The sequence below is a fragment of the Streptomyces sp. NPDC028907 genome (genome assembly GCF_055564995.1).
On sequence record NZ_JBVHVE010000006.1, the window covers coordinates 1 to 55,362 of the forward strand.

Annotated in this window: 55 protein-coding genes and 4 pseudogenes; 17 read left to right on the forward strand and 42 right to left on the reverse strand. The window is 69.2% G+C overall.

The window, feature by feature from the left end; genetic code table 11:
• Positions 1–275: 275 nt before the first annotated feature.
• From ACZ4UU_RS18995 to ACZ4UU_RS19025, 7 genes are all read right to left on the reverse strand, one after another.
• Positions 276–1,724 carry a replication initiator gene (locus tag ACZ4UU_RS18995; RefSeq protein ID WP_468041154.1) on the reverse strand — a complete coding sequence of 483 codons (1,449 nt, stop codon included), beginning with the start codon at positions 1,722–1,724 and terminating at the stop codon, positions 276–278.
• Positions 1,725–1,849: 125 nt separating this feature from the next.
• Positions 1,850–2,188, reverse strand: a complete 339-nt coding sequence (locus tag ACZ4UU_RS19000) for an SH3 domain-containing protein (RefSeq protein ID WP_468041156.1) — start codon at positions 2,186–2,188, stop codon at positions 1,850–1,852.
• 106 nt (positions 2,189–2,294) lie between these two features.
• A complete protein-coding gene (locus tag ACZ4UU_RS19005) occupies positions 2,295–2,636 on the reverse strand; it encodes an SH3 domain-containing protein (RefSeq protein WP_468041157.1) in 342 nt (113 codons plus the stop codon).
• Positions 2,637–2,699: 63 nt separating this feature from the next.
• Entirely contained in the window at positions 2,700–2,891 is a 192-nt protein-coding gene (locus ACZ4UU_RS19010; RefSeq protein WP_301997205.1) for a hypothetical protein, read from the reverse strand.
• Positions 2,888–4,228 carry an FtsK/SpoIIIE domain-containing protein gene (locus ACZ4UU_RS19015; protein ID WP_468041159.1) on the reverse strand — a complete coding sequence of 447 codons (1,341 nt, stop codon included), beginning with the start codon at positions 4,226–4,228 and terminating at the stop codon, positions 2,888–2,890. Before ACZ4UU_RS19015 ends, ACZ4UU_RS19010 begins: the two co-directional genes overlap by 4 nt.
• Positions 4,225–4,689, reverse strand: coding sequence for a hypothetical protein (locus tag ACZ4UU_RS19020; RefSeq protein ID WP_468041160.1), 465 nt, complete (start codon positions 4,687–4,689; stop codon positions 4,225–4,227). The genes ACZ4UU_RS19015 and ACZ4UU_RS19020 overlap by 4 nt, the downstream gene beginning before the upstream one ends.
• The gene (locus tag ACZ4UU_RS19025) at positions 4,689–5,069 is read right to left on the reverse strand and encodes a hypothetical protein (protein WP_468041162.1); all 381 of its coding nucleotides are present in this window, start codon (positions 5,067–5,069) and stop codon (positions 4,689–4,691) included. The genes ACZ4UU_RS19020 and ACZ4UU_RS19025 overlap by 1 nt, the downstream gene beginning before the upstream one ends.
• 227 nt (positions 5,070–5,296) lie before the next feature.
• Here ACZ4UU_RS19025 and ACZ4UU_RS19030 point away from each other — a divergent pair, with 227 nt between their 5' ends.
• The 3 genes from ACZ4UU_RS19030 to ACZ4UU_RS19040 all read left to right on the forward strand — a co-directional run bounded on the left by ACZ4UU_RS19030 (position 5,297) and on the right by ACZ4UU_RS19040 (position 8,292).
• Positions 5,297–6,100 (forward strand): GntR family transcriptional regulator, encoded by an 804-nt coding sequence (locus ACZ4UU_RS19030; protein ID WP_468041163.1) that lies wholly within the window; start codon positions 5,297–5,299, stop codon positions 6,098–6,100.
• 842 nt (positions 6,101–6,942) lie between these two features.
• Positions 6,943–7,809 (forward strand): hypothetical protein, encoded by an 867-nt coding sequence (locus ACZ4UU_RS19035; protein WP_468041164.1) that lies wholly within the window; start codon positions 6,943–6,945, stop codon positions 7,807–7,809.
• Between the two features lie 72 nt (positions 7,810–7,881).
• A complete protein-coding gene (locus ACZ4UU_RS19040) occupies positions 7,882–8,292 on the forward strand; it encodes a hypothetical protein (RefSeq protein WP_468041165.1) in 411 nt (136 codons plus the stop codon).
• 482 nt (positions 8,293–8,774) lie between these two features.
• On the opposite strand, the gene ACZ4UU_RS19045 is transcribed toward ACZ4UU_RS19040, so the two are convergent.
• The gene (locus tag ACZ4UU_RS19045) at positions 8,775–9,113 is read right to left on the reverse strand and encodes a hypothetical protein (RefSeq protein WP_468041166.1); all 339 of its coding nucleotides are present in this window, start codon (positions 9,111–9,113) and stop codon (positions 8,775–8,777) included.
• Between the two features lie 843 nt (positions 9,114–9,956).
• Here ACZ4UU_RS19045 and ACZ4UU_RS19050 point away from each other — a divergent pair.
• Complete coding sequence (locus tag ACZ4UU_RS19050) at positions 9,957–10,586, forward strand: TetR family transcriptional regulator (protein ID WP_468041168.1); 630 nt, start codon at positions 9,957–9,959, stop codon at positions 10,584–10,586.
• A 112-nt stretch (positions 10,587–10,698) separates the two neighbouring features.
• On the opposite strand, the gene ACZ4UU_RS19055 is transcribed toward ACZ4UU_RS19050, so the two are convergent.
• Entirely contained in the window at positions 10,699–11,115 is a 417-nt protein-coding gene (locus tag ACZ4UU_RS19055) for an SH3 domain-containing protein (RefSeq protein WP_468041169.1), read from the reverse strand.
• 237 nt (positions 11,116–11,352) lie between these two features.
• On the opposite strand from ACZ4UU_RS19055, the gene ACZ4UU_RS19060 reads away from it, so the two are divergent.
• From ACZ4UU_RS19060 to ACZ4UU_RS19085, 6 genes are all read left to right on the forward strand, one after another.
• Positions 11,353–12,582 (forward strand): helix-turn-helix domain-containing protein, encoded by a 1,230-nt coding sequence (locus ACZ4UU_RS19060; RefSeq protein WP_468041171.1) that lies wholly within the window; start codon positions 11,353–11,355, stop codon positions 12,580–12,582.
• Between the two features lie 281 nt (positions 12,583–12,863).
• Complete coding sequence (locus tag ACZ4UU_RS19065; protein ID WP_468041173.1) at positions 12,864–13,079, forward strand: hypothetical protein; 216 nt, start codon at positions 12,864–12,866, stop codon at positions 13,077–13,079.
• 674 nt (positions 13,080–13,753) lie between these two features.
• Positions 13,754–14,215, forward strand: coding sequence for a glycine-rich domain-containing protein (locus ACZ4UU_RS19070; RefSeq protein ID WP_468041174.1), 462 nt, complete (start codon positions 13,754–13,756; stop codon positions 14,213–14,215).
• A gap of 88 nt (positions 14,216–14,303) precedes the next feature.
• Positions 14,304–15,131, forward strand: coding sequence for a phosphotransferase (locus ACZ4UU_RS19075; protein WP_468041175.1), 828 nt, complete (start codon positions 14,304–14,306; stop codon positions 15,129–15,131).
• Between the two features lie 198 nt (positions 15,132–15,329).
• Positions 15,330–15,899 (forward strand): peroxiredoxin, encoded by a 570-nt coding sequence (locus ACZ4UU_RS19080; protein ID WP_468041177.1) that lies wholly within the window; start codon positions 15,330–15,332, stop codon positions 15,897–15,899.
• 5 nt (positions 15,900–15,904) lie between these two features.
• Entirely contained in the window at positions 15,905–16,444 is a 540-nt protein-coding gene (locus tag ACZ4UU_RS19085; protein ID WP_468041179.1) for an alkyl hydroperoxide reductase, read from the forward strand.
• Between the two features lie 25 nt (positions 16,445–16,469).
• Here the strand turns inward: ACZ4UU_RS19085 and ACZ4UU_RS19090 are convergent, their stop codons facing one another.
• From ACZ4UU_RS19090 to ACZ4UU_RS19105, 4 genes are all read right to left on the reverse strand, one after another.
• Positions 16,470–17,882: an AI-2E family transporter gene (locus ACZ4UU_RS19090; RefSeq protein ID WP_468041180.1), complete on the reverse strand. Its 1,413-nt coding sequence runs from the start codon at positions 17,880–17,882 to the stop codon at positions 16,470–16,472.
• Between the two features lie 248 nt (positions 17,883–18,130).
• Complete coding sequence (locus tag ACZ4UU_RS19095; RefSeq protein ID WP_468041182.1) at positions 18,131–18,835, reverse strand: aggregation-promoting factor C-terminal-like domain-containing protein; 705 nt, start codon at positions 18,833–18,835, stop codon at positions 18,131–18,133.
• Positions 18,836–19,235: 400 nt separating this feature from the next.
• On the reverse strand, positions 19,236–20,561 hold the full coding sequence (locus tag ACZ4UU_RS19100; RefSeq protein WP_468041183.1) for a PhoH family protein: 1,326 nt from the start codon (positions 20,559–20,561) through the stop codon (positions 19,236–19,238).
• 313 nt (positions 20,562–20,874) lie between these two features.
• On the reverse strand, positions 20,875–21,648 hold the full coding sequence (locus ACZ4UU_RS19105; protein WP_468041185.1) for an isoprenyl transferase: 774 nt from the start codon (positions 21,646–21,648) through the stop codon (positions 20,875–20,877).
• 875 nt (positions 21,649–22,523) lie between these two features.
• Between ACZ4UU_RS19105 and ACZ4UU_RS19110 the strand changes: the two genes are divergently transcribed.
• Positions 22,524–23,735, forward strand: coding sequence for a winged helix DNA-binding domain-containing protein (locus tag ACZ4UU_RS19110; protein ID WP_468041187.1), 1,212 nt, complete (start codon positions 22,524–22,526; stop codon positions 23,733–23,735).
• Between the two features lie 11 nt (positions 23,736–23,746).
• Here ACZ4UU_RS19110 and ACZ4UU_RS19115 read toward each other — a convergent pair whose 3' ends face one another.
• Together ACZ4UU_RS19115 and ACZ4UU_RS19120 are read right to left on the reverse strand one after the other, a co-directional pair.
• Positions 23,747–24,589, reverse strand: coding sequence for a class I SAM-dependent methyltransferase (locus ACZ4UU_RS19115; protein WP_468041189.1), 843 nt, complete (start codon positions 24,587–24,589; stop codon positions 23,747–23,749).
• 60 nt (positions 24,590–24,649) lie between these two features.
• Complete coding sequence (locus ACZ4UU_RS19120; protein ID WP_468041191.1) at positions 24,650–25,534, reverse strand: LLM class flavin-dependent oxidoreductase; 885 nt, start codon at positions 25,532–25,534, stop codon at positions 24,650–24,652.
• Between the two features lie 70 nt (positions 25,535–25,604).
• Between ACZ4UU_RS19120 and ACZ4UU_RS19125 the strand changes: the two genes are divergently transcribed.
• Positions 25,605–25,967 (forward strand): DUF192 domain-containing protein, encoded by a 363-nt coding sequence (locus ACZ4UU_RS19125; protein WP_468041193.1) that lies wholly within the window; start codon positions 25,605–25,607, stop codon positions 25,965–25,967.
• Here the strand turns inward: ACZ4UU_RS19125 and ACZ4UU_RS19130 are convergent.
• Positions 25,964–26,204 (reverse strand): annotated as a pseudogene (locus tag ACZ4UU_RS19130) (hypothetical protein); the annotation flags it as partial. The gene ACZ4UU_RS19125 and the pseudogene ACZ4UU_RS19130 overlap by 4 nt on opposite strands.
• A gap of 181 nt (positions 26,205–26,385) precedes the next feature.
• Here ACZ4UU_RS19130 and ACZ4UU_RS19135 point away from each other — a divergent pair.
• Positions 26,386–26,757, forward strand: coding sequence for a hypothetical protein (locus ACZ4UU_RS19135; RefSeq protein ID WP_468041195.1), 372 nt, complete (start codon positions 26,386–26,388; stop codon positions 26,755–26,757).
• Positions 26,758–26,792: 35 nt separating this feature from the next.
• Here the strand turns inward: ACZ4UU_RS19135 and ACZ4UU_RS19140 are convergent, their stop codons facing one another.
• The 15 genes and pseudogenes from ACZ4UU_RS19140 to ACZ4UU_RS19210 all read right to left on the reverse strand — a co-directional run bounded on the left by ACZ4UU_RS19140 (position 26,793) and on the right by ACZ4UU_RS19210 (position 38,422).
• The gene (locus ACZ4UU_RS19140) at positions 26,793–27,269 is read right to left on the reverse strand and encodes a hypothetical protein (RefSeq protein ID WP_468041196.1); all 477 of its coding nucleotides are present in this window, start codon (positions 27,267–27,269) and stop codon (positions 26,793–26,795) included.
• A 737-nt stretch (positions 27,270–28,006) separates the two neighbouring features.
• Positions 28,007–28,750: a hypothetical protein gene (locus tag ACZ4UU_RS19145; RefSeq protein ID WP_468041198.1), complete on the reverse strand. Its 744-nt coding sequence runs from the start codon at positions 28,748–28,750 to the stop codon at positions 28,007–28,009.
• A 39-nt stretch (positions 28,751–28,789) separates the two neighbouring features.
• Complete coding sequence (locus tag ACZ4UU_RS19150) at positions 28,790–29,419, reverse strand: OmpA family protein (RefSeq protein ID WP_468041200.1); 630 nt, start codon at positions 29,417–29,419, stop codon at positions 28,790–28,792.
• A 7-nt stretch (positions 29,420–29,426) separates the two neighbouring features.
• The gene (locus tag ACZ4UU_RS19155) at positions 29,427–30,008 is read right to left on the reverse strand and encodes a hypothetical protein (RefSeq protein WP_468041202.1); all 582 of its coding nucleotides are present in this window, start codon (positions 30,006–30,008) and stop codon (positions 29,427–29,429) included.
• Between the two features lie 30 nt (positions 30,009–30,038).
• Positions 30,039–30,731 (reverse strand): pilus assembly protein TadG-related protein, encoded by a 693-nt coding sequence (locus ACZ4UU_RS19160; protein ID WP_468041204.1) that lies wholly within the window; start codon positions 30,729–30,731, stop codon positions 30,039–30,041.
• Positions 30,731–30,928: a hypothetical protein gene (locus ACZ4UU_RS19165; protein WP_217210438.1), complete on the reverse strand. Its 198-nt coding sequence runs from the start codon at positions 30,926–30,928 to the stop codon at positions 30,731–30,733. The genes ACZ4UU_RS19160 and ACZ4UU_RS19165 overlap by 1 nt, the downstream gene beginning before the upstream one ends.
• 156 nt (positions 30,929–31,084) lie before the next feature.
• Positions 31,085–31,300, reverse strand: a pseudogene (locus ACZ4UU_RS19170) (DNA-binding response regulator); the annotation flags it as partial.
• A gap of 67 nt (positions 31,301–31,367) precedes the next feature.
• Complete coding sequence (locus tag ACZ4UU_RS19175; RefSeq protein WP_468041206.1) at positions 31,368–32,270, reverse strand: DUF5936 domain-containing protein; 903 nt, start codon at positions 32,268–32,270, stop codon at positions 31,368–31,370.
• Between the two features lie 52 nt (positions 32,271–32,322).
• On the reverse strand, positions 32,323–33,270 hold the full coding sequence (locus tag ACZ4UU_RS19180; protein ID WP_468041208.1) for a type II secretion system F family protein: 948 nt from the start codon (positions 33,268–33,270) through the stop codon (positions 32,323–32,325).
• 76 nt (positions 33,271–33,346) lie between these two features.
• The gene (locus tag ACZ4UU_RS19185) at positions 33,347–34,684 is read right to left on the reverse strand and encodes a CpaF family protein (protein ID WP_468041210.1); all 1,338 of its coding nucleotides are present in this window, start codon (positions 34,682–34,684) and stop codon (positions 33,347–33,349) included.
• Positions 34,685–34,696: 12 nt separating this feature from the next.
• Positions 34,697–35,068 (reverse strand): TadE/TadG family type IV pilus assembly protein, encoded by a 372-nt coding sequence (locus tag ACZ4UU_RS19190; RefSeq protein WP_471905070.1) that lies wholly within the window; start codon positions 35,066–35,068, stop codon positions 34,697–34,699.
• 127 nt (positions 35,069–35,195) lie between these two features.
• Positions 35,196–35,516, reverse strand: coding sequence for a septum formation initiator (locus ACZ4UU_RS19195; RefSeq protein ID WP_062722084.1), 321 nt, complete (start codon positions 35,514–35,516; stop codon positions 35,196–35,198).
• Positions 35,517–35,569: 53 nt separating this feature from the next.
• Entirely contained in the window at positions 35,570–36,835 is a 1,266-nt protein-coding gene (locus ACZ4UU_RS19200; RefSeq protein WP_468041212.1) for an AAA family ATPase, read from the reverse strand.
• 9 nt (positions 36,836–36,844) lie between these two features.
• Entirely contained in the window at positions 36,845–37,552 is a 708-nt protein-coding gene (cpaB, locus tag ACZ4UU_RS19205) for a Flp pilus assembly protein CpaB (protein ID WP_468041214.1), read from the reverse strand.
• A gap of 60 nt (positions 37,553–37,612) precedes the next feature.
• The gene (locus ACZ4UU_RS19210) at positions 37,613–38,422 is read right to left on the reverse strand and encodes a hypothetical protein (RefSeq protein WP_471905071.1); all 810 of its coding nucleotides are present in this window, start codon (positions 38,420–38,422) and stop codon (positions 37,613–37,615) included.
• A 243-nt stretch (positions 38,423–38,665) separates the two neighbouring features.
• Here ACZ4UU_RS19210 and ACZ4UU_RS19215 point away from each other — a divergent pair, with 243 nt between their 5' ends.
• The gene (locus tag ACZ4UU_RS19215; RefSeq protein ID WP_468041216.1) at positions 38,666–40,345 is read left to right on the forward strand and encodes a chitinase; all 1,680 of its coding nucleotides are present in this window, start codon (positions 38,666–38,668) and stop codon (positions 40,343–40,345) included.
• A 37-nt stretch (positions 40,346–40,382) separates the two neighbouring features.
• Here ACZ4UU_RS19215 and ACZ4UU_RS19220 read toward each other — a convergent pair whose 3' ends face one another.
• Positions 40,383–40,805, reverse strand: coding sequence for a hypothetical protein (locus ACZ4UU_RS19220; RefSeq protein ID WP_468041218.1), 423 nt, complete (start codon positions 40,803–40,805; stop codon positions 40,383–40,385).
• 138 nt (positions 40,806–40,943) lie between these two features.
• Between ACZ4UU_RS19220 and ACZ4UU_RS19225 the strand changes: the two genes are divergently transcribed.
• Together ACZ4UU_RS19225 and ACZ4UU_RS19230 are read left to right on the forward strand one after the other, a co-directional pair.
• Entirely contained in the window at positions 40,944–41,450 is a 507-nt protein-coding gene (locus tag ACZ4UU_RS19225) for a SigE family RNA polymerase sigma factor (RefSeq protein ID WP_468041220.1), read from the forward strand.
• Positions 41,451–41,496: 46 nt separating this feature from the next.
• Entirely contained in the window at positions 41,497–42,747 is a 1,251-nt protein-coding gene (locus ACZ4UU_RS19230; protein ID WP_468041221.1) for a hypothetical protein, read from the forward strand.
• A gap of 8 nt (positions 42,748–42,755) precedes the next feature.
• Here ACZ4UU_RS19230 and ACZ4UU_RS19235 read toward each other — a convergent pair whose 3' ends face one another.
• From ACZ4UU_RS19235 to ACZ4UU_RS19250, 4 genes are all read right to left on the reverse strand, one after another.
• Entirely contained in the window at positions 42,756–44,075 is a 1,320-nt protein-coding gene (locus ACZ4UU_RS19235) for an Nramp family divalent metal transporter (protein WP_468041223.1), read from the reverse strand.
• Between the two features lie 178 nt (positions 44,076–44,253).
• The gene (locus tag ACZ4UU_RS19240; protein ID WP_471905072.1) at positions 44,254–44,667 is read right to left on the reverse strand and encodes an ATP-binding protein; all 414 of its coding nucleotides are present in this window, start codon (positions 44,665–44,667) and stop codon (positions 44,254–44,256) included.
• 146 nt (positions 44,668–44,813) lie between these two features.
• Positions 44,814–45,728: an anti-sigma factor RsbA family regulatory protein gene (locus ACZ4UU_RS19245; protein WP_468041225.1), complete on the reverse strand. Its 915-nt coding sequence runs from the start codon at positions 45,726–45,728 to the stop codon at positions 44,814–44,816.
• A 50-nt stretch (positions 45,729–45,778) separates the two neighbouring features.
• Positions 45,779–48,166 (reverse strand): ATP-binding protein, encoded by a 2,388-nt coding sequence (locus ACZ4UU_RS19250; protein WP_468041227.1) that lies wholly within the window; start codon positions 48,164–48,166, stop codon positions 45,779–45,781.
• Positions 48,167–48,576: 410 nt separating this feature from the next.
• Here ACZ4UU_RS19250 and ACZ4UU_RS19255 point away from each other — a divergent pair, with 410 nt between their 5' ends.
• Entirely contained in the window at positions 48,577–49,926 is a 1,350-nt protein-coding gene (locus ACZ4UU_RS19255; RefSeq protein ID WP_468041228.1) for a M14 family metallopeptidase, read from the forward strand.
• 3 nt (positions 49,927–49,929) lie between these two features.
• On the opposite strand, the gene ACZ4UU_RS19260 is transcribed toward ACZ4UU_RS19255, so the two are convergent.
• The 6 genes and pseudogenes from ACZ4UU_RS19260 to ACZ4UU_RS19285 form a co-directional block, all read right to left on the reverse strand.
• Complete coding sequence (locus ACZ4UU_RS19260; RefSeq protein WP_468041229.1) at positions 49,930–50,508, reverse strand: hypothetical protein; 579 nt, start codon at positions 50,506–50,508, stop codon at positions 49,930–49,932.
• Positions 50,509–50,759: 251 nt separating this feature from the next.
• Positions 50,760–52,247, reverse strand: coding sequence for a GntP family permease (locus ACZ4UU_RS19265; protein ID WP_468041231.1), 1,488 nt, complete (start codon positions 52,245–52,247; stop codon positions 50,760–50,762).
• A 113-nt stretch (positions 52,248–52,360) separates the two neighbouring features.
• Positions 52,361–52,771, reverse strand: coding sequence for a RidA family protein (locus tag ACZ4UU_RS19270; protein ID WP_468041233.1), 411 nt, complete (start codon positions 52,769–52,771; stop codon positions 52,361–52,363).
• Entirely contained in the window at positions 52,768–53,529 is a 762-nt protein-coding gene (locus tag ACZ4UU_RS19275; RefSeq protein WP_468041234.1) for an IclR family transcriptional regulator, read from the reverse strand. The genes ACZ4UU_RS19270 and ACZ4UU_RS19275 overlap by 4 nt, the downstream gene beginning before the upstream one ends.
• A pseudogene (locus ACZ4UU_RS19280) lies at positions 53,526–53,828 on the reverse strand (PfkB family carbohydrate kinase); the annotation flags it as partial. The pseudogene ACZ4UU_RS19280 and the gene ACZ4UU_RS19275, both read right to left, overlap by 4 nt.
• A 659-nt stretch (positions 53,829–54,487) precedes the next feature.
• A pseudogene (locus ACZ4UU_RS19285) lies at positions 54,488–55,166 on the reverse strand (sugar kinase); the annotation flags it as partial.
• Positions 55,167–55,362 lie beyond the last annotated feature (196 nt).

The window sequence follows — 55,362 nt, forward strand, 5'->3', positions numbered from 1 at the left end:
GATCCACGGCTTGTTGCTCACACACCCACGAACGGCCGAACGGTCACACCGGACACGCCCGCCAGCACCCCATCACAAGATCGTGTTACGAGCTCCTAGAAGCCTGAAATGAAGATAGCCCTCCCATTTCCCAGGGAGGGCTATCTTCATTTAGCGATCGGTTTCAGTCCCCACATCTTCATCACACGTGCACGCCAAGCCTCACCGCGCTCCGGCATCTTGGCGAGTTCGCGCGCCAACCATTCTTCCTTCGTCAAGACCTCCTCCCCCAGCCCTCACGCGGCATATCGCCATCCCTCGGCGATCATGTCTCTTCTGATTTCGCGCAGGGCGGCTAGGTCTTCGGCTATGCCGACTGCCATGTCAGCTTCGGCCGGGGAGTGCCCGGAGCCGACATAGCGCCAGGCGGATTCGGTGACGGTGTCTCGGCTCTCCAGGGCGAGGACGCCGCCGCCCTGGTAGTCCGCACGGACCGCACGCAGGGCTCCGTAAGTGGTGGAGTACTGGCGGGATTTGGTGAGGACGTGGCCCCGATAGCCGAGCGTGTGAGCCCAGGCCCGCAGGTTGAGCCCCTCCAGCTCCACCAAGCCGCCCAGGCGCCAGCAAGCAGCCATCAGAGCGCGCAGGTGGGCGTTGACCGGAGCAAGGCGGATGCTGTCGAAGTCTTGTATGCGGTAGTCGATGCCGCCCGCGTCGCCGACGCTCTTGGAGACGTATTTTGCGACGTAAGCCGCAACGGCATTGTCGGTCACCGTCGATGATTCGGTGAATGCGTCGCTGCGGATCGGGTGGACGTCGAGCTGTTTTCCCCACTTGACGGCCCGCTCGCCGGTTGCCGGGGAGTAGGGCGTGTGCACCTCTACCAGGTCAGCAGCCGACCGCACGGCGCTCTCAAGGAGTTCGGTTGTGGCCCACAGTGGCGGGGGCGAGGAAGGGCCGTCAGGCCCGTCGAGCCGGATCACGGCATGGAAGTGCACGGCTCCCCGCTGTTGGTATTCGGCGACTTTCGCGAAGGACACCGTCACGTATTCGCGCAGACGGGTTTGTGTGATCCCTGCGGCGGTCGCCAGATGTCGCCTGAGCATGTGGCAGTAGCGGTTCCACAAAGTGCCGGCGGAGGCGTGCCACAGGACGTGTCCGGTGTAGTCGTAGCAGTCCGGGCAGAGCGGCTGGCCCACCGCGGAATCGGTGTCAGTGTGCTGGTGGCCGCAGCCGAGGGGCCGCCCGTGTTCGCATGTCCCGCCGTCTCGTCGAGGCCTGCACACGGCCCCGTCAGGTCCGCTCACGCGGTGCACGGCGCCGAACGAGGGGGCGGTGAGGGTGACGAAGAGCCGGGGGTGACGCTGCACGTCGTCTGTGACGCCCTTGCCGCCCAGGAGGCCGGAGCGGACGAGGTGGAAGGTGTCGCCCGCGTGGAGATAGGAGCAGGGTTCGCAGCGCGTTTCTCGCCGGTTGCGGCAGCGCACCGGCATGCGGCTTCCGGGTTCGTCAGCCGTGTCGTAGTGCCGCAGCACCTCACCGGTGACCGCGTCGCGGGTGGTGGTGTGTCCGGCGAGGTAGATCGGGTGCGCGCAGCCGCCAATGGATTTGATCTGTTCGAGCCAGCGCGAGAAGCCGGGCTCATGGACGAGCCGGATAAGGTCACGTTCGGTAGATGAAAGAAGGCGCAGACGCTCAGCCTCATTGAGTACTGAGCGCCGCGCCTCATCCGATATAGCATGCACGGGTGGCCCCCTTTCGCGAGGGATGGGCGCGGCGGTCATTGGGTCAGCTCCTGTTTTGGCTTGCCTCAGCTAGGAATTCGACTTGGCTTTGATCAGCCAGAAAGGGAGTCTGTCGGCACGAACTGTCAAGCCCCCGTCATATAGGTCCTGTAGACCCATCCCTTCCTGCCCTTGTTGGGGCCGGTGTCGACCTTTCCGTAAAGCCACTTGGCGTCCTTCGTCATACAGGACGGGGTGTATCGGGTTCCCTTGGAAAGTATTCCGAGTGACGTGTACTTCGTTCCCGGGCCGGAACGGAGGTTTACGGCCTTGGTCGCCTTATTCGGGACCGCGTAAGCCGGAACACAGCCCTTGGGCAGAGAGGCAGCTGATGCGGTCAGGGCGGTGGCGACACCGGCCCCCATGACGCTCAGGCCGAGCGCGGTTGCCGCGAGAGAACGGACGACGGTCTGTCGGAGCTTCATTTAGTTTCTCCTCTGAGAAAGTTCCGAGGCGGCATTTCGCCACCTCACAGTTTCCTTTTCTGGCGTCTACCGAAAAGGAGGCGAATGAGAGTACGTGCCGCCTCTGCTAGTTCCAGCCAACGTAATCGGACTTGACCCAGCCCCATTTTCCGTTGTTCGGCCCACTCGTGACCTTGCCGTAACTCCAGGCATGATTCTTGTCGCAGTACTCGGTGAATCGAGCACCCTTATACAGGATTCCGAGAGATGTGTATTTCTTTCCGGCGCCGCTGCGCAGGTTTACATCGCTGGTGATTTCCATCTTCTGCGGCCAGGCCCACTCCCAGGTACATGACTTGGGCAGCGATGCAGCCGAAGCAGTCGGGGCGGCGAGCACGGCGCCGCCGAGGATCACTGCCGTGGTCGTGGCAGCAGCGGAAACACGGACGAGGTTCCGACGCATCTTCATTTCGCTTTCTCCTCTGAGAATTCGAGGCGACCTCTTGCCACCTCTAGTTTTCCTTTTCCGGCGTCAGCCGAAAAAGAGGCTTCCGATAGCCTGGACGATTGCCCACACGGGATAGGAAAACGGCGTCCCGGCGAGGAGGAATCCGAACAGTGCGATCAGCGTTGCCTGGTAGGCCCTGATTTCTCGTGACCGTGAAGTCAGGACGACGTACAGGAACAGGAATGAGTCGATGACCCAGATATGGGTCTGTGTCATGCCGCGATTCCTCCTTTCTGGAAGGTGACGGGGTCTGGTTGGGTCAGGAACGGATCCTCGGGCGGATCGCTCCGGCCGATCTCGACCGCATCGGACGTGCTGACCAGGCGGGAACGGGCGCGCATCCACCGGCCGCCCATGGCGACCACCGCCACGCCCTGTTCGTCCTCAGTGATGTTCTGCGCGGTGATCACGGCGTCCGGGTTGATGTCGCCCAAGGTCATCTCTGCCGACGCCGCATCGTGTGCGCGGTGGGCGATGCGTCCGCCGAGCTGGGCGCGCAGCGCGGTCACGCGGGGGCCGAGGTCGGAGCCGACCCGCTGTCCGGCGATGACCAGGTGGACGCCGAGCGCCGCGCCGAGCTGGGCGATGCGCAGCAGCAGGGTTCCGCACTGCTCCGCCTCATCCTTCGATTCGCGGGAGCCGTCGGTCAGGTACAGCTCTGCCAGTTCGTCGACGATCACGACCAGGGGCACGGGCCGTTGTTCCTCGGGCAGTTCCCAGACCGATCGTTTGTCCCAGGAGCGGCACCACTTCATGCGTGCCTGGATCTCGTCGACCACGCCGGAGAGCACGCCGAGCGCCTGTGTCCGGTCGACCGCCAGGGCGGAGAGGCGTCCGCCGAACAGCCCAAGCTCCATGCCGCCTTTGCAGTCGATGCCGACCAGGGCGACCCGCTGAGGCGCCAGGGCGAGCACCAGGGCCACTAGGAGGGACGACTTGCCCGACTGCGTGGCCCCCGTGACGAGCCAGTGAGGAGTGCGCCGCAGGTCGATCAGCCACGGGCCGCCATCCTCGAAAACGCCCACGTCAGCGGCCAGGAGCACATGGGCCGACGCACGGGCGGCCGGGGCATCCTCGGTGAGCGGATCCCGGGCCGTGACCTCGATGACCACCTGACCGCGACGAGGCGAGGTGACCCGCACGCTGTGCACACGCCAGGTGTGTTCCATGGCACGGGCCGCCGCGTAGAACGGTGCCGGAGTCTGCCCGGGATGCAGCAGCACCCGCAGCGTCAGCCCGGTTGCCGTGGGCATCGGCCAGGTCAGTCGGGGAGGTTTCGGCTTGAGGGCCTGGCCCTGCACCACGAGGTCACGGCCGATCACGCGACGGTCCGGCGCGGTGCTCACCGAGAGATGGTTGAGGTAGGCCAGCCGCCGCCAGGTCGCAACGATCCGCAGTGCGGTTCCCGGGTAGCCGACCAGCCACCAGCGCCACGGCCACCGCCGCACCGGCACGCCCCGCGCTTCCAGACGCGGCTCCCACCACTTCTGGGTGAGCACGCCCATGAGGATCAGCGCGGTCAGGATCCAGACCACCAGCGATGTAGGCATCATGCGTCCCCGCCCTTGCCGTCCTCCGCTTTGGTGCGCGCCAGCACGAGCCGCGCGCGCATCATGGCCGCCTGTGCATGACGCGCCGTCAGGGAGAGCAGGAAGCGAAGCGTGGTGTTGTCGTCGCTCGTACTCAGCAGCGCCTCGGTACCGGAAAGCGCCCGCAAGTCCCGCAGGAGCGAGCCGAAGTGACCGTCAACGCAGAACACCGGATCGTCATCCGCCTCGGGCACGTCCGCGTCATCCAGACCAGCCGCCGCCCGCATTTCCCGGGCCATCCGTTCGGCATCCTCGGCGAGCGAGACCACGCACGGTTCCTTGCAGGCGAACACCTCTGACTCGTCCGCAGGGTTGCGGCCCACCGCAACGGACGTGACCCGCGCGTCGAGGAAGCTCGTGCCGCATACCACGCAGGCCAGACCGTCACCCTCGGGGCCGCTGATGTTCCAGAAGTAGCGAGCCATCAGGAATCACCACCCGACGACTTCCCGCGCGGACCAGCCGCAGCCGCCGCAGCGGAGCCGCCACCAGGCCCCGGAGCGGGCGTGATCGCATCGGCCCGGTAGGTCGTACCGCTCCGGCCCTCCAGCGACCAGTCACGCCCCCACAGGTTCGTGACCCTGACCTCAGCGCCCTCCGTAAGGCCCTGCGGCTGCCCGACGGTCGTCACGTCGATCGTGTCGACCCGGCGCCCTTCCGGCTGTCGCACGGCCAGACCCGTGACCCACAACGGGTTGCCCTCACGGTCCCTGCGCTGATCACCTTCCTGCGTCGTACGCGGCTCCGGCGCGATCTCACACCGGATCGTGCCCAGCCGGGACACGTCGATCGGCTTGTTTTCCAACGGGGTTCACCTCATCTCAGACCAACACCCACCCAGACACTCATCCGGATGAGTTGGGCGACCATCATGACCACGGCAGCGGATTCAGGTCAACAACTTATCCGGATGGGTGGTTCCGATCTATGCCCCAGGTAGCCAACCACTTATCCTCATGAGTGCACTGCGCCCGCCTATACCACGCACCACTGACAAGCAACGCGGCACGACGACTCAGAAGGACAGCAGCCATGGCAGAACGAGAGCACATCGAACGCGCCCCCTCCATGTACATGCAGGTTGCTCAGCGCATGGCCGACGACATCCGCAAGGGCCGCTACCAGCCCGGAGACCTCCTGCCGTCCGAGAGCCAGATGGTCGAGATGTACGGCGTCGGCAAGCACACCGCGCGCACCGCCGTCGCCGAGCTGCGCCGCATGGGACTGGTCGAGTCGCAGCAGGGCAAAGGCAGCATCGTCCTAGCCGTGGGCGGGGCCCTTCCCGCCACCCGCATTGAACGCTCCATCCACCGCACGACGAAGGGCGGTTGGAGCCTGCCGGAGACGAAGACGACCGAGGCGCCCGCCGTCAGCAGGTGCGCGCTGGACGGTCCGCCGGCAGACCTGCTGGACCAACGCGACCAGGACGCGATCAGCGTCGACCGCACGCTGTACGACCCCGCAACCGGCGCCCGCATGGCCCACCGCGTCCTGATCCCGCTGGCCACCGCCGCCGAGGTACCCACCCTCGCCGAGCAGCCCGACGCCGAGGTAGCCGAGCTGTACCGGCAGCTTGCCGAGGCGGGGCTCAGCCTGTCGTTCACTGAGCACGTCACCGCACGCACCCCTTACCCGGACGAGCGCACGGGCCTCGGACTCAGCGACGCCAGCCCCCTTCTGATCACCTATCGCGTGACCGCCGACGCCGACAAGGACCGCCCGCTGCTGTGCGAGGAACTCAAGGCACCCGCCGCGACCTGTCAACTCACATTCCCCGTTACGCCGACCAAGGCCGCCGCCAAACGGGCCACCCGCCGCCCATCCCGATCGGCGTAACTTCTCTTTACTTGCTCAAGGGCGCGCCTTCGGCGCGCCGGGCGGCCCTGGCCGCCTCGGCCGGGCATGCGGCCTTCGGCCGGTCCCGTCCGGACGACCAGCCGCCCGACACCACCAGCAGCCCCCGACCAAGCAGACAAGCCCCCGCCGAATCGTCGCGGGGGCTTCGTCGTCTGCCCTCTCGGCCACCGGGGAGGCGAGCCGCACGAGGGCGAAGCCCGCAGTCGCACAGTACTGGCGCCAACCCCGCACGGCCTCAAGGTGGTGAACGAAGAACGCCAACGCCGCCCACCTTGGCACACGGCGTCGCGACGAACCCAGTTCCGGCCGGTGGTACCAGGGACGACGCTATAGCGCCTGGATCCCGCCCAGCGTGGCAACGTCACACGCGAATGCAGGTTTCGCCGTGGCTCAGACCCGTGCGCGCGTGAGGCCACTACGCACGTGACCAGCCGCTCTCCGCGTCGAGGGATACCGCCCCAACGTCCGGCCGTAAACCTGCCTGTACGCAAGTGTTCGAGCCCCGCCGCGCCAACGCCTCGGGGACCGTCGATGTACAGCCTTGTTCTGGCTCCACCGATACAGCAAAGGTGACGAGGGTGGCCGCCTCCCCTTGACTGTCAGGTTCAGGCCAACTTCGTTTCTCATGCGTGGGGATGTCGGAGAGGTGGCGTGAGAGAAGTTGCAGGATGTGGTGTTTGAAGATGTGACATCTCGGTTGGTGGACGCCTGTAATGAGCCCTTCCGGTACGCCATTGCGCTAGCCCAGAACCCCTAGCTCACATAGCGTCTCTGCGGTCACAGCACCTCAACGGAACGGCCAAGGAGCCTTTGTGAGACGAATGTTTACCGGCCGCCGCAAGAGATCGTTACGCATTGCCATGCTGGCCCTCCCGGCAGCCTTCGGTATCACTGTGGCGACGGCCACGTCGGCGAGCGCCCACTACGTGTACTACCTGGAGCAGGTGTGGTCTAACGCGGACTCGTCCCGGTGCTTGATCAACCGAGCGGAGACGTCGCACGGAGACGGCGACGGCTACTTCAAGGGCACAGCGTACTCGTGGGCTGATATCGACCCCAACCCGCTCGACTGCATACTTCACTGGGAGCGCAACACCGGAGAGCTCGCTGAAGCGATGTACATCTACAAGTGGTACGTGGACGTCAACGGTGACGGTAGCTGGCTCGTCTGCGACAGCCTCTATCCGGGGCAGTATTACTTCAACACCGAGCCGGCCTCCGCGTTGGAGTTCATTTGGAGGCCCCCCGAGCCGGATAAGACCGACCCTGGCGATGGGACGATGTGTGGTGCGGGCTACTACGGGATCCGGAACAGCGCGAGCATGGTGGACAACGGTGAGTGGGTGGGGCGGAACGCCACCGTCTGGTCCGGCTACCACTGGCTCCCGGACCTCAGTGAAGAGTCCACGGCGGCTGCCGCCGAGGACGAACCGGTGGTCCCGGACTGGCTGAAGAACACGGACGCGAGCGACGACCCCGCGTCCGTGCCGGTGGCCGACGAGAACGGCGAGCCGGTGAGGAACAGCGACGGCACACTGTTCACCATGCCGCCGAATCCTCCCGAGCCGACGGCGGCTGAGCTCGCAGCCGCGGCGCAGAACCCCGTGGGAGAGCGGACGTTCACCAAGGACGCTGACGGCAACGTGACCGAGACGGTAGTCATGCAGTTGACACGGCCCAGGCCGTAGCCTGCACTGGTCGGCACAGATGGGAGTCGGTTGCCGGTTCTGTACGGCCGGCTTGGGAGGGTAGGAGACAGCATGAACGCCAGTCGCCCCGCGCTGCGCCTCCTGGAAGGGGCGCTTGCCGTCGTCGTGGTGCTGGGCGTGCTCTATGCGGCGCTCTTGCCGGTGATCGCGAGTCGTACCGCGCTGCTGAGCACGTACAAGCGCGGTGGGCTCACCCCATTGATCATCATCTTCGCCGGGGCGTGCGCCGGCTGGCTCTGGTTGCGCTTGGCCAGATCACGGAAACGCCCGCCGATCGTACTGGCCGCCGGAAGTGTGTGCGCCGTCGGTCTCCTGGCCGTCATGTGGTCGGGAACCCACGACACGGTGGAAGAGCAGCACGTCACGCCTTCCCCAACCACCGGGCGCTTCCACCAGTCGGCGCCCCCCGACAACACCCCTAGCACGGCGACTCCCCCGGCACCGCCCAGCGCCGGGCCGTAACTCGCACCCGGCACGGAGCCCTCGGCCACCACACAGGCGGTCGAGGGCTCTGCTTTGCAGAGGCGAGGACCGAGTCAGGCTGGCGCGCGGCTCCCCCTCAAGTCGTCAACTTACTTCCGGCCGGTGGTACCAGGGACGCTATAGCGCGCCCCTGGACCCCGCCCAGCGTGGCAACCTCACGCGCGAATGCGGGTCTCGTCGTGGTCCATGTCCGTGCGCGCGCGAGGTCACCACGCACGTGATCAGCAGCTTCCCCCGTCGAGGAGTACCGGCTCAACCTGCCTCCATGCGCCAGCGAAGGCTCGCCCCAGGGTGCGGCTAGCCCCTACTTCTGGCAGGCGTCAGCGTGCTTCTGAGCCGCGAACCTTGCCGGACCGAACCCCGTGATCAGGATCGGACGAGGACACCCTTCACATCGGATGAACTCTCCGCGCCGGTCCGTTTCGATCCACACATGCGAGCCCGCCGCCGTCCGCCAAACGTCATGCCGCCCCATGCCCTAACTCCCCTTCCCTCTCATCCGCCGCCCTCCGGAATTCGACCACCCGCGCCCCCGGTACGGCCGCAGCCCCACGCAGCCGCCGAGCAACCAGCCGCCCACTCTCCGGGCGAAGCCACACCACGGGCTCACCACGCGGCCCCACATGCGCCACCGCCCGCAGTAACCGCACGTCCACACCCAGCGCCTTGAGGGCCGCGTTCAGCTCTTCGGCAACCTCGTTCGCCTCCCGCCACGGCGACACGAGGTCAACGCCCGGAATGAACGAGGCATCCTCGATATCGCCGTACCCCCCACTGTCCGGCGACGTGTCCTTTTCCACCGCGTAACTCTCCAGCCACGGCCGCATAGTCACGACGGCCGCCAGTCCTAGCCAGGTCGAAAACGTCTATCCCGAGAAGACCGGGCCGCGAATCATCCCAGTCCGGTTTCCGTACGGCTACTCTCCGTGCAGAAGGCTCGCCCACCAGCCCAAAGAGACCACACAGTCTGTGTTACGACACCCCTCAGATCCAGGAGGGACCCAGTGTGAGCACTGCACCATCAGACGCTCACGCCGTCCGCACAACCCAACCCGCAGGCCAGTGCGAGGTGACGCTGCACGAACGACCGCCGAGGCATGCCGCTTCACAGATGTGGAGCATCCTGCCCGCACGGCTCCTCCTTCCATCGAAAGAGACCGTACAGTCTGTTTAGACGCGCCTAGTTTGGGGCTCTATCGTCAATGCCGTCAAGCGACCCTTACCTGAGGAACCGTCAGACATCACAGCCAGTACTCAGCAGGTCGCGGAGTCAAGCAAAGGAAGTTCGAAGCAATTCCGGTACTGGTGAACGCAGTTGAACAGCAGACGGTCAATCTGGCCCCTTCGCGCCCTGCGGCGGTCGTGTCCGAACTTCACGTCAGAAGGGGCTCAGCGTTCAGCCGGGACACCTTCGCGCATCTCGGCCTACCCTCTGCCTAGCCACCGCCCGCCCTCCAGCTCCCCCTGCCGCGTCCCCAACCCGTTTTCGAGGGGGCACCCGGACTCCTCAAAGCCGTTGTCGAAATCGGGAGCGGTCACATGCAGGCCCGAAAATGTGAATCCTTAGGCGAGATTGAATGGCTGATCTTCAGAGGCCGCGTCGACGACAGTCCAAGCGCGCCAAATCGACCAGGCAGGGAATCATGTCCGCCGCAGGCATGGTATTCGAAGAGAAGGGATACGAAGGGGCGGCCGTCAACGAGATCATCGAAGTCGCAGGCACTACGAAAGGAGGATTCTACTTCCATTTCCCGGGAGGCAGACGCGATTTGGCGGCAGCAATTCTGGATTCGACGCTGACCATGGAAGGTGTAGAGCAACAGGAACTTAAGCTCCAAGAAGTGGTCGACACCGGCGCGATCCTGGCGTACAGGATCACCCAGGAAGCGAGCCTGCGGGCAGCCCTGCGCCTGTCGCTCCACAAGGGCGCGCGGGACACCTACGGGACCCCGTGGCCCAAGTGGGTGGAAATCAACACCACCCAGCTGACCGAGGCCCAACAGCGGGGTGAAGTCCGAGCGGGGGTGTCACCTTCGGACCAGGCCTATCAGATTGCGGGAGCCTGGTCCGGGATCGTACTCGTCAGTGAGGCAGTCGACGGCCATTTCGGGAACATCGAAGAACGAGTGGCCCAGATGTATATGAACCTGTTGGGCTCCATTGCGCACCCAGCGACCCTGCCAGAAATCGACTTCTCCACGGATCGCGGATGCCGACTCTACACAGCCTTCCTGGATCGAGAGGATTCCTCAGCACCCAGCGACACGGACTGAGCAGCACGCACACACGACTACTCCACACGCCAACCGGCACAGCAAACGGCTCCCTCCGGGGTAAAACCGCGAAGGGAGCCCTTTACCTAAATCACCTTTCCCGAGCAGCTAGTCAGTACAGGTACTCTTCCGTGACCCAGCCGACATAACCAGCGGGCAGACCGCCGGCCGAATCGGTCTGCAACATCACCAGATCCCACCACTGCCCTCCACCGTCCCGGGCAGAGGTGATGACCTGCACGGGCTCACCTGCGTATATCTGGCCGAGGATCCCCGAGGGGCCCGTACCGGGCCCCAGGCGAACCCGGAGCCCATCCACGGTCGCCGTACGCACCGTCGCATAGTTCACGCCGATGTCACCGCGAGTCGATACCGACGGTTCCGACGGCGTCACGGCGGAGGCCGCCGAAGCACCCACCAGGCCGACGCCCGCGACCAGCGCGCCCGACACGACCAGCGTCCGCAGAGTCTTACGCCCCACGATCAACTTCCCTTCGCTCAAAACAGCGCGAGCGGTCTGGTTCCGCACGTCACGGGACCCAGCCACTCATCCGGATGAGTGACCAGCATCGAATGCCGACCTCGGAAAGGTCAACCACTTATCCGCATGAGCCGTCTTTCATGCCGATCGAGGAGCCGAGTCTGGGCCGTCCGACAACCGCCCCCGCCGCTGTGTGGAGAGGCTTCCGGTCCACGCTCGTGCACGACACCCGGCACTGGTCATGGGTACCGTCTGAGGAGAGCCCAAACGGATGGAGCCCCGCGCATGCTGGAAGAAGCCGAGGAGATCGGTCGCCGTATTCGCCGCGCGCGCCTGCGCCTTGGCATGCCACAAGCAGACCTCGCCGTCGCCCTGGGGAAGTCTCAGGGGTGGGTGTCCAAGATGGAACGCGGACAGATCGAGATAGACCGCGTGGGCCTGCTCAACGCCATTGCGGCCGAGCTGCACGTGCACCCCAACGACCTGATCGGACGCCCGTACACGAGCAGCCCCGCCGACAATCAGTGGCAGGTCGCCGCTGGGTCCATCCTGCGGGAACTGCGCCGCTACGACCTCACGCCCACTTTCGACGGCACCCCCCGGCCGTCCGGCGAGCTGTGGCGCGATATGACGAGGCTGCACCGTCTACGGGACGCGGCGGCGAACGTGGCGATCCTGCGCGTGCTGCCCGATCTACTGCGCGAGGCCCGCGCCCTCGCCGAAGTCGCCAACGGGCATGAGCGCGAAGAGGCGTACGCCGTATACGCCGTCGCCTGCAAGTTCGCCCACACAGCCGCGCATGCCCTCGGACACGCTGAACTGATCACTATGGCAGCCGAGCGCGCAGCATGGTCCGCCCGTCTGTCCGGCGATCCCATCATGCCTGCGCTTGCCGACTGGATGCGCGTGTGGGACATGTGGACGACTGCGGATTGGGACGATTCCCTGTACCTGTCCGACAAGGCCCTGGGCTCCATCCAGGACGATTACGACCACGGCGATGCACTCGCCGTACGCATGTGGGGATCACTCCAACTACGCGCCGCCGTCTCGGCTGCCCGAGCGGGCCGGCCATCGGAAGCCGAGGATCGAATCGCTTACGCTCGTGCCGCTGGCAACCGTCTGAACGAGCACCAGGGGCCGCCCATCTACGACCGGCACTCGGTGACGTTCTCACCGGGCAACGTCCAGATTCACGCGATCAGCGTCGCGCTGGAGACCGGCGATCAAACGCGCGCCCTCTCCATCAACCGTCGCACCAGCCCCGACCTGGTCGCCGCGCTGCCCAACTCCCGTCAGGGTCACCATCACATGGACCTCGCCCGCGCCTGGCTGTGGGACGGAAACCGCGACAAAGCGCTGTCCGAACTTGAGACGGCCGAACGCATTGCCCCGCAGCTGGTTCGTAACCATCCCATCGCCCGCTCGACGCTGCGCAGCATCGTCTACAACGAGCGCACGGCCACCCGCGAGAAGCTGCGCCGCATGTCGAACCGCTTCCACCTCGACGGATGAGGGTCGTATTCCTCTGATTCATATTGGCCCACTGACGCGCTTTTAGCTTCAGGGGCATGAGTCGACGAGGAACCCCCCACCAGCCTTCCCAAGGCGGCGCGTTAGGCACCGCCGCGCCCTTCCACCCCCGACTCGGTGACCTAGCTCGGGACACGTCGAGGCAGGGGGAAATCGGTGTCGTCATCGCGTTACCCGGCGAGGGGAGGAACACGTACCACCTGTGCCCGCCCGGAGGTGGCGACAAGTGGTCGGCACCCAACGACGGCACAACGTTGGGACCCGTGCAGCCCGAAGTCACGCACGTGACGCCCCTGAAACGCGACGTGACGTACGACGCCCGCGCCCAGCACGGCGGACTGCCGATCACCGTGCACTACGACGACGGCGGCACCGCCGAGTCCCTGCTTATCCTCGATCCGTCCCAACTTGAGCTGTATCACTACCAAGTTGGGCGCATCCTCGCGCTGCGCGACAAGGAACTCGGGGGCCTGCTGTGAGCGGACGCCACGCCTCCGGCCGCAAGCCCCGGCCGTTACGCGCAGTCTCGTATTCCCCGACCGCGCCCCGCCCTGTCGGCTACCGGTGCGAGACTCTCGCAGCGCCTCTTGACGGCAACCGCACGGTTGTCCTTGCCGCTCACAACGCCCGCTCACCACGCCTCGCCGCGCGATGGCTCCAAGCACAGGCCGAACGGCTTGCCCGGCGCCTCGACCCGGACCCGTTCGCCCCGTGGCTGCACACCGCCCCGCTCGTCCTCACGGGTGACACACACGCCGCCGACGTCCTGCGTACATGGGTCCGAGACCCAGCGAAGTACGCGGACGCCATACAGAAGCTCGCCGCCCGCGTCTCGTACCACCTCACCATCACAGACAGCGATGCGCGGTACTCCCTCGTCGCGGCCCCCGTACCCGTGCGCCGCCCCCCACAGTTCCCACCTCCCACCGGGCGTTTCCCCTCCCCGGTGGGGGGCGGGTGCCAGCCTGCGGCCGTATGCGCCGCCTCGCAGGTCACCGCATAACGCGGGAACAGACTCCCCGCCCGCCCGGACATCGCATCTCTCCCTCCGGACGGGCGGGGACTCCACCGCGGCCGAGGCCGCCAGCAGAAGGCCCGCCACGGTGCGCACCACCACGTCCGAAGCACCACCCAACACAAGGAGGCACGGAACGTGACCACAGCACAGAAGGGCACCCCGACCGACGCGCGGACGCTGATCAGCACGGAACTGCGCGAAACCCTGGTCGACAACATGCGCGCAAAGTTCCCGCAGTTGACCGAGGAAAAGGCCGACCGGGGTGTCGGACAGATGCTCGCCTTCCTCGCCGCGTGCGACTACAGCGAGAAGCCGCTCAGCCCGTCACCTCTCGTAGACGACTTCTGGCACGCCTTCCTGCTCCACACCAAGGCGTACCGGGAATTCTGTGAGCAGCACTTCGGCCGATTCCTGGACCACCAGCCCGGCTACCTCGACCCGGAGGAGCACGGGGGCGGCAAGGCCCTCCGAGCCCTGACGGTCGACTCGATCACGCTCGCCGGGTACGAGATCGACATGGAGTTCTGGCCTGAGCTCGAACTCGCCGAGTGCTCGCAGTGCCACGCCAACTGCTCGAACAGCCCGTTCCGTCCCTGACGGAAATCCGTACCGGCCTCCGGTCTGTGCCACGCTGTGGCGAGGCCGGGGGCCGGCCCCATTGCTCGACCAACGCAGGAGATCGCGGGTGGATCGCATCGGATGGCACGACCTACCAGCAGAAGCCCGAGCCGCCGTCGAGCGCCACACTGGCCCAGTCGACGACGCCAAGACAGCGCCGCACGGTGTCATGTCCCGACTCGCCTGCACCATCGACACTCGAACCGGCCGAGTCTTCGTCAAAGGCACCCGCGAGGATGACGTACAGGCGTGGGTGTACCGCCACGAGGCCGAAGTCACGCGATACGCACCCCACGCGCCCCGCGTTCTGTGGGGTGCCAATGCTGGCGGGTGGCAGCTCTACGGATACGAATACGTCGAGGGCCGATACCCGGACCTGAGCCCAGGATCTGACGATCTCGCCGCCTTCGTACTCACGCTCACCGCTGTCTCGCAAAGGCCATGGCCCGAGGTTCTGCCTAAGAAGCCGCTTCACACCCGGTGGGCCGAGTTCCTACCGAAGGACGTGCCGAGCAAACTGCAAGGCCGTGCACTCGCCCACACCGACATGTCCCCGCACAACATGCTGGTAGGGGACACTGGCGAACTGCTGCTACTGGACTGGGCTCTTGCCTGCCCTGCCCCTGCATGGGCAGACGCCGCGCTGGCAATCCCTCGGCTTATCGCCGCTGGGCACACGCCGGAGCAGGCCGAGGCGTTCGCCCAGGAGATCCCCGCGTACCGGGCTGCCGAAGCCGCCGCCCTCACGTTGTTCGCGCGCACGGTCTACACAGCATGGGCGGACTGGGAACGAACACGTCCCATGCCTCACAGAGCAGCACTCACGGCCGCCGCTCAGATGTGGGCCACGCACCGTGAGAAGGGTCAGCCGACGGGCGCACACGCCGATTCGTAGGCCCCTCCGACAATCGGCAGACCACGGTGGGGCACCTCAATGAAGGTGTCTCGCGGTGAGCGGTCAGGCGTCCACCCGGCATGCCGCACTGATCGGCATTACTGATCACTTTGACCACATTGATCGATTTCACCTGCGACAGCAGCGTCTGCCAGGGTTACACCTGTCCAACCCAAGCAACACCTGAAGGGCCTCTACGTGCTCACTGTCGGCGACCAGTTCCCTGACTTCGACCTCATGGCGTGCGTCTCCCTGGAGAAGGGCAAGGAGTTCGAGCGCATCGACGCCGAATGGCTTAAGCTCAACCGGGAAAAGAAGGGTTGGTTGGTGGTCTTCGCCTGGCCGAAGGACTTCACCTTCGTCTGCCCGACCGAGATCGCGGCCTTCGGCAAGCTGAACGAGGAGTTCGCCGACCGCGACGCCCAGGTCCTCGGCTTCTCCGGTGACTCGGAGTTCGTCCACCACGCCTGGCGCAAGGACCACGAGGACCTGCGCGACCTGCCGTTCCCGATGATGGCCGACTCCAAGCACGAGCTGATGCGCGACCTCGGCATCGAGGGCGAGGACGGCTTCGCCAAGCGCGCCGTCTTCATCGTCGACCAGAACAACGAGATCCAGTTCTCCATGGTGACCGCCGGCTCCGTCGGCCGTAACCCCAAGGAGGTCCTGCGGGTCCTGGACGCCCTCCAGACGGACGAGCTGTGCCCGTGCAACTGGACCAAGGGCGAGGACACCCTGGACCCGGTCAAGCTGCTTGCCGGAGAGTGAGTGACATGTCCCTCGACTCCCTCAAGTCCCGCATACCGGACTACGCCAAGGACCTGAAGCTCAACCTCGGCTCGGTCATCGGCAATTCCGACCTCCCGGCCCAGCAGCTGTGGGGCACCGTGCTGGCGACCGCCATCGCCGCGCGCTCCCCGATCGTGCTGCGCGAGCTGGCACCGGAGGCGAAGGCTAACCTCACGCCGGAGGCGTACAACGCGGCGAAGTCCGCGGCCGCCGTGATGGCGATGAACAACGTCTTCTACCGGACCCGGCATCTGCTGTCCGACCACGAGTACGGCAATCTCCGCGCGGGGCTCCGTATGAACGTCATCGGCAACCCCGGTGTCGACAAGGTCGACTTCGAGCTCTGGTCGTTCGCCGTGTCCGCCATCAACGGCTGCGGCATGTGCCTCGACTCGCACGAGCAGGTGCTGCGCAAGGCGGGCGTCGACCGCGAGGTCGTCCAGGAGGCGTTCAAGATCGCCTCGGTCGTCCAGGCCGTGGGCTCCACCCTGGAAGCCGAGGCTGTGCTGGCCGACGTCGAGTAGGCGCCGTTGCTTCCGCGGACCCCGCTCACACCTTGTGGGCGGGGTCCTCTGCGCTGTCGTGGTCCTCGTCCCCGGGGGATGCGCCCTCAGGCCCGCCATCGGCCTGCACGGCCTCGTTCTCAAACTCCCCCCGAGGGGGCACCCCCGGACGGGCTGGCAGCCGCGGTGCCGTCTCCTGCGAGTACGCCCGCAGATACCCCACGATCGTGTTCGCCACCGCCACCAACGGCACCGCCACCACGGCACCGCCGATCCCGGCCACCATGCCTCCGGCCGCCACCGACAGCACCACCGCCAGCGGGTGGACACGGACCGCGCGGCCCAGGATGAACGGCTGGAGGACATGGCCCTCGATCTGCTGCACGGCGAGCACGACCACCAGAGTCATGACCGCGGTGAAGACGCCCTGGGTCACCAGCGCCACGACGACGGCCAGGGCGCCGGAGGCCACCGCGCCGACGAGCGGGATGAAGGAGAACAGGAAGATGAAGACGGCCAGCGGGACGGCCATCGGTACGTCCAGGAAGTAGATGCCGATGCCGATGAACACGGCGTCGATGAGGGCGACGAGGACCGTGCCGCGTACGTACGCCGTGAGGGTGGCCCACGCGCGCGGGCCGGCGCCGGCGACGCCCGGACGCGCGGCGGCCGGGACCAGCTTCAGCGTCCACTGCCAGATCCGCTTGCCGTCGTAGAGCAGGAAGAGCGTGGAGAAGGCGGCCAGCAGAATGCCGGTGAGCGCCTCGACGACGACCGTGACGCCTTCCAGACCGGCCGAGGTGATCTCTTCGGTGTTGGCGCCGACCGCCTCCCGGAGGTTCTCGGCGATCTCGTTGATCTGCTTGTCGGTGACGTGGAAGGGGCTGTTGAGCAGCCAGTTGCGCAGCTCGTCGATGCCGTCCTGGACCTGGTCGGAGAGGTTGTCGATGTTCTCCATGACCTGCCAGGTCACGAACCAGCCCATCAGCCCGATGACGACGAACCCGAGGATCGCGGTCAGCGCGGTGGCGAGCCCGTGCGGCACGCGCCGCCGGGTCAGCCAGGCCACCGAGGGCTGCATCAGCGCGGTGAGGAGCAGGGCGATGACGAAGGCGAACACGACGAGTTGGACGGCGCTGATCACCCGCATCAGCACCCAGACCGTGCCGGCCAGCACCAGCAGCCGCCAGCTGGCCTCCGCCGCGACCCGTACCCCCCACGGCACGGCCTGTGCGGGGTCGGGCCGGGGCGGCGGGACGGCGGGCGCGTAGTCGGGCGGTCGTGGCACGTGGGCCGTGGGCGGGGAGGTGTCGTCGGAACCGGGCTCCGGGGCGGACGGCCGCACCGGCTCGAGCTCGCCGCTCTCCCGTTCCACCGCGGCCCGGCGCTCGTCCAACCGGTCACTCATCTCGGTCAGCCCGGCACCGAGCCGACCGAGCCACCCTGGCACTCGCGACATGATCCGCCCTCTTCCCCCGTCTCTCCCCACCACTCCCCCCTGGAGTCGTTGCGTCCGACCGTACATGGCCACTGCCGGGGGGAACGCGAAAGCCCCTCACCAAAGGACGGTGAAGGGCGACGCAGGGTTGAGTCACGCCCCGAGGGGCGCGGGGCTGTATCTATTTGCGGCTCCGCCGCGTGGGCGCGACAAGCCACGACGGCGCGGCACCTGGAGGACGTCCTGCCGCGGCCCTCGAAGCGGAGCGCCTAGTACCAGTGGTTCGCCTGCCAGAACGACCACGCGCCACAAGGACTGTCGTAGCGCTCGTTCATGTAGTTCAGGCCCCACTTGATCTGGGTGGCCGGGTTCGTCTGCCAGTCCGAGCCGACGGACGACATCTTGGAGCCGGGCAGCGCCTGGAAGAGGCCGTAGGCACCGGAGGACGGGTTGACGGCCTGGTAGTTCCAGTCGGACTCGTGGTCCACGATGTTGCTGAAGCACTGGAACTGGTCGCTCGGCACCATCTGGCGCGCCATCGCCTGGATCTGGTCGATGGTGTACGAGCTCTGGATCGGGAAGTCCGCGGAGGAGGACCTGGAGGCCTTTGCCTCGGCCTCTTCGCGCTCCTTGGCTTCCTGGGCCGCCTTCTCGGCGGCTTCCTTCTTCTCGATCGCGCTCTGGGCGGCAGCCTTGCGGGCGGCCTCCTCAGCGTCCTTCTTGGCGCTCGCGTCCGCGGCGATGGCCTGGACGTCCGCCTGTGCCGACAGGGACTCGGTCTGCACCTGGGCCTGCTGGCCCGCGGGTATGTCCGCGAGGAGCGTCGAATCGGCAGCCGTCGCCTCGGCGTCGTTGTTCTGCGCGGTGCTGCCCGAGGCAACGCCGACGACGCTTCCGACAGCGGTGACCGCGGTGGCCGACGCCACTGCGAATCCCCTGACCGAAATCGGACTCACACGGTTTCCTTCCAGCATCGCCCGCTTCGGTGACCCTGGCGGACGCAATCGTGCCCCTGGCGCTGGCCTCCCAACTGCGGGGTCACGGGAGGCACGGACCCGGTGGGCAACTCCCGCGAGGGGAGCGCCGCGTGAAGACTCGGGCGGCATACGACGTCGTTATGCAGTTGGCTGTGGTGCTGCTGTGGTTCCGTACCGCTGGGGGTACAGGTGTGTCGTATGCGGGGCCTGACAGGAGTGAGACTCTGCCGTAACCCGACGCCGCAAGGCAATTCTGCGTTGCGTGTGAAAGCTCACACCTTGTTTGTGCCAGGGGTTTTACGGAAAGCCACACACGCCGAGGCGCCGCCCGGATAGGCTCACTGCCTTTCCGGACGGCGCCAACCAACGAGTAGCTACCGCAAGTTCAGCACTTGGGTCAGATCTGCCCGTCTTCCAGCATTTCGGTCACAAGGGCCGCGATCTGGGACCTCTCGGACCGCGTCAGCGTGACATGGGCGAACAGCGGATGCCCCTTCAGCTTCTCCACGACGGCGACGACACCGTCGTAGCGTCCGACCCGCAGATTGTCCCGCTGGGCCACGTCATGAGTGAGAACCACCCGCGAATTGGCTCCAATTCGGGACAGAACAGTCAGCAGGACATTCCTTTCCAGTGACTGCGCCTCGTCCACGATCACAAAGGCGTCGTGCAGCGAGCGTCCGCGGATATGGGTGAGAGGGAGCACCTCCAGCATTCCTCGCGCGGTGACCTCTTCGATGACCTCGCGGCTGGTGACCGCGGACAGCGTGTCGAAGACCGCCTGCGCCCAGGGGCTCATCTTCTCGGCCTCGCTGCCGGGCAGATAGCCGAGTTCCTGCCCGCCCACCGCGTACAGCGGCCGGAAGACCATCACCTTCTGGTGCTGACGGCGCTCCAGCACCGCCTCCAGACCGGCGCACAGCGCGAGCGCCGACTTGCCGGTGCCGGCCCGGCCGCCCATGGACACGATCCCGACGTCCGGGTCCAGGAGCAGGTCGAGCGCGATGCGCTGCTCGGCGCTGCGGCCCTTGATACCGAAGGCCTCCCGGTCGCCGCGCACCAGCCTGACGTTGCCCTCGGGCGTGATCCGGCCGAGCGCCTTGCCGCGCTCGGAGTGGATCGTCAGCCCGGTGTGGACGGGCATGTCCGCGGCTTCGGGGACGTAGATGTGACCTTCCTCGAAGAGGACGTCCACCTTCTCGCCCGGCAGGGTCAGTTCGGACATTCCGGTCCAGCCGGAGGAGTCCGTGATGGCGAGCTCGGCGCGGTACTCCTCGGCGAGGAGGCCGACGGACGAGGCCTTGATCCTGAGCGGCAGGTCCTTCGACACGACGGTGACGTCGAACCCCTCGGCCTGCAGATTGCGGGCGACCGCGAGGATGCGGGAGTCGTTGTCCCCAAGGCGGTAGCCCGTCGGCAGAACGCTGGGGTCCGAGTGGTTGAGCTCGACACGGACGGTGCCGCCGAGGTCCCCGATCGGAATGGGGGCGTCGAGGCGACCGTGCCGGACCCTGAACTCGTCCAGCAGGCGCAGTGCCTGCCGGGCGAAGTAGCCGAGTTCGGGATGGTGCCGCTTGGCCTCCAGTTCCGTCACCACGACGATGGGGAGCACGACCTCGTGCTCGTCGAAGCGGTTCAGGGCGTTCGGGTCGGCCAGCAGGACGCTGGTGTCGAGAACGTAGGTGCGCCGGTCTGGCTTGTGGCGCTTTGTGCTGGTCACCACGGAAGGACGTACCCCCTCGGATGAGGTCGGGGAGCGACGGAGTGGAGCTGGACCGGTCGTCGGCCGCCCTGCACGCCATGCACGGGCCGAAAACCGGCCCTCCACTGCTTCTTCCGTGCCGTGACCGCACGGTCGGGCTGGTGCAAAGGGCCTCCCGGGCGGACGGCTCCGGTGCCGCCCGCTGAGATACGACACCCGTGGTTCGGGTGTCGACCTGCTTGGCTTATGCCCTCGAACGTGCGATGCCATGCCAGCGCATATGACGGCGCGCTGGTGAACTCCTTGTTACTTCCGTCCCGCGGTGGGGTGCTTCTCAGCCGCCGTAACGCCGGTGCCGGGCCGCGTAGTCACGCATGGCGCGCAGGAAGTCCACCTTGCGGAAGGCCGGCCAGAAGACCTCGCAGAAGTAGTACTCGGAATGGGCCGTCTGCCACAGCATGAAACCGGACAACCGCTGCTCGCCGCTGGTGCGGATGACGAGGTCGGGGTCGGGCTGGTCGCCCGTGTAGAGGTGTCGGCCGATCAGGTCGACGCTGACGGACTCGGCGAGGTCCTCCATCGAGGTGCCCTTGTCGTGGGCGTCCACGATCATCGAGCGCACGGCGTCGGCGATCTCCTGGCGGCCGCCGTAGCCGATGGCGACGTTGACCAGTATTCCGTCGATGTGCGCGGTGGCTTCCTCGGCCTCTTTGAGGCTGGTCTGCATCCCGGACGGCAGCAGGTCCGGAGTGCCGACGTGGTGCACGCGCCAGCGGCCGTCGGCGGCGAGGGTGCGCACGACGTCCTCGATGATCCCCAGGAGCGGGCCCAGCTCGTCCTGCGGCCGGTCGAAGTTGTCCGTCGACAGCAGCCAGAGGGTGACGACCTCGACGTCCGTCTCGGAGCACCAGCCGAGGAACTCCTCGATCTTCTCTGCGCCGGCCCGGTGACCGTGCACGGTGGTGGAACCCGCGGCCTTCGCCCAGCGCCGGTTGCCGTCCATGATGACGCCGATGTGCTTGGGCACCTGAGCGTGGTCCAGGTGACCTTCCACCCGGCGTGCGTACAGCCTGACCAGCAGGCCGCGCAGCTTGTCGCGCAGGTTCACGTGATTGTCCGCCCCTCCGTACGAATGCGGTCCCCGCGCCTTGGAGCGTACCGGGGTTTGGGGCGGTCGCGTCTTTGGGGGTGCGGGTGGGGTGTTGGCGCCTTGGGTGGGGGTGCTTCGGTGCGTGGGCGGGTGCTGGGTGGTGGGTGGTGGGTGGTGGGTGGTGGGTGGTGGGGGGATGGTCGCGCAGTTCCCCGCGCCCTTCGGGGGTGGCAGTCCCCGGCGTCCTAATGCGCCCCCGGTTGTTCAGGGGCAAAAAAACGGGCCGGTCCGTGGGGGGGAGACGGACCGGCCCGAGGGGGGGTTTCCACCATAACCCTTCGTAAGGGATGGTGCGTGCATCGGCGTGCCACAACTACTCTCCGAAATCGATCGGCGACGGCCCGGTAGCCCCGAGGAGGCTCTTTCGTGGCCGAATCTTGGCCGTTCAGGCGCAGATTCCCAGGGGAAACGGGCGGGATGCACCCGAATGCAGAGGGTTTGGTGCGGCTTGGGGTCTGCTCGGCGACTTGTCCGCGCTTCCCTCCCGCGGGTGACCCCGACCGCGAACGCCGGCTTGACGGGGCACACGACTTCGCGGGGCGCACTCGTTTTCGATGCGACGCGCGTCCAGCAGGGACACGCACGGAGGCATGGCACCGCGCAGCCCCCTCCGCCGCGCGGTGCCGCCGCGCAGCTTTGCGTACGCGAATTGCCTTGGTCTGAACTTACGCGAGAGATGAGAGGAAATCGAGTCGGCCTCCATAACAATGTGGAAAACGTGCGGGTTCCTTGGATGCGCAGGGGCCTGAGGCGCTTCGCGCACGGATGCACGGTTTGCACTACGGCGGCTCCAGCGGACAGCACTTGACCTATATACGGCCTACCGTCGGCCTATGACCGCGAACGCGAGCAGGATGATCAGCTGGGGCGAGGCGAGTGCACGACGGATGGAGCGGCAGTTCCTGGCGAGTCCCGCCGGGCGCGGCACACCGGTGGCCGAGGTGGTCGGGGCGATGCTGGGCGCGCACGCGCAGGTGCTGTCCGCGGCCGAGATGTCGGTCGGGGTACGGGCCGCCGGGGTGACGCGGGCGGACGTACGGGCAGCGCTCTGGGACGACCGCTCCCTGGTGAAGACGTTCGGCCCGCGCGGAACCGTCCATCTGCTCCCCGCCGCGGAACTGCCCCTGTGGTGCGGCGCCCTGACCGCGGTTCCGACGGGCCCGAGCCCGTTTCCGCCGGACGCCCGGGTGACGGAGGAGCAGGCGACGCGGATCGTGGCGGCGATCGGGGATGCCCTCGACGGGGTGTGCCTGACCGTGGAGGAGCTGGGCGAGGAGGTCGTGGCACGCACCGGTCCATGGGCCGGTGACCTCGTCATGCCCGCCTTCCAGGATCTGTGGCCGCGCTGGCGCCAGGTGCTGCACCGGGCCGGTCAGGCGGGCTCGCTGTGCTTCGGACCGAATCGGGGGCGGAAGGTGACGTACACGCGGCCGCCGGAGTTCGCCCAGGGGTCGGTGGCTAGGTCGGCGTCGATGGCTGGGGCGGCGTCGGGAAAGGCGGCACTGCGGGAGCTCGTACGTCGGTATCTGCGTGCGTACGGGCCCGCGACGCCCCGGCACTTCGCCAAGTGGCTGGCGGCCCCCGGAGGTTGGGCGGCCGAGCTGTTCAGGGAGTTGGCGGAGGGCGAGCAAGGCGAGGGGATCGAGGAGGTCGCGTTCGAGGGCGGGACGGCGTGGGTGGCCGCGGGGGACACGGAGTTCCCTGGTGAGCGGGTGCGGGGAGTGCGGTTGCTGCCGTACTTCGACGCCTACGCCATCGCCGCGCAGCCCCGGGAGTCCCTGTTCCCCGGGGAGGCGTATCGGCGGGCGCTGGCCGGCGGCCAGGCGGGGAACTATCCGGTGCTGCTGGTGGACGGGGTGGTGGCCGGAGTCTGGCACCAGCGGCGCCAGGGCCGTCGTACGACGGTGACGGTGGAGCTGATCGGACGGCGGCTGACGGCGCGGCAGGAGCGGGAGTTGGGCGAGCAGGTGGAGCGGGTGGGGGAAGTGCTGGAGGCGCGGCCGGAGTTGGTGGTGGGGAAGGTGACGGTCGGACCGCACGCGTAGGTGGTGGAGGCTCAGGCTTCGGGGTCGGAGTCGGGCTTGCGGGCCTCGAAGAGGTGGCGGGTGCTGTGCGCGACGAAGGGGCCCTCGGCCTCGATCCGCTCGTGCAGTGCGCGGAGCCGGGGCCGGTACGCCTCGACGGTGAAGCCGGGGACCATCCACACGACCTTGCGCAGGAAGTGCACCACCGCTGCGATGTCGTGGAACTCGACGCGCAACCGCTCGGCCCGCACGTCGACGATCTCCAGCCCGGCCGCCTCGGCGTCGGCGCGCTCCCTGTCGGGGTGCCGGGCGCTGCTCTGCTCCTCGGGGAGGGGGCCGAGGAAGTACTCGACGAGCTCGAAGACGCTGCGGGGCCCGACATGCTGGGCGAAGTAGGTGCCGCCGGGCCGCAGGACGCGGGCGATCTCCGTCCAGTGCGCGGTCACCGGGTGCCGGCTGCTGACGAGGTCGAAGGCGCCGTCGGCGAAGGGCAGCGCGGCGTCCTCGGGGGAGGCGACGACGGCGACGCCGTGTGGGCGCAGGAGCGCGGTGGCCTTGGCGACGTTCGGCGGCCAGCCCTCGGTGGCGACGGTCAGGGTGGGTGCCTCGGGGGCGGCGCGGCGCAGGGCGAAGTCGAGCACCTCTCCTCCCCCGGTCTGGATGTCGAGGGCGGCGGTGGCGCGGGCGAGCCGCTCGGCGAGGGAGGCGGCGTATCCCCACGACGGCCGGGCTTCGCTGGCCCGCCCCTCGAACCACGAGAAGTCCCAGCCCTCGGTGGGGACGGCGGCACCCTCGGCGACGAGGGCCTCGAAGGTACGGGGGTGCTGGGTCCCCCGTACGTCCGCGGCGCCGTCGCTCACCTTGTCGTCACTCATGTCCCCGAGTGTGTCAGGAGGCACTGACAACACTCGCCGCTGCTCGCCACTCTTCGCGGGCTACGGCACCAGCGGCCGCACTTCCTCCGCCGCGAACCGCACGAACGCCTCCGGATCGGGCTCGTCCCCCGTCGGCTGGAGGACCACGGTGTCCGCACCGGCGTCCGCGAGCCGCTGCACGGCCTTGGCGACGGTGCCGGCGTCCCCGGCGACTCCGAGGTCGGGCACGGATCCGAGTCCCTCGGCTTCGAGTTCGGCCTTGAGGCGGGCGGGTCCGTCGGGTCCGGTGGCGGTGAGGAGGTAGACGACGACCTGGTGGGACGTGTCCGCGTCCGGCGTGCGTCCGGCCGATTCCACTCCCTCGACGATGAGTTGCCGTGCCCGCCGGACCCCCTCGGGCGAGGTCGAGGCGGTGAGCAGCGTCCCGTCGGCAGCCTCGCCGGCCAGGCGCAGCGAGCGGGGCCCGGTGGCGCCGGCGAGGACGGGCACCGGCTCTGCGGGCGGCCAGTCCAGGGCGACGTCGTCGAGCTTCACGTACCGTCCCTCGACGGTCACCCGCTCCCCGCGCAGCAGGGCCCGCAGCACGTCGAGGTGCTCCCGCAACAGGGTCACCGGTGACTCGACCCGGGCCCCGACCTGCCCCATCCAGTCCTGCACGCCGTGTCCGACGGCGAGGATGGGGCGGCCCGGGAACATCCGGTGCAGGCTCGCCGCCTCCATGGCGGTGATGGCGACGTTCCGCAGCGGCACGGGCAGCAGCCCGACGCCGACCTTGACCCGCTCGGTCCAGGCGAGGGCGGCCGCCGCGGTGGAGATCCCGCCCTCGCGGAAACAGTCCTCCCAGAGCCAGAGCTCCTCGAGGCCCGCGCTGTCGGCGAGTCGGGCGACGGATCGGAGTCGTTCGGGAGCCAGCTGGGGACGGAATACTGCGCCGAGTCCGGTCATGGAGTCCTTCCTACCCGGACGGCACTCTGCGGACAACACAGTTTTGACGGGGCCCAGGAGGTGGCGTCGGATGCGACGACGGTGGCGTGACGGTCGGGGGACGCTGGTCGTGCACGGGGACCGGGGTGACGTCTCCGTCCCCCTGGAGATCGCCTCGTCGTACCGGGCCCGCACGAAAGGGCTCCTGGGGCGTGACTCCGTGACCGGCGCGATGCTGCTCACGCCGGCCGGCGGCGTCCACACCTTCCGTATGCGCATCCCCATCGACGTCGCCTACCTCGACCGCAAGCTGAACGTCATCGCCGTACACACCATGAAACCGGGCCGCCTGGGCCTGCCCCGGCCGCGGTCACGGCATGTGCTGGAGGGGGAGGCCGGGGTGATGGCGGGGTGGGGGCTGGTGGCTGGGGTGCGGGTGAGTGTGGAGGCCTAGGGGTTGTCGTCCGTTTCCGTGAGTGCTGTCTGCACCAGGAGGCTTCCCCGTCTCCGGGAGACGAAGTCCCCCCCGACCGGCCGGCATGACACGCGGACGGACATTGCCGAGGATGCCGCCCTCGTTCGGGTCGCCGGACAGCACGACGCCCTGCGCGCCGAGCTCCTTGATCCGCTGCATGAAGGGTTCGTACGACAATCTTCCGGCGCCCGCGGTGTTCCGGGGCCGCGGGAACCGTTGATCGTCGTCACAAAGGGTGACGGGGCGAGGCACTCCGCGCCACTTGCCCACCGCACCGAACCGTTCCCAGCGTGGGATTCCTGAGTACGGTCCCGGCTTGAGGTGAGTATCGGCCCCCATGCCGGGACGGTGCCCCGGCGGCGAAGATCGTGCACACCTCACGTGGAAGGACCCGACGGTGCACCTGAGCCCCAGGGCATACGACGCCCTGTACGGCCCCTACCGGCCGACGCACAACCCCGCCCGGGCGGGAACCGTCATCGCCGTGGCGGCGGGCGGACTGTGGGCGCTCACCCTCGGATCGCTGGCCTGGCTGACGTTTCTCGTGGGCATCGGGGCCGTATGGGCCGCCGCCGCGGGGGAACCGGTCGGAGAGTTCCTGTGGCCGTTCGTCCTGACCGTGACGGGCGCTGCCGTCGCACTGATCGCCCTCGCTTTCGCACCCGGCATTCGTCGCCTGACGCCGGCGACCCGCCTGCTCCTCCTGGGTGCCCTGGCCTGCCCGGTGCCGACTGTCTTCGCGTTCCAGACCTGGATGCGGGCTGGGTGACCTGGGTCGACTCGGCAGGATCAGGTGCCGAACGCTCACCCCTCCGAAGGGTCGCAGTCGTAGTCGTTCACCGCGTCGAAGGCAGGCAGGTTCTGCTCGCCGAACAGGGGATCCACGACATCGCGTACCTTCGTCCCCTCCTTCAATCTGCTCGCCGAGGTCTCGATCGCCTTGAGCACCACACGGAACTCTTCGGCGATGTCCTGCGGCGCGCTCGCCTTCATCTCCTTGCCCATGTGAGCGATCAGCACAGCCCTCGTTCGCAGATCCTCGAAGTCCAGTGCCTTTCCGTCGATCGCCGCACCTACATCGGAGCGGAAGGTGACGACGCCGACCTGGAAGGTGTTCAGATCGAGGCAGAACGCGGAAGTCGCCGTGGGGGTCGCCAGGGTGGTCGGTGTGCCGGACGAGGGCGGAGCCGACGCGTGGGGCGATGCGGGTCGGGCGGCGTCCGGGGTATCCGGGGTATCCGGGGAGTTCGAACAGCCTGCTGCCAACAGTGCGGCGGCCATCGCGAGGGGCCATCTGCGTGGGGCGGTCATGGGCGGAGAGTAGAGGGAGGGGGTCGGGAGGGGTCCCCCCATCCCCATAGAGCAGATGAGCAGACCCGCGGCAGCATCCGCGAAGCGCACCTCCCACTGGCCCTCCGGTGCCGGTGGTGCGGGGAGGGGTGGGTTCGCGCCAGGGAGACAGGCCACCGCTGCCGTTCAGCATCCTTCAGCACCCCCATCCCCACACACGCGGAACGGAGCCCACGCATGCCCGACCCCCAACCATGGGAGTGCCACCTCAAACTCCCCAACGACCTCCGAGCCCTCTCGATCGCCCGCCACACCATCCGCACCGCACTCCTCGGATACGTCCACACGCCCGAACTCACCGACACCGCTGAAACTGTTCGCCTCGGAACTGTTCTCCAACTCCGTCAAGCACTCGGACGGACCGGTGACCGTCAGACTGCGGTCACGCGGCACCGCCGTACGCGTCGGGGTCATGGACAACCATCCCGAACTCCCCGACCCCCTGCCCTGCACCCACGGACCAGGACTTCGGTCCCGGCCTGTACCTGGTGGAGTCGCCGGCGGACGCGTGGGGCCGCTATCCGGTGGTCCCGGCGATCAGTCACTCCCGTGCGCCTGGCTGGAAGGTGGTGTGGTTCGAGCTGTCCGACTCCGTACGGAAGTGAGGCCAGCCGAGGCGCGCAGATCCGGACCGCTACGCGGTGCCGCAGCACGTCCCGCGTCGTGCTTCAGCGCCGCCGAACTATCGCCCCCACCACGAACGTCCCGACATACGCTCCGAGCGGCAGCACCATGCACAGCGCCAGCGGATGGAACACCGTATCCGCGAGAGCGTTCGAGTCGGGGCCTTCATACACACCCGAAGCCAGCGCGATGAGGAAGAGCACGATCCCCAGCAGGAGACCACCGAACATCACCTTGACCGCGATGTGCACCAACGGGGTCGGATGCCGGCGGGCGCGTGTGATCTTGTCGGCCGCCTCGGGGACGGGCGCCCAGCTCTCGCCCCTGTGCAGCAGCCACATCTCGCGCAGGGCCGCCACCTCACGGGCGAGGTCGGGGGTGTTGCGGTCGTTGAGGTGAGGGAGGATGCGTCGGTGGCCCGAGGCGTCGTACAGGACGACGACGTGGGCCGGCGCTCCTTGGGCGCCCGCGCCGGGGTTCACCTCGATCTCGATGCCCTGTACGTCGGGCCAGGCCGTGGCGTGGCTGCGGAACGCTCCCCGGGCCGTCAGATGGGTCTCGTCGCTGATCGTCGCCGTCACCTTGACCAGGCGCAGGACAAGGAGGAACAGGGCGGCGAGCGCGGCGCCCACGGCGGCGGGGACGGCGACCGGTACCTCGTCGTCCAGAGCCAGCCGCGCGATCAGGCCGATGCCTGCGACAAGGGGGGCGGCCAGGCCGAGCCACAGCCAACTGCCGCCCGAGTAGCGGTACTCACGGCGGTACGGGGCGTCGTCATCTGCGATCACGGGCGCAGGTTAGCCACGGGGCGTCGGGACCGGTCCCCGTCAGCCCTCCGAGCGCGGGAACGACACCTCCACCCGGCGGTTCTTCTTGCGGCCCGCCTCGGTCGCGTTCGAGGAGATCGGGTACTGCTCGCCGTACCCCCGCACCTCGTACGTCACCGTCGAGTCGGTCAGTTCCGCTTCCAGGATCCCCTGTACGGCGTTCGCGCGCTTCCTGGACAGGACGTCGCCGTGGGCGGAGGAGCCGAGGTTGTCGGTGAAGCCGAAGACTCGGATGCGGGTGGCGTTCTGGGTCTTGATCTCCTCGGCGATCTCCCCGATACGGGCCTTTGCCTCGCCGGTGAGTTTGGCGCTGTCCTTGGGGAACAGGACCTCGGCCTGGAGGGCGAACTTCACGTCCGCGTTGGTGTCTTCGCGGCGTTCCTCACCGGCCTGGTCCTCGACGACCTGTTTGATGTCCAGGACCTTGGCCTGGGCGAGGGTGGCGCCTTCGGGGAGCTTCAGGTCGGGGTCGTTGGCGTCGACCTCGACGGGGGCGGAGGCTGTGGCTTCCGTTCCCGGGGGCACGCTGGGATCGTCCGCCGCTTCGGCCGTCGTGGCCACGAGGAGGTTCGCGGCGACCATGAGTGTGGCCGCGGTGAGGGTCTGGGTGAGGCGGGGGGTGCGGGTCATGGTTGCCTCACCCGGAGATCTGGATGGTGGCGGCGGCGAAGGTCGGGAGCTGGAAGGTGACCTCGGTCGTCTCCGTGGGCGGGGACGGGAACTGCATGAACACGGCCAGGGTTTCCCCGGACTTCAGGGTCGAGAAGCCCGTGGTCGTGAGCGGGCGGCCGTCCGTGTCCCGTAGGACGTAATACCGCTTCTTGCTCTTCGAGTCGACAAGTGTTGCGCCTCCGAAGGACCGGCCGTTTCTGGTGATCTCGGTTTCGTTGCCGCTCAACGCGGACGGGACAGACACGCTCTTGTCCCCGTCGTTCTTGAGGCTGCCGTTCACGGTGACGAAGCCACCGGAGTCACGCTGGGCGGAGGTGATCTGGAGGAATAGTCCGTCCGAGCCCTTCAGCTCCGCCAGGGGCTCGTCCGACTGCCCCTCCTGGGCGCTCGGGTCGGACCCCCGTTCCGTGCTGGCGGACGCCGACGTCTCCGGCTTGTCGTTGTCGTCCCCGCCGCTGCCGCATCCGGCCACGCCGAGGGCCAGTCCAGCCGCAACGGTCAGCGCGACCATCCCCCTGTGGGCCTTCGTCGTGAACCGAATACTCATGCCTCTGCTTCCTTAGTCACTCGTCAGTAGTCACTCGTCGTTCGCCGGTGAGTCGGCCAGATGGACGTCGAAGAGGTCCTCGGGAGCCGGCAGGGTGGCCGGATCGTTCGGGTCCGGATCCCAGTTGCCGCTGTCCTCGCAGGTGAGGCGCGGAAGCGGGAGTGTGTCGTTTCCATCGCCCGGGTCGGCCTCTTCTCCGGGGCCGACCCCGCCATCTCCGCCGTCGCCCTCGCCACCGCCACCGCCACCGCCAGGAAGGTCGAACGTACAGCGGGGCTCGATCACGGCGGTCGCGGATGCCCGCGACTTGATGTCCTCCGTGCCGGGGACGATCGAGTCGCCGACGGGTTTCGTGGACTGGACCGTGACCGTGTAACCCAGCGGCTCCGCCGGATCACAGCCGTCCACAACGGCGTCGTTCTGCGCCGCCAGCTCGTCCGCTCGCCAGCAGCCGTCCAACTGCACCCCGATACCGGCGAAGATGTCCTGCCACTTCGTCGGGTGGAGTACGTCCTCCAGCCACATGCCGGCGAGTTGGTCCCGGGCCTCCTGCGCCGCCGCCAGAGCCGCCGCGTCGGCCGCGGTCTGGGCGCCGTTGCGGTTCGCCGCGGCCTGGCCGACCGCGAGGTACGCGAACGCGAGGAAGAGCAGGCCCGCCACCACCGTGATGTAGATGGGGAAAGCCTGCCCTGCGTCGTCGCCGCCGTACCGTGGCCGCCGCATCAACCGCCGGTCACTTCGGTGATCTTGTCCGTGATCGCGTCGAAGATCGTCTGACCGATGTCCGTTCCCACGATGGCCAACACAATCGCCACCACCACCGCGATGATCCCCAGGTACTCCACCGCCGTCTGCCCCCTGTCGTCGCGAGCGGCACGGGAGCGCAGGTGCTCGACGGTGGTGTGGATCCAGTTGCTCATGGTGTTCCCCTCTGGTGTTCGGCGGTCGCCGGGCGCTGGGCTCGCAGGACTTGGGAGAAGTCTTGCGAGAAAAGTAAGCGGAAATACCCGAAACACCAGAGGGTCCCTGGGCCCGATTCCGGACCCGGGCCGAAAACCATCGCTGTGTCATCGCCGTCAGCTCCGCCCAGGGGGTGAACCCGGAGCGCTGCCCGGCCACTTGGTGGCGGCCTGCGCGTGGCCGGTGCTGTGGAGTTTGGCGAAGATGCGGTTGACGTTGACGTGGCCTGATGCGATGGGGTTCATGGTCTCCGCCTCCCTCCTGCTCAGCCGGAACCGCGACCGATCCGACGACGACTGTCCCACATCTGGTTGCATTTGCGAAAGGTGTTCCGGGAATTTCCTTGTAGTAGTTGACAGTTCGGCCTTTGCTTGCGCTAGTGATGTGGTTGCGCCCCCCCTACTCCCCCGTCAACGATCCGAAGTCCGTCCCCGATCCCAGCAACAACCCCGCCCCCAGCAGAATCATCGTCGCCGGCACCATGAACGTCGTGATCATCAGCGTGGCCCGCGGCACCGCCCGGGCCGCTTTCCGGCGGGCGTTTTGGGCGTCGGTGCGGCGCATGTCCTTGGCGAGGGCGACGAGGGTCTCGACGATCGGGGCGCCCAGTTCCTCGCCCTGCTGGAGGGCGGTGACGAACATCGCGACCTGTTCGGAGTCGTTGCGGCGTCGCAGCTCCGCGAAGGCCTGGCGGCGGCTCATGCCGAGGTCCATCTGGCGGAGCGTGATGCGGAGTTCGTCGGCCCAGGGACCCTCGTACTTCGAGGCGACCCGGTCGAGGGCCTGGCGGAAGCCCAGGCCCGCGCTGACGACGACCGCGAGGACGTCGAGGAAGTCCGGCAGGGTGCGTTCGATCTCGTCCTTCCTGATCCGGATGGCCGACCAGATGCCGACCTCCGTCCAGAAGGCACCGAAGGCCAGCAGGAGCAGCGCCACCAGGAACTGTCCACGCAGCAGGAAGACCAGGAAGCCGACCGCGCCGAGAAAGCCGTACACCGCCCGCCGCGCCGCGTAGCGGTCGATGGTCAGGCCGCCGGGGTTGCCCGCGAGGTCGATCTTGCGGCGGTACCTGGCGACCAGTTTCGGGCCCATCAGGCGCAGTACGGCGGGGGCGTAGCGCATGCCCATGCGGTCGATGAGGGAGTCCACGGCGCCGGTGCGGGTCGCGCCGATCTCCAGGGCCAGCGCCAGGTCGCTCGGCAGCTTGGCGTCCGCGCGGTACATGCGGATACCCGCGAAGACGCCCCACACGCCTAGCGCCATCAACAGCGCCAGGGCCAGGCCCAGTGTTCCGGTTTCCATCGTCTCGTCCTTCCGTCCCCGTCCCCGTCCCGCCCGCGCCCGCGCCCGCGCCTCAGACGTCGATCCGTGACATACGCCGGATGAGGACGAACCCCACCGCGTACAGACCGAACGCGATCAGCACCGCCGCCTGGCCGACCGAGGAACCCGTCATACGGTCCAGGGCCCCGTCCTGCACCCCGTTCATCAGGAACAGCGAGCCGACGCCCAGCACGGGGACCGCGTACGACGTCATGCTCACCTGCGAGAGCTGGGTACGGACCTCGCGCCTGGTCTCCTTGCGCTCCTCCAGCGTCTCCGTGAGGTTGCGCAGGGCGCTGACCACCTGGCCGCCGGCCCGGTTGGAGAGGACCAGCGTGGTGACCAGGACGACCAGTTCGCGGGACGGGAGGCGTTCGGCGAGCTCGCCGAGGGCGTCGTCCATCGAGGCGCCGAGGGCCAACTGGTTGGACACCTTGGCCAGTTCCTCGCCCGCCGGGGCCTCCAGCTCCTCCGACGCCATGCCGATGGCCGTGCGCAGGGCGAGGCCCGCGTGGGCGGCGTTGGCCAGGATGCGGGCCAGTTCGGGGAGCTGGTTGATGAAGCGCTCGATGCGCTTCTGGCGTTGCCAGTTGAGGAACTGGACCGCCGCCCAGACGCCCAGCAGGCCGGCGATCGGGCCGAAGAAGGGGGCCAGGGCCGCCTGGCCGACCAGCCACAGGCCGGCCACCGTCACCAGCAGGTAGACGAAGAACTCACCGGGGGTGACGTCCAGGCCCGTGGCCACCAGGCGCAGTTCCAGCCGTTTGCCCAGTTTCGTACGGCGCAGTCGGCGGTCCAGGTCGACGAAGCGGCGTCGGCGGCCGCCGGCTGCGGTGATCTGGCCGGCGGAGGTGAGCCGGTCGACCAGGGCCTGGCGCTGGGCCCGGCCGGAGGCGTAGGCATGGATGCCCACGACGGCCAGCGCACAGGTCAGCAGGGCGATGCCGGTCGTGAGCGTGATGCGGGTCTGGAGATCCATGGGTTCTACCTGTTCTGCCTCTCCTGCCTGGTCCTGCCTCGGTCCTGCCTGGTCCTGCCTCGGTCCTGCCTCGGTCCTATCTGGCTTCTCGGGTCGCTAGTTCGAGCGGTGACTGGGCGACGCCGAAGGCCTGGGGTATCGGCTGGCTCGCCATGTAGAGGCGGTCCGCGGTGCGGCGCGGGAGGGGGTGGTACGCGAAGGCGCCGTGGACGCGGCCGTCCGGCGTCATGGGCTGGGCGTTGAAGCGGGCCACGGTCGCCACCCGGTACGGCTCGGCGCCGTGGCTGTCCAGGAGCGCGATCTCGGTGATCCGGCGGGCGCCGTCCGGGAAGCGGGTCAGCTGAATGATCACGTCCACCGCGCTGTTGATCTGGTCGTGCAGCGCCTCGAAGGGGACCGAGACGTCGGACATGGACGCGAGGGTCTTCAGCCGCATCAACGCGTCCTCCGTGCTGTTGGCGTGCACGGTGGCCAGCGAGCCGTCGTGGCCGGTCGACATCGCCTGGAGCATGTCCAGGGACTCGCCGCCGCGGACCTCGCCGACGACGATGCGGTCGGGGCGCATGCGGAGGGAGTTGCGGACCAGGTCGCGGATGGTCACCTGGCCCTTGCCCTCGACGTTGGGGGGCCTGGACTCCAGGCGGATCACATGGGACTGCTGGAGCTGGAGTTCGGCCGAGTCCTCGATGGTGATGATGCGCTCGTGCTCGGGGATCAGCCCCGACAGGGCGTTGAGCAGCGTGGTCTTACCCGTGCCCGTCGCGCCCGAGACGATGATGTTGAACTTCGCCTGCACCAGCCCGGCCAGCAGGTACACCATGGGTTCGTCGAGCGAGCCGAGGCCGGTCATCTCGTGCAGGGTGAAGGAGCGGGGGAAGCGGCGGATCGTCAGGGTCGCGCCGGTGAGCGACAGGGGCGGGATGATGACGTTCACCCGCTCGCCGGACGGCAGGCGCGCGTCGACCATGGGGTTCGATTCGTCGACCCGGCGGTTCACGGTCGACACGATCCGCTCGATGGTCTGCATCAGCTGGTCGTGGGAGGGGAAGCGGAGCGGCAACTGCTCGACTCGGCCCGCGCGTTCGACGAAGATCGCGTCCGGGCCGTTCACCATGATCTCGGTGATCGAGGCGTCTTCGAGGAGCGGTTCCAGGATGCCGAGGCCGAGCGCCTCGTCGACGACCCTGCGGATCAGCTGCGCGCGCTCGACCGTCGACAGCACCGGGCCCTCGCGGCTGATGATGTGCCCGAGGACGCGCTCCAGGCGGGCCCGGCGCTCGGCCGCCGCCAGCGAGCTCATCTCCGCGAGGTCGATCTCCTCCAGGAGCTTGGCCCGGTACGAGGCGACCAGGTGGCCGTCCTCGCCCCGGCTGCCGGGCTCCTCGGGGGTGTTGATGCGTGACCTCAGGCTCATGTGGATCCTCGTTCAGTGGTCGAGCGGCATGGTCGCGGTCTTCTGGGCGGGGTCGAAGTCCCAGCCGGGGACGACGGACGGGATCTGGACCACGGCGGTGACGGTGACCTCGTCGGCACCCTGCGCGGGCTCGCAGCTGACGGAGAGCCAGTCGCTGACCGCGTTCTGGCAGCCGTCCTGCGCGGTCCCCGGTTCGAGCGAGGCGGCGCGTGCCCCCGCCCGGGCCGCCGTTCCGGCCTGCTGGGCGGCGTAGGCGACGAGCCCGAGCTGTACGCCCGCCAGGGCCACGAGGACGAGGATCGGGATGAACCCGAGGTACTCGATCGCGACCTGGCCGCGGTCACGGATGCCGCGGACGCCGCGGACCCCACGGACACGTCGGATTCCAACGACCCCGCGGTCACGGCGGACTCCACCGCCCCCACGGACACGTCGGGCTCCGCCAACCCTGCGGACACGCCCGGCCCCACCGCCCCTGTGGTCACCGCGGACTTTGGCGTCGTACGACATCTCAGTCCTTCTCCTCCTGCACGGCCCCCGCGTGCCCGTCGACGGTGAACGGGAAGCCGATCGCCCCGGGGAACAGCACGGGCACCTCCAGGTGGACGTCCGCCGTGGCGTAGCCGCCGCCCGCACCGCACTCCACCGAGGCGCCGCCCTCCCACGCGCCCGGCAGGTGTTGCAGCGCGGCCTCCTCGCAGCCCGCCTGGCCCTCGGACACCGCCCCGGCCCGCGCCGCCTCGTCCGCGGCGTTCCCGGCCAGCGAGAAGGTGTAGCCGAGCAGCACGAACTGCCAGAGCAGCACCAGCGTCAGGATGATCAGCGGCGTCATCCCGAGGAACTCGATGGTCACCTGGCCCCGGTCGTCCCCGCGCCGGCGCCCCCTCACCGCCCTATCTCCTTGCGCCGCCGGAACGTCAGCGCCGCCCGGTCCCCGCCCCGCGCACGGCCGTTACGGCGCTGTTGGGCGGCTCCCTCGGTGCCCTTGACCAGGCCGAGCTCCCCGGCGAGCGCCCAGAGGGCCTGTTTGACGGTCCCCTTGGCGTCCAGCTCGTGCACCCGGCCGGCGTCGACCGCGCCCTGGAGTTCCTTGAAGTTGGCCGGGACGGCGGTGGCCGCGACCGCGGTGCCGGTGATCCGCTGGATCAGGGCGGGCTGGATCTCCGTACCGCGCGAGTGGCGGTTGACGACGATGGTGGTCTCCTCCGCCTTGCGGATCTGGAGGCGGTCCCACATCCGTACCGTGCGCTTGGCGCCCCGGACGGCGACCACGTCCGGGGTGGTGACGAGGAGCGCGGTGTCGGCCATCTCCACGGCGGCCGCGCTCGCGCCGCTCAGCTGGGCGCCGCAGTCGATGACGACGACCTCGTAACGGGAGCGCAGGGCGCTGACGATGTGGCGGGCGGCGCGGTCGGTGACCTCCTCGCCGCGTTCGCCGTCGCCGGGGGCGAGGAGCAGGGCGACCCCGGTGTCGTGCCGGAACACGGCGTCGGCCAGCACGCGCGGTGAGATGTCGCTGATGGCGGCGAGGTCGACGACCGAGCGGCGGAACTGGATGTCCAGGTACGAGGCGATGTCGCCGGTCTGGAGGTCCATGTCGAGCAGGGCGGCGCTGCGGCCGGACGCCTGGGCGGCGAGGGCCAGCTGGATGGCCGTGAGCGTGGCGCCCACGCCGCCCTTGGCGCCGCTGACCGTGACCACCGTGCCGCCGACGCCGCTGAACACGTCGCCGCCCGCGCCCAGATGACGCCGCACGCCCACCGACCACTGGGCCACGGCGTTGACGCGGCTGGCCAGCTCCTCGTAGTGCAGGGGCAGGGCGACCAGGCCCCGCGCGCCGTAGTCCATGGCGGCCTGGAAGAGGCCCGGGCTCGCGTCGGAGGTGACGAGGATGACGCCCACCGCCGGGAAGCGCAGGGCGACCTCGCGGATGAGTTCCAGGGCCGGGACGGGACCGATGCGCTCATGGACGACGACGACCTCGGGCAGTTCGTCGATGGACTCGGCGGCCAGGCGCGCGAGGGTGTCGACGAGCTGGGTGGAGTCGGTCACCGGGGCGACCGGCTCGGCGTCGGGGAGCTGGCTGAGCAGCGTCGTGAGGGAACGGACCGCGTCCGCGTCGCCGACGGCCGGGAGGATCCTCGTGGGCATAGGGGCCTCTCACTTGTCCTTGGCGAGTTCGTACGTGCGGTTCGTCGCCGGGATGTCGGAGTCGTCGCCGGGCGCCACCAGGGCGAGGCGGACCTCGTCGGCGAACGACTCGGCGTACGTGATGCGCTGGGCGTCGACCGGTTCGAGCGCGAAGGTGATCGGAACGGCGTCGGTGGGCTGTCGGCTCCGGTCGTTCTCGTCGGGCTTGAGGGAGGTCAGCTCGCCGACGTCGATGACGCGGGCGTTCTCCACGATGAGCCGGGCCTGGTCGGGTGCCTTGTCGCCGTCGCCCTCGAAGGTGGCGTAGACGTTGACCTTGGCGCCGGGGGTGATCTTGCCGGCCACGCCGGTCGCCGCGTCGATCATGATGGCGATCTCCTGCTCGCCCGCCTGCAGCGCGGGCTGGTCGACGATCATGTCGCTCTGCAGCAGGGAGCCCTTCTGGAGGGTGGTGACGGCGATCTTCCCGCGGATCTCGCGCAGGTCGGTGATCGCGTTCTCCGAGAGCCACCGCTCGGGCATCGTGATCTTCTCGAACTGGCCCGCGCTGAGCTGCGTGTAGGGGGCGACGTCCGTCCTGACCCGGTAGGCGGTGGTCTCGGGGCCGACCTTGGACTTCACGTCGCTGATGACGGACAGGACGCCGGCGAAGGCGCCGAGGGCGCAGACGACGGACAGGAGCAGGAGTATCACGCCGCGGCGCTGACGGGAGTTCATGAACCGTGCAACCTCATTGGGGGAATCGGTCGGGAGCGGTCGGATGGGGCTCGGGTCCGGTCAGCCCGCGCGGGCCGGCTGCTCGTGGGTGGGCGGGACGGCCGAGCAGAAGACGCAGCGGTCACCGATGACGTCGATGCCGCACCAGTGACAGGAGTTCTGCCGTACGGAGGTGACGAGCTGGTAGAGCACCGACAGGTCGGGCAGGTACGCGCAGAACTCGATCAGCTTCGCCGTCCCCCACCAGGCCGTCGACTCGGCGGGCAGGACCACCTCTCTCAGTCCCTGCGCGTTCCAGGACTTGGCAAGCGTGGCGGTGACCCAGTCGGACTGGAGCTGTCCCTGGGCGACCAGCATCGAGGTGCCGAACTCCGGGCCGGGCAGGGTGACTCCGGGGGCGATCCGGACGAGCTGCGGGGAGGGGTGGGCGAGCACTCCGAACTGGCTGCCGGGCATCCAGGACTTGGCGTGCGACCGGAGGTCGACGGGGACGCGGTCGAGCTTGGCGACGGAGCCGAGGAGCGCGCCGGCGTGGAGGTAGTGGGTGAGCAGCCGGCCGGCCGAGGCGAGGACGCCGGGGCTGAGGTCGCAGGAGGCCAGTTGCCGCAGCTGGCGGGCCAGGACGGCGATGCCGAGCGGGGGCAGTTCGGGCCGGAACACGGCGATGCGGTCGCTCTCCAGCAGGGACCGTACGGTGTGCAGCCGCTGCTGGACACCGCGGGGAACGGCCTGCGAGCACACGACGATGACATGTCCGTGCTGCTCCAGCAGGGTCTGCAGGGCCGCCAGCGACCGCTCCAGCGGCTCCCGGTCGAGGTCCTGGAGCACGACGGCGGGCACGGTTCGCTCGTCCTGCGCCGGCAGCGCCATGTCGGCGCTGGTCACGGCAATGGCAGTTGGCACGCGCAGCTCCCCGATGACTTCATTGCGTGACTACCTCAGCACTGTATCCACGGCTCTGTGGCCGGAGAACAGCTTCTCTCCAGCTGATAAACAACTCCTCCGGCACAACTCCCGCCAAAACGGGGCAGGTTGCGCACACGAATTCTCCACTACCGGAATCTCTTGACAGGTGAATTGGTCTGGACCAAGTTGTTGAGCATGTCTCTTGTCATGTCCATACGCAGCAGATTCCGGGCGGGCGCCGCGGTCACCGCGGCCCTGGCCCTCGCCTTCCTCCCCGCGGGCCACGCCTCCGCCGCGGACGTCAACAACGCCAAGAACGCCGGCTTCGAGGCCGGTCTGAGCAACTGGACCTGTTCCGCGAACAGCGGCACGACCGTCTCCTCCCCGGTGCACGGCGGCGCGACCGCGCTCAGGGCGACCCCGGCCGGGCAGGACAACGCCCGGTGCACCCAGACCGTGGCCGTGAAGCCCAACTCGACGTACACGCTGAGCGCCTGGGTCCAGGGCGGCTACACCTACCTGGGCGTGACGGGCACGGGTACCACCGACGTGTCGACCTGGACGCCGGACTCGTCGTCCTGGAAGCAGCTGTCGACCACCTTCACCACCGGCGCCTCGACGACCTCGGTGTCGGTCTACACGCACGGCTGGTACGGGCAGGCGGCCTACTACGCGGACGACCTGTCGGTGTACGGCCCCGACGGCGGCGGTGGCACCGACCCCGCCCCCACCGTCCCCGGCGCACCGAGCGGGCTCACGGTCTCGGGCACGAGCTCGTCCTCGGTCTCCCTGGCCTGGAACACCGTCTCCGGCGCGACCGGCTACAACGTCTACCGCGGCGGTACGAAGGTGACCGCGGTGACCGGCACCTCCGCGACCGTGACCGGGCTCGCGGCCGCCACGTCGTACTCCTTCCAGGTCACGGCGACCAACGCGGCCGGTGAGTCGGCGAAGTCGGCGACGGTGACGGGGACCACCACGGCGGGCCCGGTGGGTCCGGCCCTGCCCAAGCACGCGGTGACCGGCTACTGGCAGAACTTCAACAACGGGGCGACGGTCCAGAAGCTCGCCGACGTGCAGTCGCAGTACGACATCATCGCCGTCGCCTTCGCGGACGCGACCTCGACGCCGGGCGCGGTCACCTTCAACCTGGACTCGGCCGGGCTCGGCGGCTACACCGTCGACCAGTTCAAGGCGGACATCAGGGCGAAGCAGGCCGCCGGCAAGAAGGTCATCGTCTCCGTCGGCGGCGAGCGCGGCACCGTGGCGGTGAACGACGCGGCGTCCGCGACGAACTTCGCGAACTCGGTGTACGCGCTGATGCGGGAGTACGGCTTCGACGGCGTCGACATCGACCTGGAGAACGGCCTCAACGCGACGTACATGACGCAGGCGCTGCGGTCTCTGTCGGCGAAGGCCGGCTCGTCGCTCGTCCTCACGATGGCACCGCAGACGATCGACATGCAGTCGACGTCGAACGCCTACTTCCAGACCGCGCTGAATGTGAAGGACATTCTCACGGTCGTCAACATGCAGTACTACAACAGCGGTTCGATGCTCGGCTGCGACGGCAAGGTCTACAGCCAGGGCTCGGTCGACTTCCTCACCGCCCTGGCCTGCATCCAGCTGGAGGGCGGCCTCGCCCCGTCCCAGGTCGGCCTGGGCCTGCCCGCCTCGACCCGCGGCGCGGGCAGCGGGTACGTCGCGCCGTCGGTCGTGAACAGTGCCCTGGACTGTCTGACCAAGGGCACGGGCTGCGGTTCCTTCAAGCCCTCGCGCACCTATCCCGACCTGCGGGGCGCGATGACTTGGTCCACGAACTGGGACGCGACGGCGGGCAACGCGTGGTCGAACGCGGTGGGACCGCACGTGCACGGGCTGCCGTAGGGAGCGCCGGCCTCATCCCGGCGGTAGGTCACCGGCCTCACCCCATCGGCCGGTAGTGGCCAAGCACCCAGCCCAGCTGCGCGAACCACTCCTGCAGCCGCGCCCGGGGCTTGGCCTCCACCACGCCCTCGTAGAACCGGCCGTCCACGTGGACCACGGCCACCATCAGCGCCCTGCCGTCGGGGCTCGCCTTGTAGTGGACGCTGCGGATCTCCGGCCAGCGGAACTCCAGCGTGTGGCCGGACAGCTCGAAGACGACGCCGGATCCGTCGACGACGACGGCGTTGCGCTTGTCCACGGCCAGGAACTCGGGGCCGGGCGGGACCGGCTGGGGCGGTAGCGGCTGGGGCGGTACCGGGCCGTACGCCGGTTGTGCGGGGGCGTACGGGGGCTGCGCGGGGGCGTACTGCGGTGGGGGCGGGCCGAAGCCCGGGCCGGGTGGGGGCGGCTGCTGGGTCATCCGTCGGTTCCTGGGTCCTTGTTCCTGGTGCTCGCGGCGAACTGCTCGGTGCTGTGGTGAAACATTCTCCCTGCCTCACCGCATCAGTGAAGTGAGGACCTCATCGACAGCCGGCCGGCACAGCAGCAGGGGGAACGCATGAGACAGGCCCGCGCGGACGAGTACGCGCAGTTCGCGGTGGCCAGGGCCGGGCATCTGTACCGCTCGGCCTGTCTGCTGACCGCCGGGGACACCCACCTCGCCGAGGACCTCGTCCAGGAGACCCTCGGCCGGATCTACGTCCACTGGGGCCGGGTGTCCCGGGTCGGGAATCCCGCCGGGTACGCGCAGACTGTCCTCACCCGTGCCTTCCTCGCCCATCAGCGGCGGCGCAGCAGCACCGAGCGGGCCACGGACGCGCTGCCGGACCGGGCGGCCGAGGGCGGTGACCTGTCGCTGCGGCTGACCCTGCTCCAGGCGCTGGCCCGGCTGCCGGCCAAGGACCGGGCCGTGGTCGTCCTGCGGTACTGGGAGGACCGCTCCGTCGAGGAGACCGCCGACGTGATGAACGCCAGCTCGGCGGCCGTACGGACCCGGTGTACGCGTGCCCTCGGGCGGCTGCGCGAGCTGCTCGGTGAGGACCTCGGCGAGTACGCGACGCCCTGACTCACGTTACTGACCCTCCTGAGCTCCGGAAGACGGTGGTTCTGCCATGTCCGTTGAACACGACGAGGACCGATTCGAAGGGCGGCTCAGTCACGCCCTGCATGACATCGGCAGCGGCTTCGACGCCGACCGGTCCGCGCTGGTCGCCGCCGGCCGGGCACGCGGGCGGCGACTGCGGCTCAGGCGGCGGGCCGCGGTGGCGGGCGGGGCGGCCGGGATCGCGCTCGTGGGAGTGGGCGGGGCGCTGCTCGTGCCCTGGAGCGCCACGTCCGCGCCGCTGCCGGCCGATTCCAGTGTGGCCGAGCAGCCGTCCGGCACGCCGCCCGCCGTTCCCCTGACCGACCGCGAACTCATCGCGACACTCAAGGATCTGCTCCCCGAGGGCAAGGTCAGCGAGCAGCGGGCGCGGGGCACCGGGAACTCGACGCTGCCGCCGTACGTCCACCTCGTGTACGACGACGGCGAGGGGCCCGGAGCCATCGGTGTCAGCCTGAACCGGGTCGAGCCGGGCAGCGACCAGGCTCGGCAGACGACCGACTGCCCGGACAAGGCGCTGGTCCCACACGACGGTTGCGTCTCCACCAGACTGGCCGACGGCTCGCTGCTCAAGCTGTTCCAGGGGTACGAGTATCCCGACCGGCGCGTCGACACCAAGCTGTGGTCGGCCGACCTGGTCACGCCGGCCGGGCAGCACGTCTCCGTCAGCGAGTGGAACGCAGCGGCCGAGAAGGACGCGCCGATCAGCAGGAGCGAACCGCCCCTGTCCACTGCCCAGTTGCAGGAGTTGGTGACGGCGCAGGTGTGGCGCAAGTACGTCGAGTTCATTCCCGAGGACCCGAAGAAGCCGAAGCCGTCGGCCACGCCGAGCACCGTCGTCGAGCCGGGCGTGGACCCGGTCCTGGCCACGCTCGTCCCGCTGCTCCCCAAGGGCGTCGAGGTCGTCGAGAAGGGACGCGACTACACCTACGTCGTCCTCGACGACGGCAAGGGCAAGAGCTACCTCCAGATCGACGTCCAGCACGGCATGGGTGACGTGGCGGACGAGCTCTTCGGGGACGACTCCGAGACCCTGCCGGACGGGACGAGGGTCGGCTTCCGGGAGAGCGGCGGCGACAAGGACGTGGCGGGTGCCGTGATGTGGACCGTCGACACCCTGCGCACCGACGGCTTCCGGGTCGTCGTCAGCGCCCTGAACGCCGCCACCCAGCACGACGCCCCGACCCGCGAGACACCCGCCGTCACCAAGGAGCAGCTGCGGAAGATCGCCCTGAGCCCGGCGTGGGACCGATACCGCTAGGAGGACTGCTAGAAGAAGTCCGCCCACGGCTGGTCCCAGATCTGCTTCACGCACAGCACCAGGAACAGCAGGCCCGCGACCGCCAGCATCACGTTGCTCAGCGGACCGTTGCGCCACTCCCTGGGCGTACGGGCGGAGTTGAGGAGCCAGATCAGGGTGCCGGCGAGGAAGGGCATGAAGGCCGCGCCCAGGACGCCGTAGATGATGATCAGGCGGAAGGGCTCGTCCTGGAAGAGCAGGACGATGGGCGGGAAGGTCAGCCAGAGCAGGTAGGCGCGGAAGGGCCAGGAGCGCTCCCGCTCGCCCGAGGCGACCCTTTCGCCCTTCAGCGCCTCACGCGTGCGGTAGCGGGTCACGAAGTCCGCGAACATCAGGCTGACGCCGTGCCAGACGCCGATGAGGGAGGTGAAGGAGGTGGCGAAGAAGCCGATCAGGAAGAACTTGGCCGTCGCCGTGCCGTATTCGTCCTCCAGGATGTCGCCGAGCTGGATCAGGCCCTTGTCGCCGCCGGCGATGGCGACGTTCGCGGAGTGCAGCAGCTCGGCGCCGACGAAGAGCATCGCGACGACGAAGATGCCGGTGGTGATGTACGCGACGCGGTTGTCGAGCCGCATGACCTTCATCCAGCCGGTGTCCGTCCAGCCCTTGGCGTTGACCCAGTAGCCGTACGCGGCGAGCGTGATGGTGCCGCCGACGCCGCCGATCAGGCCGAGGGTGTTGAGGATCGAGTCCTTCTCGTCGGGCAGGACGGGCAGCAGACCGGCGAAGGCGTCCCCGAGGTTGGGCGTGACCCGGATCGCCAGGTACACCGTCACCACGAACATGACGCCGACCAGGACCGTCATGACCTTCTCGAAGACGGCGTACTTGTTGAACCAGACGAAGACCAGGCCGACCAGACCGCAGGCGATGGCCCACCATTCGAGGTCCATCACGTTCGGGAACAGCGCCTGGAGCGGCAGGGCGCTCGACGACATCGCGGCGGCGCCGTAGACGAAGCCCCAGATCACCACGTAGACCGCGAAGAAGTAGGTGGTCCAGCGGCCGAGGCTGGCCCAGCCGTCGAAGAGGGTGCGGCCGGTGGACAGGTGCCAGCGGCCCGCCGCCTCGGCGAGGGAGATCTTGACCAGGCAGCCGATGACCGCGGCCCAGAGCAGGGTGTAGCCGAAGTTGCTGCCCGCGATGAGGGTGGCGACCAGGTCACCGGCCCCGACGCCGGTCGCGGCGACGACGATGCCGGGGCCGATGTACCGCCAACTGGACTTCCGGGGGCGGGAGTCCGCCGCGCCGACCGGTGATGCCGCTGTGTTTCCCGTGGTGTCCGCCATGAGGGTCAAGAAAGCCCAAAGGCGCCGAAGCGACAAGAGGGCGTGCGCGATCTCCACCCAATGTGCTCACCAGGGTTTGGGACGCGCATACGCGGGTCCCGGCGACTGGGCGCGCCGCCGGGACCCGGGCTGTCGTTCCGGAGTGGCCACGGGTGGTCTCCGGAACACGCGGGCCGCGCTACGACTGTCGCCGACCACAGTCGTCCGACCCGCACGTGCCGAGCTCGAACCACACGGTCTTGCCCGGCCCGTCCTGGTGGCAGCCCCAGCGCTGGGAGAGCGCCTCCACCAGGAACATCCCTCGGCCGCTCTCCGAGGCACCCGCGTCCAGCACCCTCGGGACGCGGTTGCCGTGGTCCCGGACCTCGCAGCGCAGGATCCCGTGCGCGGCGAACAGGGTGAGCCTGAAGCGGCTCGCCGAGTGCACGAGCGCGTTGGTGGCCAGCTCGCTCACCAGCAGTTCGGCCACGTCCACGAGGCCGTCCAGGTCCGCGAGCCCCCATCCCTCCAGCTGCCGGCGGACCTCCGCGCGGGCCTCGCGGACCGCGGAGGGGCGGGGGTCGTACTCGACGCTCAGATGGCCGGCCCCCATGGGCGGTTGGGGATACGAGCCGTACTGGGGTCCGGGATCCGGGAAGCGCGCCCCGTAGAGGTGCAGCATGGGTTCACAGTGGCGGGCGCGAGGGTGCGGGCGCACGGGGAGGAATACCCGATTCCCTACCTGTACGCGGCATTCCCCTACCCGTACTGCAGCCGTACGCTCGTCCCCTCCCGGTCGTCCCGGACGTCGACGTACGCGCACACCTGCCGGGCGAACCACAGCCCCTGCCCGGGCTCCAGTTCCGGGCTCGGCGGCGGTACGAAGCCGGCCAGCGGGTCGTCGACGCGGCGCGGGGCGCGCAGTTCGCACACGCACGCCGGGGCCTCGCCCCACAGCAGGGCACCGTCGACCGGTCCGACGGCGGCGGCCGCCTCGGTGACGGCCGTGGCGAACAGCTCCGCGTCCGCGGCGGACAGTCCCTGGACGGCCGCCCAGGTGCGTACGGCGTCGTGGGCGGGCGCCGGGCCGGGAAGCCGCTCGGCGTCGGCGGGGGCCGGCGGCAACGATACGGCGTCGAGCTCGGCGGCGAGCCGGACCGGGTCCTCGTAGACGTCGGTGTCGGGGTGGGCGCGGCGGGCGGCGGCCACGACGGCGGGGCCCGCGACGCGGGAGTCGTAGGCACACAGGGCGGTGGTCGCGAGCGGGGCGAAGAGCAGGTTGGCGAGGGCCTCGTACCGGATCCACTCGGCGGCCTCCCGCGGCGAGCGCCCCGCCCGGCCGCCCCAGACCGGCTCCATGAACAGATGGATACGCCCCCCGGGGCCGGCGTTCGCCGCCAGGTATCCGGCCCCTTGGGCCACCGCGTTGGCCGCGGACCCGGTGTACCACTCACCGTGCGGTACCAGGCCGACCCCCTTCACCTCGCTGCCGAGCGCGTCCCGCAGCAGGTCCAGGTTCCCGGGCGCGGCGATGACGACGGGCGGCGGTTCGCCGGGTGCGGCGAGGGCCTCGCCGACGAAGGGAAGGGCGGCGGCGAGGAACTCCTCGTCGGTGGCGAAGACGGTGATGCGGTGGTCGAAGGGGGTGGGGGGCGGGGCGGGGTGGGTGGTCATGGGGGTGGGGCTCCTTGGGGTGGGTCGGCGAGGGGCGGTCCGGGTGAGGATCAGTGCTGGGCCGTGACCCAGGCCGCGATCTGGCTGCGGTTGCTGAAGCCGAGCTTGCCGAGGATGCGTTCGACGTGGCCCTCGGCGGTGCGGCGGGCGATGATCAGGCGGTCGGCGATCTGTTGGTTGGCGAGGCCCTGGGCGACGAGTTCGGCGACCTCGGTCTCGCGGCGGGTGAGGTGGACGCCGGTCGTGGCGTGGGCGGGTCGGGGCCGGGAGGCGTTCGCGTCGCGGGGGACGGTGTCGTGGACGGCGTAGTCGACGGTCTCCGCGAGGTCGGCGCCGAGGCCGCGGCCGCGTTCGTAGGCGCGCCGGAAGCCGGGTGGGCCCAGCGCCGTGCGGGAGCGGGTCTCGCTGTCGCTGCGGGTGGCCTTGAGGGTCGCCGATCCCCAGCGGTCGCGGTCGATGCCGGTCCAGGTGTGGTCGGCGGCGCCGAGCAGTACGGCCGCGCGCTCGTGGGCGCCCGTCTCCGTGGCGATGCGGGCCAGCAGGTCGAGGGTGAGGGCGATGCCGGTGACGTCGTGGACGGCGAGTTTGAGGCGCAGGGCGTGCCGGGCGTGGTGTTCGGCCTGCCGCCAGTCGCGCTGCACGGTGTGGGCGAGGGCCAGCATCCGCAGGACGTAGGAGTGCACCCACTCCTCGCCGTGCCGTTCGCACATCCGGCGGGCCCGTTCGCAGACCTCGACGGCACGGTCGGCCTCGCCCAGGAAGCCCAGGGCGCAGGCGAGTTCGACCTGGTCGAGGCCGTACAGGCTGAGGTGCTGGCCGGGGACGGGGCCGCGGCCGACGCTGGTCTCGAAGTGCTTCAGCGCGGTCGGCAGGTCGTCCATGAACAGGGTGATGACGCCGATGACGTACTCGGCGTGCGCCGCCTCCGCCTCGTCGCCCAGGTCCCGGGCGAGCGCGTGGGCGTCCCGGGCGAGGGCGAGGCCCGCGGTGAGGTCCTGGGTGGCGGCGGCGAGGAGCCCGGCGATCCACAGGCCGCGGGCCCGCTCCCGGGTCGGGTCCGGGTTGGCGGCGAGGGCGCGGTCGAGCCAGTGGCGGCCCTCGCGGGGGGCGCCGCAGGCGTGCCAGTAGAACCACAGGGTGCCGGCGAGGCGCAGGCCTTCGAGGCGTTCGTCCGGGGTGGTGAGGCTGAAGTCGAGGGCGGCGCGGAGGTTGTCCTGGTCGGCGCGGAGCCGGGCGACGATCTCCCGCTGCCCGGGCCCGAACCAGGCCCGCTCGCAGCCGGTGGCCCGGCGCAGCATCCAGTCCCGCTGACGGCGGCGGGCCGCGGACTCCTCGCCGGGCAGTCGGCGCAGCCGGTCCAGGCCGTAGTGGCGCAGGGTGTCGAGAAGGCGGTAGCGGATGCCGTCGGGGCCGGTCTCGCGGGACAGTACGGACTTGTCGACGAGGCCGGTGACCGCGTCCAGGACGTCGTAGCCCCGCAGCGGCGGCGCGCACCCGCCGGGAGCCGGACGATCCGCCGCGTCCGGGGAGATCTCCTCCTGCGCACACACCGCCTCGGCCGTCTCCAGATCGAAGCCTCCCGCCAGCACCGACAGCCGCGCCCACACCAACTGCTCCCGCTCGGTGCACAGTCCATGGCTCCAGTCGACGGCGGCCCGCAGGGTCTGGTGGCGGGGCAGGGCCGCGGGGCTGCCGCCGGTGAGGAGGCGGTAGCGGTCGTCCAGGCGGTCGAGGAGCTGGTCCACGTCGAGCACGCGCATGCGGACCGCGGCGAGTTCGATGGCGAGCGGAAGGCCGTCGAGGCGGCGGCAGAGCCGGGCGACGGCCCCGCGGTTGGCGGCGGTCAGCCGGAAGCCGGGGACCACGGCGGCGGCCCGGTCGGCGAAGAGGGCCAGGGCCGGGTAGCCCTCGGGGCTGGTGAGGTCGCCGTCCGGGTCGGGGACCGGCAGGGGCCGTACGTCGAGGAGGTGTTCCTCGGTGAGGCCGAGGCGGTGGCGGCTGGTGGCGAGGATCCGTACGCCGGTCGTGCCGTGCAGCAGCGCCGCGGCGAGTTCGGCGCAGGCCGGCAGCAGGTGTTCACAGTTGTCGATCAGCAACAGCAGTCTGCGGTCCCGCAGCCGTTCCACCAGCGCGTTGAGCGGCGGCCGCGCGGAGTGGTCGTGCAGGTCGAGCGCGTCGGCGGCGGCGAGCGGGACGAGGGCCGGGTCGTCCAGGCCGGAGAGGTGCACGAAGCGCACGCCGTCGGGGAAGGTGCGCCGTACCGCGGCCGCGATGCGCGCGGCGAGGCGGGTCTTGCCGACGCCGCCCGGACCCGTCAGCGTGACCAGCCGTGTCCTGGCCAACAGCTCGCGTCCGGCGGCGAGTTCGCCGCGCCGGTCGACGAAGCTGGTCGTCTCGACCGGCAGCCGATGATCCCGTCGTGGCGCTGATCCGCCCATGATCAGCCGTTCCTCAGAGGGGTGTTGTCGGGGAGTCGGAGGGTGCGCCGGTCCCCGCCTGTGCCGTCGCTCCCACCGCTCCCCCCTTAGGCCTGTCGTCAGATTCCCGCCTGCTCCGCCCTTCGGGCGGACGACGGGAATCTGACGACAGGACCTTGCGCGGTTCCTCACCCTTCCCGCCCCCGCGCCAGCCCGCACGCCCGGATCACACCCCCGGGTGGACTTCTTTGGGGAACGCTCCGCACGGGGGCCGCGCGCGTACACTGCGCGGCTGATTTTCGAATGGTTCGCGCCGCGACCGACCACCCCGCTCTTGACCTGCTCATGCCAGCAGCCCACCATGAGCGCCACATCCGCACCACGCAGTACGTCGCACTGAACCCCACCCCCCACTCCCACAAGGAGACTTCATGCGACTTCGCATACGCGGCTCCGGCACCCGAAGCGGCAGACGTACCGCCGCGCTCGCCGCACTGCTCGCCCTCGCCCTGGCGGCCCCCCTCTCCGCGAACATGTCCGCCAACGCCGACAGCGCCGCCAAGGCTGCCCCGTCGGCCGACGACATCCGGCAGTACGAGGTCCACATGCACTCGACCGCCAAGGACCGCACGGCACTTCAGCGGACCGGCGTGACCGTGGACGAGGCTCACGGTCACGGTGTCGTGATCTCGGGCCGGGCGGACCAGGTCAAGAAGCTGAGGACGCTCGGCTACGAGGTCACCCCGCTCGGCGCGGTCCCGGACCGGTCCGCCGGCGAGGACGACGTCCGCCTCTACGACTTCCCCTCCGGCGACTCGCGCTACCACAACTACGCGGAGATGACGAGCGAGATCAACTCACTGGTCTCGGCCAACTCCTCGATCGCGAGCCAGCGTGTCATAGGCACGTCGTACCAGGGCCGGAACATCGTCGCCATCAAGATCAGCGACAACGTCGGCACGGACGAGTCGGAACCCGAGGTCCTGTTCACCCACCACCAGCACGCTCGTGAGCACCTGACCGTCGAGATGGCTCTCTACCTCCTGCGCGAGCTGACCTCCGACTACGGCAGCGACTCCCGGGTCACCAGCATGGTGAACAACCGCGAGATCTGGATCGTCCCCGACCTCAACCCGGACGGCGGCGAGTACGACATCGCCACCGGCTCCTACCGGTCGTGGCGCAAGAACCGGCAGCCCAACTCCGGTTCCTCGGCCGTCGGGACCGACCTCAACCGGAACTGGAACTACCGGTGGGGCTGCTGCGGCGGTTCGTCGGGGTCGACGTCCTCCGAGACCTACCGTGGCGCCTCGGCCGAGTCGGCACCCGAGGTCAAGGTCGTCGCCAACTTCGTGCGCAGCCGGGTCGTCGGCGGCGTGCAGCAGATCAAGGCCGGAATCGACTTCCACACCTACAGCGAGCTGGTGCTGTGGCCGTTCGGATACACCTACTCCGACACCACGACCGGCATGACCGCCGACGACCGCAACGCGTTCGCCACGGTCGGGCAGAAGATGGCGGCCAGCAACGGCTACACGCCGGAGCAGTCCAGCGACCTGTACATCACCGACGGGTCGATCGACGACTGGCTGTGGGGCAGCCAGAAGATCTTCGGGTACACCTTCGAGATGTACCCGAGGTCCGGGGGCGGGGGCTTCTACCCGCCCGACGAGGTGATCGAGCGGGAGACGTCCCGGAACCGGGATGCGGTGTTGCAGCTGCTGGAGAACGCGGACTGTATGTACCGGTCGATCGGCAAGGAAGCCCAGTACTGCAGCTGACCGCTACGAGGCGTCGGATTCCTCGGCGTCTTCGGCGGATTCGGCGCCCTCGGCACCGTCCTCGAAGTAGGCGTCGAGGACCGCGTCCAGCTGCTCGTCCCACTCCGTGAAGCGGCTCCTGGCCGTCGCCTCGATCTCGATCGGGTACCAACGGCGGTCAGGAGTGTGCACGGTGACGGTGTACCGCTTCCCGAACCTCGGCGCCTCGGTCTCCACGGCACCGATCTCGTCCCAACGGAACTCGCACTCCTGGTCGTCCAGGGAGAGCCGTACACCGGCGCGATCCGCGACGATCCGAGCACGACGATCGGAGGCCTCGAAGACGGGCCCGTCGGCGTCCGGCTCGTCATCGTCTTGTCTGTCGTCGCGGTCACCCCCGCGGTCGACCTCGCCCTCGACCTCCGCCTCGGGCTCCTCGACATCCTCTAGGACCGTCTCCTCGAGGTCGCCGTCCTCGGCCACGTCCTCCTTCTTGGCGCCCTTCGGCGCGGCGGACGCGGGCGAGGTGAGCCCGGGGATGAAGGCCGGATCGAATCCGGCGCCCTCCAGGGGCTGGCTGCCTGAACCTATGCGCTGCTCCACAGCCGAGCAGTATGGTCGACAACCCTGTGTCCCGCACAACCAGCCCCCGCATCGTTACACGAAGATTCACCCCGGGGCGTCCTTCGGGTGCGGGCCGGTCTCTCGGCGCCGGGCCGGATCTTTCAGCCCGTCCGGCGTTTGCGGACGAGGCCCGCAGGCCCGACAGCGGGGGTCTGGGGGCGCAGCGCCCAGGGACGGGACGGGGCGGCGGGGGCGAGGAACTGGGGGTGGCCGCCCCGGCAGGTGCACCGTTACACGAACAGGCTCAGCACCGCCGCCACCACGAACCCGGCGACCGACAGCACACTCTCCAGGACCGTCCAAGTCTTCAACGTGTCCCGCTCGCTGATGCCGAAGTACTTGGCCACGATCCAGAAGCCACCGTCGTTGACATGGGAGGCGAAGATCGAGCCGGCCGAGATGGCCATGATGACGAGGGCGACGAAGGGCTGGGAGTGGTCGCCCTCGGTGAGGAGCGGGGCGACGATGCCGGCCGTCGTGACGATGGCGACCGTCGCCGAGCCCTGGGCGACCCGGAGGACCACCGAGATCAGGTAGGAGAGGACGATGACCGGGAGACCCACGTCGTTGAAGGTGTCGGACAGGGCCTGAGCGACGCCGCTGGCCTTGAGGACGGCACCGAAGACACCGCCCGCCCCGACCACCAGCAGGATGTTGCCGACAGGCTTCAGGGACGAGGTCGACACCGTCTCCAGGGACTTGCGGGACCAGCCGCGCCGGATACCCAGCAGGTAGTACGCCAGCAACAGGGCGATCGTGAGCGCCACGAACGGGTTGCCGAAGAACTCGATCACCGAACGGGTCGTGGAGGGGTCGAGCGCGATCGACGAGAACGTCGCGGCGAGGATCAGCACCAACGGCGTACCGATGATCCCGAGCACCGTGGCGAGCGGCACAGGCGTCTCCTGCGGCTCGACACCGGCCTTGCGCTGCTCGTCGATGACCGCCCGCTTCGCCTCGTCCGCCGCCTCGACCATGTCCTGCGGCACGGCGACGAAGATCCGCTTGCCGATCCAGGCCGAGAACGCCCACGCGGCCAGCACCGCCGGGATACCGCAGACGACGCCCATGAGGATGACCCAGCCCAGCTGGACGTGGAGCAGACCGGCCGCCGCGACCGGACCGGGGTGCGGGGGCAGGAAGGCGTGCGTCATCGACAGACCCGCCAGCAGCGGCAGGCAGTACAGCAGGACGGACTTGCCCGAGCGCTTGGCGGCGGCGTACACGAGCGGCGCGAGGACGAAGATGCCGACGTCGAAGAAGACCGGGATACCGAAGATCAGGCCGGTGAGGCCCATCGCGAGCGGCGCTCTCTTCTCGCCGAAGAGGTTCAGCAGCCGCGATGCCAACACCTCCGCGCCACCGCTGACTTCGAGGATCGCGCCGAGCATGGTGCCCAGGCCGATGATGATCGCGACATGGCCGAGGATGCCGCCCATGCCGGACTCGATGGTCGACACGGCGTCGGATCGCTGGACGGTGCCGAAGAGTTCGGTGACCGAGAGGCCGGCCATGAGGCCGACGGCTATGGAGACCGCGAGCAGGGCCACGAAGGGCTGGAGCCGGGTCTTGATGATCAGGAAGAGCAGCAGGGCGATGCCGATGGCGGCGACCGTGAGCAGTCCGGCCGTACCGTCGATCAGGAGGAGCAGTCCGCCGGTGTGGGGTGGTGTCCCGGCTGGGGCGGCTGCGGCGAGCGGGAGGGACAAGGGGGACATTCGGGGGTCCTCGCGGTAAGTACATGAAGCTTTCGGGCAGGGGGGACCGCGGCACGGCGCCCGGAGGGGGCACCGCGCCGGGAGACGTACGGTGTGCGGGGATCGAGGAGGGCTCAGCCGAGTACGGCGAGCGCGTCGATCTCGATGAGGAGCCCCGCCGGCAGACCGACGTACACGGTCGTGCGCGCGGCGGGCGGCTGGGTCAGCCCCTGCTCCTCGAAGTAGGTGTTGTAGATGTCGTTCATCTCGGCGAAGTGGGCGACGTCCGTCAGATAGACGCGGATCATCATCACGTCGTCCCAGCAGGCACCGCCCTCTTCCAGGATCGCCTTGACGTTGGCGAGGGTCTGGAGGGTCTGCTCGCGCAGGGTGGGACCGGCGGGCGTCGGGGGCTTCCCCGCCTCGGCCGGCAGGAAGCCGACCTGGCCCGCGACCTGAAGGATGTTGCCCTTCTTCACTCCGTGGGAGAACTTCGCGGGCGGGGTGGTGTGGGTCTTCGGGGTGAGTGCGATCTTCTCCGTCATGCGGTGCCTTTCGCTGTGTCTCTGCCGGAGTACTCGCCGCTGATGCCGTCCGCGGTACGGCGCACCAGCGGGAGCAGGGTGAGGAGTTCGTCGGCGGTGACGACGACGTTCGGCGCGGAGACCGACATCGCGGCGACGACCCGGCCGTCGGCGCCGCGGATCGGCGCGGCGACGCAGTTGATGGACTCCTCGTGGCCACCGAGGTCGGTGGCCCAGCCCTGTTCGCGCACCTTGGCCAGTTCCTTGAGGAAGGCGTCCGGGTTCGGCGTCGAACGAGCCGTGTACATGGGGTAGTCGAGCTTGTCGGCGAGGGCGCGGCGCTCGTGCTCGGGCAGGTCGGCGAGGAGGAGCTTCGCGACGGCCGCGACGGTGATGGCGACCGGTTTCCCGATCCGCGAGTACATCCGTACCGGGTACCGGCTCTCCACCTTGTCGATGTACAGCACCTCGTCCTCCTCGTACACGGCGAGGTGGACGGTGTGGCCGCACTGCTCGTTGAGGCGTACGAGGTGGGGGTGGGCGATCTCGCGGATGTCGAGGTTCTCCATCGCCTCCTGGGCGAGGGCGATGAGCCGGGCGCCGAGGCGGTAGCGCTGGTCGGACTGGCGGTAGACGAGCCCGTGTTCGTGCAGCGTACGCAGCAGCCGCAGGGCGGTGGACTTGTGCACCCCCAGCCGCTCGGCGACCTGGCCCAGGTCGGCGGGGCCCTCGGCGAGCAGCGGCAGGATGCTGAGCGCGCGGTCGACGGTCTGACTCATGGCGTACGTACCTCCTCGTCGGCCCGTTCTGCGGCTTGCGTCCAGCCGGGGCCGAGTCGAAGTTTCTCCCACGCGGCGGCGTCGAGGGCCACCAGGCGGTCGGCGTGGGCGCGGGACGGGGGTGCGGCGAGGTCACCGGGGGCGGTGAGAGCGGCGGCGGCCCAGAGATGCCCGTGCCGGAGGCGGTCTCGGGTGGGGAGCCCGCGGAGGGTGGCGGAGAGGAAACCGGCGGCGAAGGCGTCACCGGCTCCGATGGTTGCCACGACGTCCACGGTCAGGGCCGGCACGAAGGTGCTCGGCGTTTCGGCCGGGCGGGGGGAGCTGCCGCTCACCGGCACTTGCACGGTGCCGCCTCTCTTTGGGTCGGGAGCCGCCCCAACGGCACGACTGCCCGCAGGCTGCGGCTGAGGCTGGGCGGAACCGCCGTCCGCGGACGGAGCGGGACCACCGTCCGCACACGGCGCGGGGCGGCTGCCCGATGGCTGCGGCTGAGCCGGACCTTCGTCCGCGGTGGGACGACCGTCCGAAGACCGCCTCGGACCACCGTCCGCACGCTGCGCGGCACGACTGCCCGCAGGCTGGGACGGGTTGGAACGGCCGCCCGTGCCCTGCAACGCCGACTCGCCCGCCGACCCGACGGGCACCGCGCCGCTGCCCGCAGGCTGCGACCGGTTGGAACAGCTGCCCGTGCCCTGCAACGCCGACTCGCCCGCCGACCCAAGTGGCGCGGCGCCGCTGCCCGCAGGCTGCGACCGGTTGGAACAGCCGCCCGTGCCCTGCAACGCCGACTCGCCCGCCGACCCAAGTGGCGCGGCGCCGCTGCCCGCAGGCTGGGGCCCGTTGGGGCGGCTGGCCACGTCTTGCGACGCCGGGCCGTCAGTCCGCCCAAGGGGCGCGGGGCTGTGACATGTGCGGCTTCGCCGCGTGGGCGCGACCAACTCACGATCACCCGCGGCGGACACGAACGCCGTAGCCCCCACCGCCCCCTGCTTGACCACCAACACCCCCGGCTCGGGCAACGCGGCCCGCACGGCCTCCGGTCCGCCGGAGATCCCCCACGCCTCCTCCGCCTCGTCCTCCCCCACGAACACCACATCAGCCCGCCGCGCCAACTCCAGCAGCACACCAGGCCCGTCCCCGTCCCGCCACAACCCCGCCCGGTAGTTGACGTCGAACGAGATCAGCGGGCGGTCGTCACTGCCGGCAGCCGTCAGCTCCCGGAGCAACCCCAGGCACCCCTCCGACAGCGCGGCCGTGATCCCCGACAGATGCAGCACCCGCCCCGAACGCACCGCGTCCAGGTCCACGTTCTCGACGGACATCGCCGACGCCGCCGAACCCACCCGGTAGTACGCCACCTCGTGCGCGTCCGTGCCCCTGTCCCCCGCCGTGCGGAAGTACACGCCCGTGGGGCGCCCGGGATCCCGCCGCACGGACGCGACATCGACGCCGTGCGTCCCGATCGCCTCGACGAGATGGTCGCCGAACCCGTCGGCACCGACTCGGCTGACCCACCTCGTGCGGTGGCCGGCGGCGGCCAGTGCGCACGCCACGTTCGACTCCGCGCCCCCGATCCCCCGCTCGAACGACGGCACGTCGGCGAGGCGCCCCGGCCGTGTGGGCAGGAACGTGACCATGGACTCGCCGAGCGCGACGACGTCCACGCCGTCGGGGGCATTGCAGGGTCCGATGAGGGTCACGATGGTCGTAGCTCCAGGGCTGGTGCGGGGGATCGGCGGCTCCGTTGACCCGCGGTTGGCCGAGATGTTAGACAGCGGTAAGCGATATACGCAATGAGGGTTGCAGACGATGCAACACCGCAGATCAGGGAGG

What these genes read in the sequence shown, in the direction of transcription:
- ACZ4UU_RS19000 (WP_468041156.1), bottom strand. Translation starts at nt 2,188, where the DNA reads ATGAAGCTCCGACAGACCGTCGTCCGTTCTCTCGCGGCAACCGCGCTC.
- ACZ4UU_RS19005 (WP_468041157.1), bottom strand. Translation starts at nt 2,636, where the DNA reads ATGAAGATGCGTCGGAACCTCGTCCGTGTTTCCGCTGCTGCCACGACC.
- ACZ4UU_RS19010 (WP_301997205.1), bottom strand. Translation starts at nt 2,891, where the DNA reads ATGACACAGACCCATATCTGGGTCATCGACTCATTCCTGTTCCTGTAC.
- ACZ4UU_RS19015 (WP_468041159.1), bottom strand. Translation starts at nt 4,228, where the DNA reads ATGATGCCTACATCGCTGGTGGTCTGGATCCTGACCGCGCTGATCCTC.
- ACZ4UU_RS19020 (WP_468041160.1), bottom strand. Translation starts at nt 4,689, where the DNA reads ATGGCTCGCTACTTCTGGAACATCAGCGGCCCCGAGGGTGACGGTCTG.
- ACZ4UU_RS19030 (WP_468041163.1), top strand. Translation starts at nt 5,297, where the DNA reads ATGGCAGAACGAGAGCACATCGAACGCGCCCCCTCCATGTACATGCAG.
- ACZ4UU_RS19035 (WP_468041164.1), top strand. Translation starts at nt 6,943, where the DNA reads ATGTTTACCGGCCGCCGCAAGAGATCGTTACGCATTGCCATGCTGGCC.
- ACZ4UU_RS19040 (WP_468041165.1), top strand. Translation starts at nt 7,882, where the DNA reads ATGAACGCCAGTCGCCCCGCGCTGCGCCTCCTGGAAGGGGCGCTTGCC.
- ACZ4UU_RS19050 (WP_468041168.1), top strand. Translation starts at nt 9,957, where the DNA reads ATGTCCGCCGCAGGCATGGTATTCGAAGAGAAGGGATACGAAGGGGCG.
- ACZ4UU_RS19060 (WP_468041171.1), top strand. Translation starts at nt 11,353, where the DNA reads ATGCTGGAAGAAGCCGAGGAGATCGGTCGCCGTATTCGCCGCGCGCGC.
- ACZ4UU_RS19085 (WP_468041179.1), top strand. Translation starts at nt 15,905, where the DNA reads ATGTCCCTCGACTCCCTCAAGTCCCGCATACCGGACTACGCCAAGGAC.
- ACZ4UU_RS19090 (WP_468041180.1), bottom strand. Translation starts at nt 17,882, where the DNA reads ATGTCGCGAGTGCCAGGGTGGCTCGGTCGGCTCGGTGCCGGGCTGACC.
- ACZ4UU_RS19095 (WP_468041182.1), bottom strand. Translation starts at nt 18,835, where the DNA reads ATGCTGGAAGGAAACCGTGTGAGTCCGATTTCGGTCAGGGGATTCGCA.
- ACZ4UU_RS19110 (WP_468041187.1), top strand. Translation starts at nt 22,524, where the DNA reads ATGACCGCGAACGCGAGCAGGATGATCAGCTGGGGCGAGGCGAGTGCA.
- ACZ4UU_RS19115 (WP_468041189.1), bottom strand. Translation starts at nt 24,589, where the DNA reads ATGAGTGACGACAAGGTGAGCGACGGCGCCGCGGACGTACGGGGGACC.
- ACZ4UU_RS19120 (WP_468041191.1), bottom strand. Translation starts at nt 25,534, where the DNA reads ATGACCGGACTCGGCGCAGTATTCCGTCCCCAGCTGGCTCCCGAACGA.
- ACZ4UU_RS19125 (WP_468041193.1), top strand. Translation starts at nt 25,605, where the DNA reads ATGCGACGACGGTGGCGTGACGGTCGGGGGACGCTGGTCGTGCACGGG.
- ACZ4UU_RS19140 (WP_468041196.1), bottom strand. Translation starts at nt 27,269, where the DNA reads ATGGCCGCCGCACTGTTGGCAGCAGGCTGTTCGAACTCCCCGGATACC.
- ACZ4UU_RS19150 (WP_468041200.1), bottom strand. Translation starts at nt 29,419, where the DNA reads ATGACCCGCACCCCCCGCCTCACCCAGACCCTCACCGCGGCCACACTC.
- ACZ4UU_RS19155 (WP_468041202.1), bottom strand. Translation starts at nt 30,008, where the DNA reads ATGAGTATTCGGTTCACGACGAAGGCCCACAGGGGGATGGTCGCGCTG.
- ACZ4UU_RS19160 (WP_468041204.1), bottom strand. Translation starts at nt 30,731, where the DNA reads ATGCGGCGGCCACGGTACGGCGGCGACGACGCAGGGCAGGCTTTCCCC.
- ACZ4UU_RS19165 (WP_217210438.1), bottom strand. Translation starts at nt 30,928, where the DNA reads ATGAGCAACTGGATCCACACCACCGTCGAGCACCTGCGCTCCCGTGCC.
- ACZ4UU_RS19175 (WP_468041206.1), bottom strand. Translation starts at nt 32,270, where the DNA reads ATGGAAACCGGAACACTGGGCCTGGCCCTGGCGCTGTTGATGGCGCTA.
- ACZ4UU_RS19180 (WP_468041208.1), bottom strand. Translation starts at nt 33,270, where the DNA reads ATGGATCTCCAGACCCGCATCACGCTCACGACCGGCATCGCCCTGCTG.
- ACZ4UU_RS19185 (WP_468041210.1), bottom strand. Translation starts at nt 34,684, where the DNA reads ATGAGCCTGAGGTCACGCATCAACACCCCCGAGGAGCCCGGCAGCCGG.
- ACZ4UU_RS19195 (WP_062722084.1), bottom strand. Translation starts at nt 35,516, where the DNA reads ATGACGCCGCTGATCATCCTGACGCTGGTGCTGCTCTGGCAGTTCGTG.
- ACZ4UU_RS19200 (WP_468041212.1), bottom strand. Translation starts at nt 36,835, where the DNA reads ATGCCCACGAGGATCCTCCCGGCCGTCGGCGACGCGGACGCGGTCCGT.
- cpaB (WP_468041214.1), bottom strand. Translation starts at nt 37,552, where the DNA reads ATGAACTCCCGTCAGCGCCGCGGCGTGATACTCCTGCTCCTGTCCGTC.
- ACZ4UU_RS19210 (WP_471905071.1), bottom strand. Translation starts at nt 38,422, where the DNA reads ATGGCGCTGCCGGCGCAGGACGAGCGAACCGTGCCCGCCGTCGTGCTC.
- ACZ4UU_RS19215 (WP_468041216.1), top strand. Translation starts at nt 38,666, where the DNA reads ATGTCCATACGCAGCAGATTCCGGGCGGGCGCCGCGGTCACCGCGGCC.
- ACZ4UU_RS19220 (WP_468041218.1), bottom strand. Translation starts at nt 40,805, where the DNA reads ATGACCCAGCAGCCGCCCCCACCCGGCCCGGGCTTCGGCCCGCCCCCA.
- ACZ4UU_RS19225 (WP_468041220.1), top strand. Translation starts at nt 40,944, where the DNA reads ATGAGACAGGCCCGCGCGGACGAGTACGCGCAGTTCGCGGTGGCCAGG.
- ACZ4UU_RS19230 (WP_468041221.1), top strand. Translation starts at nt 41,497, where the DNA reads ATGTCCGTTGAACACGACGAGGACCGATTCGAAGGGCGGCTCAGTCAC.
- ACZ4UU_RS19235 (WP_468041223.1), bottom strand. Translation starts at nt 44,075, where the DNA reads ATGGCGGACACCACGGGAAACACAGCGGCATCACCGGTCGGCGCGGCG.
- ACZ4UU_RS19240 (WP_471905072.1), bottom strand. Translation starts at nt 44,667, where the DNA reads ATGGGGGCCGGCCATCTGAGCGTCGAGTACGACCCCCGCCCCTCCGCG.
- ACZ4UU_RS19245 (WP_468041225.1), bottom strand. Translation starts at nt 45,728, where the DNA reads ATGACCACCCACCCCGCCCCGCCCCCCACCCCCTTCGACCACCGCATC.
- ACZ4UU_RS19250 (WP_468041227.1), bottom strand. Translation starts at nt 48,166, where the DNA reads ATGGGCGGATCAGCGCCACGACGGGATCATCGGCTGCCGGTCGAGACG.
- ACZ4UU_RS19255 (WP_468041228.1), top strand. Translation starts at nt 48,577, where the DNA reads ATGCGACTTCGCATACGCGGCTCCGGCACCCGAAGCGGCAGACGTACC.
- ACZ4UU_RS19265 (WP_468041231.1), bottom strand. Translation starts at nt 52,247, where the DNA reads ATGTCCCCCTTGTCCCTCCCGCTCGCCGCAGCCGCCCCAGCCGGGACA.
- ACZ4UU_RS19270 (WP_468041233.1), bottom strand. Translation starts at nt 52,771, where the DNA reads ATGACGGAGAAGATCGCACTCACCCCGAAGACCCACACCACCCCGCCC.
- ACZ4UU_RS19275 (WP_468041234.1), bottom strand. Translation starts at nt 53,529, where the DNA reads ATGAGTCAGACCGTCGACCGCGCGCTCAGCATCCTGCCGCTGCTCGCC.